The 56,619-nt window shown below is 71.9% G+C and carries 55 protein-coding genes (2 of these 55 cut by a window edge); 31 read left to right on the forward strand and 24 right to left on the reverse strand.

Features of this window, described 5'->3' with window-relative positions:
* Positions 1–1,542, reverse strand: partial view of a bifunctional adenosylcobinamide kinase/adenosylcobinamide-phosphate guanylyltransferase gene (locus BJ964_RS17630; protein ID WP_188121678.1) — the 5' portion only. 387 nt of this gene lie to the left of the window's left edge; only the first 1,542 of its 1,929 coding nucleotides appear in the window; the start codon lies at positions 1,540–1,542; the stop codon falls past the left edge of the window.
* 152 nt (positions 1,543–1,694) lie between these two features.
* Between BJ964_RS17630 and BJ964_RS17635 the strand changes: the two genes are divergently transcribed.
* Together BJ964_RS17635 and BJ964_RS17640 are read left to right on the forward strand one after the other, a co-directional pair.
* Entirely contained in the window at positions 1,695–1,892 is a 198-nt protein-coding gene (locus BJ964_RS17635; RefSeq protein ID WP_188121679.1) for a hypothetical protein, read from the forward strand.
* 1 nt (position 1,893) lies between these two features.
* Complete coding sequence (locus tag BJ964_RS17640) at positions 1,894–2,718, forward strand: site-2 protease family protein (RefSeq protein ID WP_188121680.1); 825 nt, start codon at positions 1,894–1,896, stop codon at positions 2,716–2,718.
* Here the strand turns inward: BJ964_RS17640 and BJ964_RS17645 are convergent.
* Together BJ964_RS17645 and BJ964_RS49110 are read right to left on the reverse strand one after the other, a co-directional pair.
* Positions 2,715–3,713, reverse strand: a complete 999-nt coding sequence (locus BJ964_RS17645; protein WP_188121681.1) for an aldo/keto reductase family protein — start codon at positions 3,711–3,713, stop codon at positions 2,715–2,717. The genes BJ964_RS17640 and BJ964_RS17645 overlap by 4 nt on opposite strands.
* A 16-nt stretch (positions 3,714–3,729) precedes the next feature.
* The gene (locus BJ964_RS49110) at positions 3,730–7,662 is read right to left on the reverse strand and encodes a WG repeat-containing protein (RefSeq protein WP_188121682.1); all 3,933 of its coding nucleotides are present in this window, start codon (positions 7,660–7,662) and stop codon (positions 3,730–3,732) included.
* A 1,407-nt stretch (positions 7,663–9,069) separates the two neighbouring features.
* Here BJ964_RS49110 and BJ964_RS17655 point away from each other — a divergent pair.
* From BJ964_RS17655 to BJ964_RS17665, 3 genes are read left to right on the forward strand one after another with little or no spacing between them, the layout of a single operon-like run.
* Entirely contained in the window at positions 9,070–9,930 is an 861-nt protein-coding gene (locus BJ964_RS17655; protein ID WP_188121683.1) for an ABC transporter permease, read from the forward strand.
* Entirely contained in the window at positions 9,923–10,723 is an 801-nt protein-coding gene (locus BJ964_RS17660) for an ABC transporter permease (RefSeq protein ID WP_188121684.1), read from the forward strand. Before BJ964_RS17655 ends, BJ964_RS17660 begins: the two co-directional genes overlap by 8 nt.
* A complete protein-coding gene (locus tag BJ964_RS17665) occupies positions 10,720–11,679 on the forward strand; it encodes an ABC transporter ATP-binding protein (protein WP_188121685.1) in 960 nt (319 codons plus the stop codon). Before BJ964_RS17660 ends, BJ964_RS17665 begins: the two co-directional genes overlap by 4 nt.
* Here the strand turns inward: BJ964_RS17665 and BJ964_RS17670 are convergent.
* On the reverse strand, positions 11,663–12,220 hold the full coding sequence (locus tag BJ964_RS17670) for a helix-turn-helix domain-containing protein (RefSeq protein ID WP_188121686.1): 558 nt from the start codon (positions 12,218–12,220) through the stop codon (positions 11,663–11,665). The genes BJ964_RS17665 and BJ964_RS17670 overlap by 17 nt on opposite strands.
* Positions 12,221–12,285: 65 nt before the next feature.
* On the opposite strand from BJ964_RS17670, the gene BJ964_RS17675 reads away from it, so the two are divergent.
* Positions 12,286–13,002, forward strand: a complete 717-nt coding sequence (locus BJ964_RS17675; RefSeq protein WP_188121687.1) for an AzlC family ABC transporter permease — start codon at positions 12,286–12,288, stop codon at positions 13,000–13,002.
* 485 nt (positions 13,003–13,487) lie between these two features.
* Entirely contained in the window at positions 13,488–13,796 is a 309-nt protein-coding gene (locus BJ964_RS17680; protein ID WP_188121688.1) for an AzlD domain-containing protein, read from the forward strand.
* A 1,029-nt stretch (positions 13,797–14,825) separates the two neighbouring features.
* On the opposite strand, the gene BJ964_RS17685 is transcribed toward BJ964_RS17680, so the two are convergent.
* The 3 genes from BJ964_RS17685 to nadA form a co-directional block, all read right to left on the reverse strand.
* The gene (locus BJ964_RS17685) at positions 14,826–15,443 is read right to left on the reverse strand and encodes a DUF3043 domain-containing protein (protein WP_188121689.1); all 618 of its coding nucleotides are present in this window, start codon (positions 15,441–15,443) and stop codon (positions 14,826–14,828) included.
* Between the two features lie 67 nt (positions 15,444–15,510).
* Positions 15,511–16,866 carry a UDP-N-acetylglucosamine 1-carboxyvinyltransferase gene (murA, locus tag BJ964_RS17690; protein ID WP_188121690.1) on the reverse strand — a complete coding sequence of 452 codons (1,356 nt, stop codon included), beginning with the start codon at positions 16,864–16,866 and terminating at the stop codon, positions 15,511–15,513.
* Between the two features lie 206 nt (positions 16,867–17,072).
* On the reverse strand, positions 17,073–18,251 hold the full coding sequence (gene nadA, locus BJ964_RS17695) for a quinolinate synthase NadA (protein ID WP_188121691.1): 1,179 nt from the start codon (positions 18,249–18,251) through the stop codon (positions 17,073–17,075).
* A gap of 60 nt (positions 18,252–18,311) precedes the next feature.
* On the opposite strand from nadA, the gene BJ964_RS17700 reads away from it, so the two are divergent.
* The 4 genes from BJ964_RS17700 to BJ964_RS17715 all read left to right on the forward strand — a co-directional run bounded on the left by BJ964_RS17700 (position 18,312) and on the right by BJ964_RS17715 (position 21,490).
* Positions 18,312–19,418: a glycerate kinase family protein gene (locus BJ964_RS17700; protein ID WP_188121692.1), complete on the forward strand. Its 1,107-nt coding sequence runs from the start codon at positions 18,312–18,314 to the stop codon at positions 19,416–19,418.
* 99 nt (positions 19,419–19,517) lie between these two features.
* Complete coding sequence (erpA, locus tag BJ964_RS17705) at positions 19,518–19,886, forward strand: iron-sulfur cluster insertion protein ErpA (RefSeq protein ID WP_183226029.1); 369 nt, start codon at positions 19,518–19,520, stop codon at positions 19,884–19,886.
* 106 nt (positions 19,887–19,992) lie between these two features.
* Entirely contained in the window at positions 19,993–20,970 is a 978-nt protein-coding gene (locus BJ964_RS17710; RefSeq protein ID WP_188121693.1) for a carbohydrate kinase family protein, read from the forward strand.
* Positions 20,971–20,977: 7 nt separating this feature from the next.
* Positions 20,978–21,490 (forward strand): AAA family ATPase, encoded by a 513-nt coding sequence (locus BJ964_RS17715; RefSeq protein ID WP_188121694.1) that lies wholly within the window; start codon positions 20,978–20,980, stop codon positions 21,488–21,490.
* Positions 21,491–21,593: 103 nt separating this feature from the next.
* Here BJ964_RS17715 and BJ964_RS17720 read toward each other — a convergent pair whose 3' ends face one another.
* Positions 21,594–21,803 (reverse strand): sulfurtransferase TusA family protein, encoded by a 210-nt coding sequence (locus tag BJ964_RS17720; RefSeq protein WP_188127005.1) that lies wholly within the window; start codon positions 21,801–21,803, stop codon positions 21,594–21,596.
* On the reverse strand, positions 21,800–22,945 hold the full coding sequence (locus BJ964_RS17725) for a cysteine desulfurase family protein (protein WP_188121695.1): 1,146 nt from the start codon (positions 22,943–22,945) through the stop codon (positions 21,800–21,802). The genes BJ964_RS17720 and BJ964_RS17725 overlap by 4 nt, the downstream gene beginning before the upstream one ends.
* A 182-nt stretch (positions 22,946–23,127) precedes the next feature.
* On the opposite strand from BJ964_RS17725, the gene ctaC reads away from it, so the two are divergent.
* Positions 23,128–24,054, forward strand: a complete 927-nt coding sequence (ctaC, locus tag BJ964_RS17730; protein ID WP_188121696.1) for an aa3-type cytochrome oxidase subunit II — start codon at positions 23,128–23,130, stop codon at positions 24,052–24,054.
* Positions 24,055–24,064: 10 nt separating this feature from the next.
* Positions 24,065–24,526, forward strand: coding sequence for a cytochrome c oxidase subunit 4 (locus BJ964_RS17735; protein ID WP_188121697.1), 462 nt, complete (start codon positions 24,065–24,067; stop codon positions 24,524–24,526).
* Positions 24,527–24,586: 60 nt separating this feature from the next.
* On the opposite strand, the gene BJ964_RS17740 is transcribed toward BJ964_RS17735, so the two are convergent.
* The 4 genes from BJ964_RS17740 to BJ964_RS17755 form a co-directional block, all read right to left on the reverse strand.
* Positions 24,587–24,796, reverse strand: coding sequence for a hypothetical protein (locus BJ964_RS17740; protein ID WP_188121698.1), 210 nt, complete (start codon positions 24,794–24,796; stop codon positions 24,587–24,589).
* A gap of 110 nt (positions 24,797–24,906) precedes the next feature.
* Positions 24,907–25,965: an anthranilate phosphoribosyltransferase gene (trpD, locus tag BJ964_RS17745; protein ID WP_188121699.1), complete on the reverse strand. Its 1,059-nt coding sequence runs from the start codon at positions 25,963–25,965 to the stop codon at positions 24,907–24,909.
* Between the two features lie 35 nt (positions 25,966–26,000).
* Positions 26,001–26,426, reverse strand: coding sequence for a hypothetical protein (locus BJ964_RS17750; protein ID WP_183226021.1), 426 nt, complete (start codon positions 26,424–26,426; stop codon positions 26,001–26,003).
* Between the two features lie 48 nt (positions 26,427–26,474).
* Complete coding sequence (locus BJ964_RS17755) at positions 26,475–27,413, reverse strand: cytochrome c oxidase assembly protein (protein WP_229807323.1); 939 nt, start codon at positions 27,411–27,413, stop codon at positions 26,475–26,477.
* Between the two features lie 109 nt (positions 27,414–27,522).
* Between BJ964_RS17755 and ctaE the strand changes: the two genes are divergently transcribed.
* Genes ctaE through qcrB form a run of 4 tightly spaced genes read left to right on the forward strand, consistent with a single transcriptional unit; the run spans position 27,523 to position 31,714 of the window.
* Positions 27,523–28,119, forward strand: a complete 597-nt coding sequence (ctaE, locus tag BJ964_RS17760) for an aa3-type cytochrome oxidase subunit III (protein WP_188121700.1) — start codon at positions 27,523–27,525, stop codon at positions 28,117–28,119.
* Between the two features lie 48 nt (positions 28,120–28,167).
* Positions 28,168–29,016, forward strand: a complete 849-nt coding sequence (gene qcrC / locus BJ964_RS17765) for a cytochrome bc1 complex diheme cytochrome c subunit (protein ID WP_188121701.1) — start codon at positions 28,168–28,170, stop codon at positions 29,014–29,016.
* On the forward strand, positions 29,013–30,116 hold the full coding sequence (gene qcrA / locus BJ964_RS17770) for a cytochrome bc1 complex Rieske iron-sulfur subunit (RefSeq protein WP_188121702.1): 1,104 nt from the start codon (positions 29,013–29,015) through the stop codon (positions 30,114–30,116). The genes qcrC and qcrA overlap by 4 nt, the downstream gene beginning before the upstream one ends.
* Positions 30,113–31,714 carry a cytochrome bc1 complex cytochrome b subunit gene (qcrB, locus tag BJ964_RS17775; RefSeq protein WP_188121703.1) on the forward strand — a complete coding sequence of 534 codons (1,602 nt, stop codon included), beginning with the start codon at positions 30,113–30,115 and terminating at the stop codon, positions 31,712–31,714. Before qcrA ends, qcrB begins: the two co-directional genes overlap by 4 nt.
* A gap of 170 nt (positions 31,715–31,884) precedes the next feature.
* Here the strand turns inward: qcrB and BJ964_RS17780 are convergent, their stop codons facing one another.
* The 6 genes from BJ964_RS17780 to BJ964_RS17805 all read right to left on the reverse strand — a co-directional run bounded on the left by BJ964_RS17780 (position 31,885) and on the right by BJ964_RS17805 (position 38,545).
* Positions 31,885–32,967: a barstar family protein gene (locus BJ964_RS17780; protein WP_188121704.1), complete on the reverse strand. Its 1,083-nt coding sequence runs from the start codon at positions 32,965–32,967 to the stop codon at positions 31,885–31,887.
* Between the two features lie 2 nt (positions 32,968–32,969).
* Positions 32,970–33,257, reverse strand: coding sequence for an Lrp/AsnC family transcriptional regulator (locus BJ964_RS17785; RefSeq protein ID WP_093610781.1), 288 nt, complete (start codon positions 33,255–33,257; stop codon positions 32,970–32,972).
* Positions 33,258–33,335: 78 nt separating this feature from the next.
* Entirely contained in the window at positions 33,336–34,199 is an 864-nt protein-coding gene (locus BJ964_RS17790; protein WP_188121705.1) for a sugar phosphate nucleotidyltransferase, read from the reverse strand.
* A 1-nt stretch (position 34,200) separates the two neighbouring features.
* Entirely contained in the window at positions 34,201–34,767 is a 567-nt protein-coding gene (locus BJ964_RS17795; RefSeq protein WP_188121706.1) for an NUDIX domain-containing protein, read from the reverse strand.
* A gap of 31 nt (positions 34,768–34,798) precedes the next feature.
* Entirely contained in the window at positions 34,799–36,583 is a 1,785-nt protein-coding gene (locus BJ964_RS17800) for a RelA/SpoT family protein (protein ID WP_188121707.1), read from the reverse strand.
* A 162-nt stretch (positions 36,584–36,745) separates the two neighbouring features.
* On the reverse strand, positions 36,746–38,545 hold the full coding sequence (locus BJ964_RS17805; protein ID WP_188121708.1) for a DEDD exonuclease domain-containing protein: 1,800 nt from the start codon (positions 38,543–38,545) through the stop codon (positions 36,746–36,748).
* A gap of 106 nt (positions 38,546–38,651) precedes the next feature.
* On the opposite strand from BJ964_RS17805, the gene BJ964_RS17810 reads away from it, so the two are divergent.
* The 4 genes from BJ964_RS17810 to BJ964_RS17825 all read left to right on the forward strand — a co-directional run bounded on the left by BJ964_RS17810 (position 38,652) and on the right by BJ964_RS17825 (position 42,814).
* Complete coding sequence (locus BJ964_RS17810) at positions 38,652–40,022, forward strand: NYN domain-containing protein (protein ID WP_188121709.1); 1,371 nt, start codon at positions 38,652–38,654, stop codon at positions 40,020–40,022.
* Positions 40,023–40,107: 85 nt separating this feature from the next.
* Positions 40,108–40,329: a hypothetical protein gene (locus BJ964_RS17815; protein WP_188121710.1), complete on the forward strand. Its 222-nt coding sequence runs from the start codon at positions 40,108–40,110 to the stop codon at positions 40,327–40,329.
* 104 nt (positions 40,330–40,433) lie between these two features.
* On the forward strand, positions 40,434–41,690 hold the full coding sequence (locus BJ964_RS17820; RefSeq protein WP_188127007.1) for a M48 family metallopeptidase: 1,257 nt from the start codon (positions 40,434–40,436) through the stop codon (positions 41,688–41,690).
* Complete coding sequence (locus BJ964_RS17825; RefSeq protein ID WP_188127008.1) at positions 41,687–42,814, forward strand: glycosyltransferase family 4 protein; 1,128 nt, start codon at positions 41,687–41,689, stop codon at positions 42,812–42,814. The genes BJ964_RS17820 and BJ964_RS17825 overlap by 4 nt, the downstream gene beginning before the upstream one ends.
* On the opposite strand, the gene BJ964_RS17830 is transcribed toward BJ964_RS17825, so the two are convergent.
* Complete coding sequence (locus BJ964_RS17830) at positions 42,811–43,344, reverse strand: DUF4240 domain-containing protein (protein ID WP_188121711.1); 534 nt, start codon at positions 43,342–43,344, stop codon at positions 42,811–42,813. The genes BJ964_RS17825 and BJ964_RS17830 overlap by 4 nt on opposite strands.
* A 141-nt stretch (positions 43,345–43,485) precedes the next feature.
* Here BJ964_RS17830 and BJ964_RS17835 point away from each other — a divergent pair, with 141 nt between their 5' ends.
* Positions 43,486–45,435, forward strand: coding sequence for an ABC transporter ATP-binding protein (locus BJ964_RS17835; protein WP_188121712.1), 1,950 nt, complete (start codon positions 43,486–43,488; stop codon positions 45,433–45,435).
* A 521-nt stretch (positions 45,436–45,956) separates the two neighbouring features.
* Positions 45,957–46,295, forward strand: coding sequence for a TlpA family protein disulfide reductase (locus BJ964_RS17840; RefSeq protein ID WP_188121713.1), 339 nt, complete (start codon positions 45,957–45,959; stop codon positions 46,293–46,295).
* Positions 46,296–46,368: 73 nt separating this feature from the next.
* On the opposite strand, the gene BJ964_RS17845 is transcribed toward BJ964_RS17840, so the two are convergent.
* Positions 46,369–47,622 carry an MFS transporter gene (locus tag BJ964_RS17845; protein ID WP_188121714.1) on the reverse strand — a complete coding sequence of 418 codons (1,254 nt, stop codon included), beginning with the start codon at positions 47,620–47,622 and terminating at the stop codon, positions 46,369–46,371.
* Between the two features lie 69 nt (positions 47,623–47,691).
* Here BJ964_RS17845 and BJ964_RS17850 point away from each other — a divergent pair, with 69 nt between their 5' ends.
* The gene (locus BJ964_RS17850; protein ID WP_188121715.1) at positions 47,692–48,186 is read left to right on the forward strand and encodes a MarR family winged helix-turn-helix transcriptional regulator; all 495 of its coding nucleotides are present in this window, start codon (positions 47,692–47,694) and stop codon (positions 48,184–48,186) included.
* An 8-nt stretch (positions 48,187–48,194) separates the two neighbouring features.
* Complete coding sequence (locus BJ964_RS17855; protein ID WP_188121716.1) at positions 48,195–48,626, forward strand: DUF4395 domain-containing protein; 432 nt, start codon at positions 48,195–48,197, stop codon at positions 48,624–48,626.
* Here the strand turns inward: BJ964_RS17855 and BJ964_RS17860 are convergent.
* Both BJ964_RS17860 and BJ964_RS17865 read right to left on the reverse strand, forming a co-directional pair.
* Positions 48,623–49,291 (reverse strand): response regulator transcription factor, encoded by a 669-nt coding sequence (locus tag BJ964_RS17860; protein ID WP_014688640.1) that lies wholly within the window; start codon positions 49,289–49,291, stop codon positions 48,623–48,625. The genes BJ964_RS17855 and BJ964_RS17860 overlap by 4 nt on opposite strands.
* A 7-nt stretch (positions 49,292–49,298) precedes the next feature.
* Positions 49,299–50,987 (reverse strand): sensor histidine kinase, encoded by a 1,689-nt coding sequence (locus tag BJ964_RS17865; protein ID WP_407650808.1) that lies wholly within the window; start codon positions 50,985–50,987, stop codon positions 49,299–49,301.
* A gap of 92 nt (positions 50,988–51,079) precedes the next feature.
* Here BJ964_RS17865 and BJ964_RS17870 point away from each other — a divergent pair, with 92 nt between their 5' ends.
* Genes BJ964_RS17870 through BJ964_RS17895 form a run of 6 tightly spaced genes read left to right on the forward strand, consistent with a single transcriptional unit; the run spans position 51,080 to position 56,172 of the window.
* Positions 51,080–51,532: an SRPBCC family protein gene (locus BJ964_RS17870; RefSeq protein WP_188121717.1), complete on the forward strand. Its 453-nt coding sequence runs from the start codon at positions 51,080–51,082 to the stop codon at positions 51,530–51,532.
* Positions 51,533–51,554: 22 nt separating this feature from the next.
* Positions 51,555–52,334: a hypothetical protein gene (locus BJ964_RS17875; protein ID WP_188121718.1), complete on the forward strand. Its 780-nt coding sequence runs from the start codon at positions 51,555–51,557 to the stop codon at positions 52,332–52,334.
* Between the two features lie 26 nt (positions 52,335–52,360).
* The gene (locus BJ964_RS17880; RefSeq protein ID WP_188121719.1) at positions 52,361–53,308 is read left to right on the forward strand and encodes an ROK family glucokinase; all 948 of its coding nucleotides are present in this window, start codon (positions 52,361–52,363) and stop codon (positions 53,306–53,308) included.
* 9 nt (positions 53,309–53,317) lie between these two features.
* Positions 53,318–54,013, forward strand: a complete 696-nt coding sequence (locus tag BJ964_RS17885; protein ID WP_229807324.1) for an endonuclease/exonuclease/phosphatase family protein — start codon at positions 53,318–53,320, stop codon at positions 54,011–54,013.
* Positions 54,014–54,038: 25 nt separating this feature from the next.
* Positions 54,039–55,358 carry a flavin-containing monooxygenase gene (locus BJ964_RS17890; protein ID WP_188121720.1) on the forward strand — a complete coding sequence of 440 codons (1,320 nt, stop codon included), beginning with the start codon at positions 54,039–54,041 and terminating at the stop codon, positions 55,356–55,358.
* Positions 55,359–55,407: 49 nt separating this feature from the next.
* Positions 55,408–56,172 carry an alpha/beta hydrolase gene (locus tag BJ964_RS17895; protein WP_188121721.1) on the forward strand — a complete coding sequence of 255 codons (765 nt, stop codon included), beginning with the start codon at positions 55,408–55,410 and terminating at the stop codon, positions 56,170–56,172.
* On the opposite strand, the gene BJ964_RS17900 is transcribed toward BJ964_RS17895, so the two are convergent.
* Positions 56,159–56,619 carry the 3' portion of an alpha,alpha-trehalose-phosphate synthase (UDP-forming) gene (locus BJ964_RS17900; protein WP_188121722.1) on the reverse strand. The gene runs 955 nt beyond the window's last position, so the window shows 461 of its 1,416 coding nt (coding positions 956–1,416); the start codon falls outside the window, past its right edge — the gene reads right to left on this strand; its stop codon occupies positions 56,159–56,161. The genes BJ964_RS17895 and BJ964_RS17900 overlap by 14 nt on opposite strands.

Below are 56,619 nucleotides of genomic sequence, written 5' to 3' on the forward strand. Positions count from 1 at the left end.
CGCCGCACCGAGCAGCACACCGGTGGCGACCGCCACGTCCAGGCCGCCGATCTGGCGCAGGATGTCGGTGGCCCCGCGCGGCTCCTGCCGGATCCGGTGCAGCGCGTCCCGGATCGCGGCGCAGCGCACCATCCACGCGGCGTCGTCGAAACGGCCGCCCGGCAGCAGCACCCGGGGCAGTGTCGCGACCGGCTCGGCCCCGGTCGTGGCGGCCAGCACCGCGGTCGCCGCCGCCTCCGTCCCGGCGCCGATCCCGGCCAGCAGGATCGCGTCCCGGCCCGCGTCGGCGGCACCGTCGGCCAGCTGCCAGCCGTCCCGCAGCGCGGCCTCGACCGCCTCCTCGCCGGCGGCCGGGCCGTCCTCCATGGCGCCGGTCTCCGCCGTGCGCAGCACCGCGATGTCGGCGCCGGCCTGCCCGGCCAGCCGGCCCAGCAGACCTGTTCCGGCCTCGGCCTCGGCGATCCGGCGCTCCACATCGGCGGCGTCCACCCCGGCGACCGCGCCACCGGTGTGCCGGCCCGCGATCACCACGACCCGTACGCCACCCCACGCCCGCGGGGTGACCGTGCTCTGCGTGGCCGCCGCGAATTCGACCGCCTCGCCGAGCGCGCCCAGCCCGCCGCCGGGCAGATCGATGTTGACCAGGCGGTCCCGTGCGTCGGGGCCGGAGTCGCTGCTGGGCAGCGGCAGGTCCATGCCGGGCTTGATCTCGGTGAGCCCGGACGCGACCAGCGGCAACGTCAAGGTGGACCCGCTCAGCGCGGCGGCGAGGTCCGGTGCCGGCTCGGCGGGCACGACCGGCTCGACCACGGTGGGCGGCTGCGCGGGCGCCGGCGGGGTCGCCGGAGTGGCCACGACCGGGACCCGGGCGGTCGCGGTGACCGGAGCCGTCGGCACGAAATCGGCCGCGGGAGCAGTAGGAGCAGCGGGGGCCGCGGGAGCAGCGGGGGCCGCAGGAGCAGCGGGGGCAGCGGAAGGGGCCTGGGCCGGGGCCAGGGGGCCGTTGCGAAGCCAGGTCGGCTGACCGGCCACGACCAGCACCGCCCCGTCGCAGACCGAGGCCAGCGCCTGGTTGGTGGTGCCCAGCGCGTCCGCGAACGCCCGCCCCACCGGCGTCACCGGCACCAGCGACAACCCGACCTCCGGGCTGACCAGCACCACCCGCGCCACCGCGCCGCGTACCGCCTCGGCGAGCGCCGCCACGTCGGCCTCGTCGTCCTTGGGCTGCCGGGCCGGGTCCAGGACCGCGGCCACCCAGCCGCCCAGGTCGTCGACGAGCAGTGTCTCGTCCGGACCGGCTTGCGCGATCAGCTCGGTGAGCCGGGCCGGGTCGCCGCCGGTCTCCTCGGTCGTCCAGGACTGCGGCCGCCGCAACTGATGAGCTTCGATGCGTGCGCGCCACTCCGGATCGTCCTCACCGCCGACCGCGGTGGCCACGTACCGCACCGACGGCGCCGAGGCCACGAGGGATTCGGCGAACCCCGATTTACCGGAGCGGATCCCGCCGAGCACCAGAACCGTGTTCCACCGATCTTCGGACATGCCCCGTACCTTAGCCCGTGCTCCGGAAGGGATGACCGGGCTGCGGCGTGGGCCCGGGTGGCGAAACACGGGCTGCGTCCGGAGCCTGGTGCCACGCCCGGACGCCGTAGGGTGGAGGCCCAGCGAGTCATGCGACGTGAGGGGGCGGCTCAATGCCGTGGAGTTGGCGGTACGAGGACGTCGACGGTAAGCCGGTCGAGGGTCCGGCCGAGTCGTTCAGCAGCCAGGCGGACGCCGAGTCCTGGATCGGGCAGGAGTGGCGGGCCCTGCAATCGGCCGGGGTCAGCACGGTCACCCTGGTCGAGGACGACCGGGTCGACTATCAGATGAGCCTCCAGCCGGCGGAGTGACGTGACCTACGAACCGGTGTACGCCCGTACACCGCGCAGCGCCTTCATACCGAGCCCGGTCTTCGTCGGCATCGTCGCGATCTTCGTGGTCAGCGGCGTGATGACCTGGACCCGTTTCGGCAACGTCGGGGTCGACGTCTTCCTGTTCGTCCTCTCGGGCTGGCTGGTCTCGCTCTGCCTGCACGAGTACGCGCACGCGGTGACCGGCTACTTCTCCGGTGACCTGAGCGTCGCCGACCGCGGCTACCTGAAACTGAACCCGCTGAAGTACACGCATCCGCTGCTGTCCATCGTGCTGCCGCTGGTCGTGGTGATTCTCGGCGGCATCGGCCTGCCCGGCGGCGCCGTCTGGATCGACCATCAGCACATCCGCAGCCGGGCCAAGGCGTCGTTGATCAGCGCGGCCGGCCCGCTCGTCAACGTGGCGCTCGGCCTCGTGGTGGCGGTGCCGTTCCTGGCCGGGCTGGCGCCGGAGCTGGCCCAGGACGTGACCGGCCGCTACACGGTGTCCGGCTCCGCCGAGCACCTGGAGTTCTGGGCCGCGCTGGCCCTGCTCGCCTTCCTCCAGGTGACCGCGAGCGTGCTGAACCTCCTGCCGGTGCCGGGCCTGGACGGGGGCAACATCATCGCCCCGTGGTTCAGCCCGGCCTACCAGCGGGCGTGGAACGTGGTCGCGCCCTGGGGCTTCCTCATCCTGTTCCTGCTGCTCTGGCAGACACAGGTCGGCGACTGGTTCTTCACCATGGTCAACTGGATCGCCGAGCTGATCAGCGTGCCCACATGGCTGTACGCGTACGGCTTCGAACTCCTGAGGTTCTGGAGTTAGGGACGGTCGGCCGGGCTGGAGGTGAGCGACGGGTCGCGGGTCACGACCGGCTCCACGATCTCGTCGATCGCCTTCAGCAGGCCGTCCTCCAGTCGTACCCCGGACGCCTTGACGTTGTCCCGGACCTGCTCGGGCCGGGACGCGCCGATGATCGCCGCCGAGACGTCCGGGTTCTGGAGCACCCACGCCACCGCCAGCTGCGCCGTCGTCAGCCCGGCCTCCTCGGCGAGCGGCTTCAGCCGGGCCACCGCGTTCAGCACGTCGTCCTCCAGCCAGCGGGCGATGAACCCGGCGCCGGACTTCTCGTCGGTGGCCCGCGACCCGGCCGGCGGCTGCTCCCCGGCCCGGTACTTCCCGGTCAGCACCCCCTGCGCCAGCGGCGACCAGACGATCTGCCCGAGCCCCAGCTCCCGCGACGCCGGCACCACCTCGGCCTCGATCACCCGCCACAGCATCGAGTACTGCGGCTGGTTCGACACGAGACGGATCCGCAGCTCGCGGGCGAGCGGTGCGGCGGCCCGGATCTGCTCGGCGGTCCACTCCGACACCCCGATGTAGTGCGCCTTGCCCTGGCGTACCACGTCGGCGAACGCCTCCATGGTCTCCTCGAGCGGCGTGTGGTGGTCGTACCGATGGGCCTGGTAGAGATCGACATGGTCGGTGCCGAGCCGGCGCAGTGAGCCGTCGATCGACTCCAGGATGTGCTTGCGGGAGAGGCCGCTGTCGTTCGGGCCCGGCCCGGTCCGCCAGAACACCTTCGTGAAGATCTCCAGACCCTCCCGGCGCTCACCCTTCAGCGCCCGGCCCAGCACCTCCTCGGCCCGGGTCCCGGCGTAGACGTCCGCGGTGTCGAACGTGGTGATGCCGCAGTCGAGGGCCGCCCGCACGCACGCGGTGGCGGCCTCCTCCTCGACCTGTGAGCCGTGGGTGATCCAGTTGCCGTAGGCGATTTCGCTGACCCGCAGGCCGGAACGGCCGAGATGACGGAATTCCATCCCCCGACCGTATCTCCTACAACACCGGACGGGTTTCGTCCGGCAGCAGATCGACCACCGGCGCCGGGTCGCGATGGGCCATGTCGACCAGCGGCTCACCCTCCCGGTCCAGCGCACCCCACAGCCCCGCCGCGTTGCGCACCAGGAACGCCGACGGGTGGATCACCACGGCCGCATGCACCGCCGCCACCACCAGCTGCCCGGTCCGGTCGAGCACCCCGAACCGCTCGCCGGCGTCCACCACGGCCAGGCCCTCGTCGGTGAACCCGTCCACCGGCCCGCCCACGTGCAGCACCGTCGCGAACCGCCGGAACCGCGGCCGCACCGCGATCCGCCCGTGCCGGTCCACCGCGCCCCACAGGCCGCCCTGCCGGACCACCGCCAGCCCACGCCGGAACGGCCGCGCGTCCTCGAACCCGGCCGGCGCCACGACCAGCCGGTTCTGCCGGTCGATCGTGAACCAGCCGGTCGCGTCGCCACGGGTCACCCAGGCCAGGCCCTCGGCGAACCGGCCGGCCGCCAGATAGCCGTGCGCGGCCGGGATCACCAGCTCACCGCTGGAGTCGATCAGCTCCCAGGCGTGCGAGTCGGGACGGCGTACCCAGGCGACACCCTCGGCGAACGGCTGCGCCTCGGCGTACCGGGGTTCCACGGCGGCCGCGTAACCCCACCGCCCGGCCCCGTCGTCGAGCAGCGGCATCGGCGCCTCCGGCAGACCCAGAAGCTCGTCCCGGGTACGCGGGTAGGGGCCCCACCCGTCCCCGGTCCGCCGGGTGATCGCGTCCAAGGCCAGCTCGATCCGCTCCACCAGCTCCGGATCCTCACCCCGGCGCACGTCCAGCGCCCGCTCGAAGTGGTTCACCGCCTCCAGATAACGGCCCTGCTCGAACGCCGACCGCCCGGCCAGCTCACTGATCTCCGCCCGGGTCCGCGCCGGCAACTCCGGCGAATCGGCCTGCGCGAACAGCCGGTCCGCCTCGTCGAACTCGCCCCGCCACTGCAACACGTGCGCCAGCCGCGCCTGCGCGATCGACACCGGCCGCAGCTCCCCGCTGGCCTCCGCGTGCCGCACAGCCTCCCGCCCGTCGGCGAGAGCGTCGTCCAGCTCACCGAGCACCCGCGACACCACGGCACGCAGCCCGAGCAGCCCGGCGCGCACGTTGTCCCGCTCCGCGTACTCCAGCCGGTCGGCCAACCGGTCCGCCAGATCCCACAGCCGGTCCTGCTCGTCCACCTGCTCCCGCAGCGTCCGCGGATCGAACTCCCACGTGTACGACGCCAGGATCTGCTCCGGATCGGCCCGCCGCCGGTCAGCCGGGGCATGCTGGTCACGCCGCTGCCGTACCGGCTCGGTCCGGGCCTCCGGCCGCGCTTCCCGCGACCGTCCGGCCACTCCGGCAACTGCCGCGCCGCCGGCTTCCCCTTCCGCCGACGTCACCCCATTCAGCTGTACGTCCGGAGCACCCGAATCCCGCTCGCCCCGCCCGGCCTCGGCCCCGCCATCGACCGCGGCGTCGCCCTCAGCCTCGGCCGGAGCCGTCTCCCGCTCATCCGGGGCGTCCTCGGCATCGTCGGGAGTCCCGCCCTCGGCCGTGCTCCCCGTCTCCGAGGAGGGTTCGGCCTCATCCGCGTCGCCGGTCTCCGCCTCGGCTTCCTCCGCCTCGGGTTCCGCCTCGGGCTCCGCCTCGGGTTCCGTCTCGGGGGAGGGCCCGGTCTCATCGGCCTCCGCGTTGTCACCGGTCGCGGCTTCGGCCGGAGAGACGACGTCGGAAGTGGCCTCCGCCGCGGAGGCCGAGTCCTCCGGCGCTTCACCGTCGGATGTCGAGCCTGCCCCGGTGATGACGTCCGGCCCGCTCTCTTCCACCCCGGAGGGATCGCTGACGGCGCCGTCGGTCTCCAGCACGACGGGCTCGCCGGCCGGTGCGGTGCTGTCCACAGCCGGGACGGACTCGGTCGACTGCCCCACCGGTGCGTCGTCGCCGGTCGATGGCCCCGCACCCGTATCGCCGATCCCGTCAGTGGCCCCCGCGGTCGTGCGGGGCTCTTCCGTGGACTCGTGGGTGGTCGCCGGGGTCCGGCCGGACTCCTTAGTGAGTTCGTCAGTGCCTCCCGCGAGCAGATAGGAGACCACCGGGACGGGAACCTCAGAGGACGCGGCCTGCTCGGACTCGCTGCTCGAACCCTCGGTATCGGGCGCGGATCCCTGCGCGCCGTGCACCGCCTCCGAGGCGTCCGCCGCGGTCTCCGTGGAGCTCTCCTCTACGTCACCGTGAGAATCGGCGCTCCCATCGACCCGACCGGGTTCGTCGGCCCGACCGGGTTCGTCAACCCGAGCGGATTCGTCGGCCCGAGCGGGCTCGTCGGCCTGAGCGGGCTCGTCGGCCTGAGCGGACTCGTCAACCCGAGCGGTCCTGTCGGTTTGAGCGGGCATACCCGCCGCGGAGGGCTCCTCCGTATCGGCGGAACTCTCCACATGGGCATGCTCGCCCGAGCTGTCAGCCTCGGCGACGACTTCCGAGTCGGCGGAGACGTCAGCCTCTGCCGATTCGCCCACGTCGGTGAGGTAATCGGCGTAGAGCCGCTTCGGCGGGCCGGTGGCGTCGGGCGTCGGGTCGTCGACGTCGCCCAGCGGTTCGTCGTCCCCGGCCGGGATGCCCTCCGCTTCGGCGGACGTGGTCTCCGCTTCGGAGCCGGCCTCGTCCGGTTCCGTGTCGTCGTCGAGTTCACCAGGCGCGAACCAACCCAGCGGCTGAGGGGTGTCGGGAACCTCTTCCTCGACCACAACGGCGGGTTCAGCCTCAGGAACCGGCGTCGTAGCCCCGAGCCCGCTCATCGACAGCAGCCAGCCGAGACCGTGCGTCTCCGGCTCCCCGGTCGACGGCTCGCCCACGCCAGGCCCACCGGTCACCGGAGCAGCCGTGCCCGGCCCGCCGGTCGACGGCTCGGCCGCGAACGGCACGCCGGTCGACGGCGCGGCAGCTGGATCGGTGGCGAACGGCACGCCGGTCACCGGCTGGACCGCCGAGTCTGTTGCGAACGGCCGGGCCGTCGGCGCTTCCGCGGGCCGGTCGACGTCCTCGACCGGTGCGGCCGCGGCGTGGCGCGGGTCGGCGCCCACGCTGTGACGGCCGGCGGGGGACCGGGTCTCGTCCCCGCCGTGCCGGGGACCGGCGACAGCGGTGTGCTCGTCCGGCTTCGGTGCCGTGAACGGGGCCAGCGTCCGGGGGGCGATTGCCTGGGTGCGCTCCGCGCCCGGCCCGGATCCTCCGGCCCCGGTTCGCCGCAGGTCGAACGGCCGGGTCGGGTCCTCGGGACTCGACCCGGGACCGTGGTCGACGGCTCCGGTGGGCGTCTGGCCCGAACGCCGCGGGTCGAGCGGCCGGGTCGGGTCCTGACCCTGGTGTCCGTCTTCCCAGCCCGCCGGGAACGACACACCCGGTGCGGCACCGGCGACCGGCACCTCGTGACCCGGGGACGCCTGGATCGGCGCGCCCGGTCGGAACGCCGCCGGTCCGGAGACCGGTGCGACGCCACCCGGCGCGGTGGGCGATCCAGGGGCGGTGGGTGATCCCAGCGCGGTCGGCGATCCGGGGACGGCGGGTGATCCGGGCGTGGTGGGTGATCCGGGGACGGCGGGCGTGGCCGGTGCGGCGTGGCCGGGCATTCCGGTGTGGGCGTCCGGACCGGACGGTGCTGCCGGCCCGGAGACTGGAACGATCCCGCCGGGCACCGACAGGCCGGGCGTCTGGCCCGGGACCGCCGGATAGACGGCGGCCGGAGGCACGGCGGCCTGCGGGGTGACCCGGGTCGGCTGAGGAGCCGGGCGCGACGGAGCCGGCGAGTTCCGCTCCTGCGGCGCCGGGCGGAGGTCGAACGGCGCGTCCGGGGTGCGGCCCGGACGGGGCGAACGGCGCTCGTCGGCGTACGCCGGGAACGTCTCGGAGGGCACCGGGCGAGCGGCACCGTAGGACGGACCGGCCGGGGAGACCGGCCCACCGGGACGTCCGGGCTGACCAGTCTGCTCGAACTGCCCAGGACCACCCGGGCCGGACACCGCCGGACCGCCTTGGCCACCAGAGTGCGGACCGCCCTGCTCCGCACCACGACCGGCCGGAACGGGTCCGCCGTGACCTGGAGGGACAGGGCCGCCGTGGCTGGACGGAACGGGCCCGCCGTGGCCAGGGACAGCCGGGCGCCCCTGGGAGCCGGGGCCGCCTGCGGAAGCGGGCCGCCCCTGCGGAAGTGGGCCGCCCGAGGAGGAAGGGCCGGCAAACGAATTCGGGCCGCCGTGTGGCACAGCGCCACCCGGGGACGCGGAACCGCGCGAACCGGGCCCGCCGTGTTGGCCGGGATTACCGGGCTGGCCGGGGCCGCCGGGCGGAACGGGTCCGCCGTGCTGGGCCGGAACGTTGTGGGCACCCTGCGGCGGCTGGCCGGGGCTGAAGGAGGCGCGCCCGGATGCGGCCGGTGACACCGGCCGGTTGCCGTAACCACCGGGCTGTTGCGGACCGCGGCCCCATCCGCTGCCGCCGGGTGCGTCGGGCGGCGCAGGATGCTGAGGACCGTGGGCAGCCGGAGTCCGTCCGGCCCGGCCGGGGGAGACCGGCGCGGCCGGCATCGGATGCCCAGGATTGACCGGGACAGGGGGCCGGCCGGGCGTGCCGGAATGGCCCGGGCCGCCGGGAGCGCCAGGGCCGCCGGCAGAGCGAGGGCCGCCAGGGCCACCGTGAGCGCCGGGGCCGCCAGGGCCGCTGGGTGCGCCGGGGGCGCCGGAAGGGGCCGGGCCGGAGCCGGCCGCACGGCCGTACACCGGCGCCGCCCCGCGCCGCTGGTCGGGGCCGCCCGGGGCGGCGGGACCGCGTCCCTGGTCGACGCGGTCGTGCATGTGGATGGGCCGGTTCCAGGAGGGCTCGTCGCGCGGGGCCGCGGGTGCGGGCGGGCGCTGGTCCTCGTACCGGAACTGGTTTTGATCGTCGGGTCGTGGGGTGACCGACGCGCGGCCCCGGCCCGCACCGCTGACCGGCGCCGAGCTGGCCGGACCGGAACCGCCGCGGGACGCCTCGTAGACGGGCGTGTGCACGGCCTTGCGGCGGCCCGGGTCGCCGGGGTAGCGCTGGCCGGGCAGGGGTTCCCACTCCCAGGTGATCTCGTAGACCCAGGCGGGTTCGTCATCCCAGCCGTCGGCGCTCGGCCGGGAGCTCCAGCCGTTCATCGGGCGCCCAGCGGGTGACCCGTCGAATGGCAACGCTCCGTCACGGCGAACTCCACCTGTCAAGAAAATGGGCCGCGTCCGGCCGGGGACCTGCGTAGAGTCACCCGGCTCCGTTGCGGGGGGTTTCGAAAGGAGATTAACGGCGTGGACCAGCGAGACGCCAGCGTGCCGACGATCTCTCGAATAGGTCCGTTCCGCGCCTCCATTGCTACTTTCGGTGCGCTGATCGGGTCGGGTTTCCGGCGGTACGCGACCTACCGGCAAGCCACCATAGCCGGAACGTTCACGAACATAGTGTTCGGCTTCCTCCGCTGTTACGTACTGCTCGCGGTGGCCGCGAACGCCGCCGGGCAGCGTCCGGCCGGGTACACCGCCGAGCAGCTCGCCACGTATGTCTGGGTGGGCCAGGGTTTACTCGCTGTCATCGGCCTCTGGGGCTGGACGGAGTTGGCCGACCGGATCCGCAGCGGTGACATCGCGGCCGACCTGTTACGTCCGGTGCCCCCGCTGGCCGGGTTTCTCGCCGTCGACCTGGGCCGGGCGCTGCACGGCATGCTCACCAGGTTCGTTCCGCCGCTGCTCGCGGGGGCGGTCTTCTTCCCGCTGCACACGCCGACCCGGTGGCAGACGGTGCCGCTTTTCACCGTTTCGGTGGCGCTGGCCGTGGTGATCTGTTTCGGCTGCCGGTTCGTGGTGAACGCGACGGCGTACTGGCTGCAGGACGCCCGCGGGCCGATCACCCTGTGGACGTTGAGCGCCGGGGTGCTCGGCGGGCTCTACTTCCCGTTGCGGCTGCTGCCGGCGGAGTTGACGGTGGCGCTGTGGGTGGCGACGCCGCTGCCCAGCCTGTTGCAGACGCCGCTCGACGTGATCGCCGAGCGGGACGGCCCGGCGTTGCAGGCCGGGCTGGTGGCGTTGCAGGTGGTGTGGGCGGTGCTGATCCTGGCGCTGGGCGCGCTGGTGCAGCGGCGGGCCGAACGGCGGCTGGTGGTGCAGGGTGGGTGAGCTGCGCGCCTATGCCGCGCTCGGGGCGGCGCAGGTACGGTCGGCGACCACGTACCGTACGTCGTTCCTGATCGAGTTGTTCGGCAACATGGGCGCCACGGTCTTCGATGTGATCACCGTGCTGGTGCTGTTCCGGGTCACTCCGGCGCTCGGCGGGTTCTCGCTGGCCGAGGCGATGTTGATCACCGGTTTGAGCACGGCCGGGTTCACGCTGGCCGATTTCGCGGTGGGGAACGTGGACCGCCTCAAATCGATGGTGCGGGCCGGGACGCTGGACGCCGTGCTGGTCCGGCCGCTGGGTGCGCTGCCGCAGCTGCTGCTGATGGATCTGCCGATCCGCAAGGCGCTGCGGGTGGTGTTCGGGTTCACGGTGCTGGTCCTGGCGGTCGCCGCCAACGACATCGACTGGACGCCGGCCCGGGTGCTGCTGCTCGTGGTGGCCCCGGTCGCGGCGGCGGTCTTCTTCGGGTCGATCTTCGTGTCGAGCGCGAGCCTGGCGTTCTGGTGGGTGGATTCGGGCGAGGTGGGCGCGGCTTTCACCTACGGCGGGCGGGACTTCACCTCGTACCCGATGTCGGTCTACGGCGGTTGGTTCCGCGGCCTCTTCGCGTACGCCCTGGGGTTCGCCTTCGTGGCCTATCAGCCGGCGCTGGTGTTACTCGGCGTGCCCGATCCGCTCGGTCTGCCGGCCTGGTCCGGCTTTCTCTCCCCGGTGGTCGCGCTCGCCGCGGCGGCTTTCGCCGCCGGCGTCTGGCGCGCCGGGATCCGTCACTACCGGAGCACAGGTTCATGATCGAAATGCGCGAGCTTCGCAAAGATTTCACTGTACGGGTGAAAGCCGGCCGCCTCCGAAGGGCGAAACGGACCGTCTCCGCGGTGGACGGGGTGTCGCTGAGCATCGGCCGTGGCGAGATGGTCGGCTACATCGGACCGAACGGCGCCGGCAAGTCGACGACCCTGAAGATGCTCACCGGCGTGCTGACCCCGTCCTCCGGCGACGTGTCGGTGTGCGGCCTGGCCCCGGTGCCGCAGCGCACCCGGCTGGCGCTGCGGATCGGCGTGGTGTTCGGCCAGCGGTCGCAGCTCTGGTGGGATCTGCCGTTGCGTGAGTCGTTCCGGCTGCTGCGGCACATCTACCGGGTGCCGGCCGCCGAGCACGCGGCCCGGCTGCGCCGCTGCCGGTCGCTGCTCGACCTGGACGCGTTCCTGGACACCCCGGTCCGGCAGTTGTCGCTGGGCCAGCGGATGCGCGGCGAGCTGACGGCGGCCCTGCTGCACGGTCCGGAGGTGCTGTTCCTGGACGAGCCGACGATCGGCCTGGACGTGGTGAGCAAGCAGGCGGTCCGTTCGTTCCTGGCCGAGCTGGGCGGGTCCGGTGACGTGACGCTGGTGCTGACCACGCACGATCTGGCCGACATCGAGCGGCTCTGCGAGCGTCTCGTGGTGATCGATCACGGCCGGGTGGTGCACGACGGCAGCATCGAGGCCCTGCACGCCCGGTACGGGTCGCGCCGCAGCATCGTCGCCGACCTGGCCGAGCCGCTGCCGGACGGGTTCGAGCTGCCCGGCACGAAGCTGGCCGGGGTGACCGCGAACGGTCACCGGGTCACCTTCGTCCTGGAGTCGTCGACGGCCGGCGCCGCGGTGGCCGGCCTGGTCGCGGCGGTCGACGTCCGGGATCTGTCCCTGCTGGAGCCGGACATCGAGGACGTGGTCGCCCGCCTCTACTCGTCTACCGGTGCTCCATGACGAGGATGGCCCAGGAGTTCGGCTCCAGCGCCTCGTAGCTGTGCGGCACGTCAGCCGGGAAGGTCACGTAGTCGCCGGGGCCGACCTCGACCAGTTCGGCGACCGGGCCGACCCGGATGCGCCCGGCGGACACCACGATGTGCTCGACGCTGCCCGGGATGTGTGGTTCGGCGTCGCGCCGCGCGCCCGGCTCGAGCTCCAGGACGTAGATGTCGCGCCGTGCGTTCGGCGCGCCGGTGGCCAGCAGGGTGCCGTAGAAGTCGGCGTTGTCGGAGCGCACCCGGGGGCCTTCGCCGGCCCGGATGACCCGCACCGGTGAGGCCGGCGGTTCGATCAGCCGGCTGAACGGGATGCCGAGCGCCACCCCGAGCGCCCACAGCGTCTCGATGCTCGGGTTGCCGGAACCGGCCTCCAGCTGGGACAGCGTGGACTTGGCCAGGCCGGCCCGGCGGGCCAGCTCGGCCAGGGAGATCCCGGCCCGGTCGCGTTCCCGTCGCAGGTTCGCCGCGATGACGGCCAGCGGGGGTGCCGGCTGCTGCATGTTCGCTCCATCGGTCTCATCGTTCGGTTTGACGAACGCTCGCGGCTCGTTCAATATTTCGAACTATGGGTACGTTATATCGAACGCGTGCGCAGCTCCGGGACATCGGCGCACTGGCCGCGGCCACGCTCGCGGTGGGCGCGTCCTTCGGCGCCATCACGATCGCGTACGGGCTACCCGCGTGGGTTCCGGTCGTCATGTCGGTTCTGATCTTCGCCGGTGGCTCCCAGTTCCTCGCCGTCGGACTGCTGGCGGCCGGCAACCCGGTCGCCGCCGTCCTGGCCGGCCTGCTGCTCAATGCCCGGCACCTGCCGTTCGGCCTGGCCGTCGCCGACGTGCTCGGCACCCGCTGGCGGGACCGGCTGGTCGGCGCCCACATCATGACCGACGAGACCGTCGCCTTCGCCCTCGCCGAATCCGCCCCACAGGCCCGCCGCCGGATCTACTGGCTGGTCGGGGCCACCCTGTTCGTGGTCTGGAACACCGGGGTCGTGCTCGGCGTCCTGCTCGGCGGCGCCACCGGCGACCCGGACGCCCTCGGCCTGGACGCCGCGTTCCCGGCCGGCCTGATCGCGCTGATCCTGCCCTCGCTGCGAGACCGCGACACCCGCCTCGTGGCGATCGCCGGCGCGGCCGTCGCGGTGCTGCTCACCCCGGTCCTCCCGGCCGGCCTGCCGGTCATGTGCGCCCTGCTCGGCCTGCTGGTCCTGTTCCGCCCCACCCGCCGCCCACCCACCCGCCCGGCTCCCAGTGCTGACTCCGAGCCCGCGAAACAGCCTTGAGAACCAGCCGCCCCACCCCGGCCGGCTCCCGGTGCTGTCGCCGAGTCCGCGAAACAGCTTTGGGAACCAGCCGCTCCACCCCGGCCGGCTTCCGGTGCTGTCGCCGAGTCCGCGAAACAGCTTTGGGAACCAGCCGCTCCACCCCGGCCGGCTTCCGGTGCTGTCGCCGAGTCCGCGAAACAGCTTTGGGAACCAGCCGCTCCACCCCGGCCGGCTTCCGGTGCTGTCGCCGAGTCCGCGAAACAGCTTTGGGAACCAGCCGCTCCACCCCGGCCGGCTTCCGGTGCTGTCGCCGAGTCCGCGAAACAGCTTTGGGAACCAGCCGCTCCACCCCGGCCGGCTTCCGGTGCTGTCGCCGAGTCCGCGAAACAGCCTTGGGAACCAGCCGCCCATTCCGGCTGGCCATCAGGGCTGTCTCGGGGCGCGTGAGACAGCCCTGATGGCCAGCCGGACAGGATCTTCGCTACCCGTGTACTGGAGGAACGATGCTGATCACCGCGATCCTGATCCTCGCGGTCGGCACCTATGCGATCCGCCTCAGCGGCGTGGTCCTGCGCGACCGCCTGGAACTCTCCGAACCCCTGCAACGGCTGCTGCCCATGTCGGCCGCCGCGCTGCTGGCCGCCCTGGCCGGAACGGCCGCGCTGATGGCCGGCAGCGAGTTCGCCGGCTTCGCCCGCGCGGCCGGGGTCCTGGCCGGCGGCCTGCTCGCCTGGCGGAAGGCGCCGTTCGTGGTGGTCGTCGTGGCGGCAGCCGCCGTCACCGCCCTACTGCGCCTTGCCGGCGTGGAGTAGGCCACCGCCCTACTGCGCCTTGCCGGCGTGGAGTAGGCCGCCGCCCTACTGCGCCTTGCCGGCGTGGAGTAGGCCACCGCCCTGCCGCGCTTGGCCGAGGGCCACACCCCCTCGGTGATCGTGGGCGATCGTGGGGGGACCTGGCCGAACGTCGCTCCCTCGGGGCGATCTTGAGTGCTGGTTGCCCGTTGGGAGTCTCCTCCTTGGGCGTTCGCGGTTCTACGTCAAGCGCCCGGTCGGGCGAATCGCCGAATGGGGGCGCCGTCGCCGCGCTAGGCGGAAATGGGGCTTTCGCCGGAAACAGGCGCCCGTTTCGCCCGCTTTGCCCGCCGCTGTTGTGCGATCTTGAACGATTTACCACCCGAGGCGGTGGTAAATCGTTCAAGATCGCTTCGGGTGGCGCGTCCTGCTGGCGAGGGATTGCGGATTCGGCCGTGGGCGACCGAGAAGAAGACTCTTGGGTACATCAATCATCAAGATCCAGGTTACATCTTCGATCTTGGGCTTCGGTCTACCCGCCATGGCGGTGGTCAATCGTCCAAGATCGCAAACCGCGGGAGGCGCGCTCGGCACGTTCTCTGCCGGCCCCTGGGCGCTTTGGCGATTTTGGACGCCTTGCCACCGGTGGCGGTGGTCAATCGTCCAAGATCGCGGGCGGCGGCAGTGGTGGTGGGTGCGGCTGGCGCGGTGCCTGCCGGCGCAGGCGCCCCGCCGCGATCTTGGACGGTTTTCTGCCGATGGTGGTGGTCAATCGTCCAAGATCGCGGGTTGTGGGGCTGACATCACCCAAGATCGCGGGTTGTGGGGCTGACATCGTCCTAGATCGCGGGGTGGGGGGTGGCGGGTGCTTTGAGGGCGGGGTGAGTAGGCAGCTCAGCCCGGCGGGCGCGGCAAAGGCCGGACCCGGCAGAGGCTCGCGCCGAGCAGGCGGGACGGCAAGGTTTTCGGGGAGCGGCCATGCCCGTACCGGAAAGGGCTTGAAAAGACGGAACGCGGAGACCGGGTGGTCTCCGCGTCGCGTGAGGGACGTCAGACGGTCGCGCCGAGCTGGACCTTGGGCTTCGGCACGCGCATCCGCCGGAAGGTCAGGCCGCGCATGATCCCGTAGAAGTAGAGGCCGCCAAGCTTCTGCGTGGTCTGCGGGAAGCGCGCCCGGACGTGCTTCTTGATCCGGCGGGCGATGAAGACGCTGTCCACGAAGACGGCCAGCGCCAGACCGGCCCAGAGCACGTTGCTCGCGTAGTAGACCGCCGGGATGTTGATCGACGAGCCGATCAGCACGACCACCGCGCCGGCGATGAAGAACGAGCCGACGGTACGCCGGGAGTCGACGATGTCGCGGACCAGCGAACGCTCGGGGCCGCGGTCCCGGGCGAGCAGGTAACGCTCGTCGCCGTTGCGCATGCCCTCGGAGGCCTCGGCGCGCTCGGCCCGCTGCCGCTCGCGCATCTGCTTGTACGCCTCTTTGCGGTTGGCTGGGGCGGGGTCCTGCACGCGGCGGCCCTGGGCGGCGCGCTTCGGCGTGACCACCCCGAGCTCCTTCTTGCTGGGCGTGTAGCCCTTGGGGCGCGGCTCGCCGGCGACCACCTCCTGCTCGGCGGGGGAGGCGTCGACGGTGGCTGGCTTTCGGCGAAACAGCGAGGGCACGTTAGAAGGGTAGCCAAACGGCGCGGTGTGTCGCACACCGCGCCGTTGATCGTGACGAACCTGCAGCTCAGAGACGCTCGACGTGGGCGCCGAGAGCGGCCAGCTTCGCTTCGAAGTCCTCGTAGCCGCGCTTGATCAGGTTGACGCCGTAGACCCGCGAGGTGCCTTCGGCGGCCAGCGCCGCGATCAGGTGCGCGAACCCGGCCCGCAGGTCGGGGATACGCAGATCGGCGGCGTGCAGCTTGGACGGGCCGGCGATCACCGCGGAGTGCATGAAGTTGCGGCGGCCGAACCGGCACGGGGTGCCGCCGAGGCAGTCCCGGTAGACCTGGATGGTGGCGCCCATCGAGTTGAGCGCCTCGGTGTAGCCGAGCCGCTGCTCGTACACCGTCTCGTGCATGATCGAGATGCCCCGGGCCTGGGTCAGTGCCACCACCAGCGGCTGCTGCCAGTCGGTCATGAAACCGGGGTGAACGTCGGTCTCCAGCGCGACGGCCTTCAGCTCGCCGCCCGGGTGCCAGAACTTGATGCCGCCCTCGGAGCCGGACACGCCCGCGCGGGCCACCCGGTCGTCGGTGATCTTCAGCTCGCCGCCGATCGACCGGTAGACGTTCAGGAACGTCATCATGTCCTGCTGGCGGGCGCCCAGGACCTCGATCTCGCCACGGGTGGCGAGCGCCGCCGCGGCCCAGCTGGCCGCCTCGATCCGGTCCGGGATCGGCTTGTGCTCGTAGCCGTACAGCCGGGGCACACCGTGGATCTCGATGACCCGGTCGGTGTGCACTTTGATGATCGCGCCCATCTTCTGCAGGATGCAGATCAGGTCGATGATCTCCGGCTCGATCGCGGCGTTGCGCAGCTCGGTGACACCCTCGGCGCGGACCGCGGTGAGCAGCACCTGCTCGGTGGCGCCGACGCTCGGGTAGGGCAGCTCCAGCTTGGCGCCGTGCAGACCGTTCGGGGCGCTCAGGTGCATGCCCTCGGGGGTCTTGTCGACGACCGCGCCGAACTCGCGCAGCGCCCCGATGTGGAAGTCGATCGGGCGCGGGCCGATGTGGCAGCCGCCCAGGTCCGGGATGAACGCGTGACCGAGGCGGTGCAGCAGCGGACCGCACAGCAGGATCGGGATCCGGCTGGAGCCCGCGTGGACGTTGATCTCGTCGGTGCTGGCGCTCTCCACGTTGGTGGGATCCATCACCAGCTCGCCGTCCTCGGCGCCGGCGGAGACCTTCACACCGTGCAGTTCGAGGAGTCCGCTGACCACCTCGACGTCGCGGATCCGCGGTACGTCGAAGAGGCGGCTCGGGGACTCGCCGAGCAGGGCGGCCACCATGGCCTTGGAGACGAGGTTCTTGGCGCCACGAACCCGGATCTGCCCCTGCAACGGCGTGCCACCGTGCACGACCAGGACATCTTCGGTCAACGTAACCTCCAGCCGGCGGGCGTGTCACGCCCGATGATCGAGTAAGCAGAGCGCGGGCGGGGGTACCCGATTCTGCAACCGGGGAAGCATAGCGCTGAGTGACAACCACGGCAGCCGTGGCGATGCGTGAAACGCCGTTTAATGCTGATGGTTGGGGCGAGCCAAGAGAATCCACCGTGCGGGTGGATTCAATTGACTACAGAGAGTCACGGCAAGGCGAGCATCTGGTCGAGGGCGACCCGGGCCTCATGGGCGGTCTTCTCGTCCACCGTGATCACGTTCGGCACCCGTCCGGCGACCAGTTCCTCCAGCGCCCACACCAGGTGGGGGAGGTCGATCCGGTTCATGGTGGAGCAGTAGCAGACCGTCCGGTCGAGGAACATGATCCGTTTGTCCGGGTGGGCCAGCGCGAGACGGCGGACCAGGTTCAGCTCGGTGCCGACCGCCCAGGCCGAACCGGGCTCGGCCGCGTCCAGGGCCTTGATGATGTACTCCGTGGAGCCCACGTGGTCGGCCGCCCGGACCACGTCGTGGCGGCACTCCGGGTGCACCAGGACGTTGACGCCCGGCACCCGCTCGCGCACCTCGCGGACACTGTCGATGGTGAACCGGCCGTGCACCGAGCAGTGGCCCCGCCACAGGATCATCCGCGCGTTCCGCAGCTGCTCGTCGGTCAGGCCGCCCTGCGGCTTGTGCGGGTCGTAGAGGACGCAGTCGTCCAGGTCGAAACCCATCTCCAGCACGGCGGTGTTGCGGCCCAGGTGCTGGTCGGGCAGGAAGAACACCTTCGAACCCTGCTCGAACGACCAGGTCAGGGCACGCTTCGCATTCGACGAGGTGCACACCACGCCCTCGTTGCGGCCGACGAAGCCCTTGATGTCGGCGGACGAGTTCATGTACGTCACCGGGACGATGTCGCCCGCGATGCCGAGATCCTGGAAGTGCTCCCACGCCGTCTCGACCTGGCCGAGCACCGCCATGTCGGCCATCGAGCAGCCGGCCGCGAGGTCGGGCAGGATGACCCGCTGCTCGGGCTTGGTCAGGATGTCCGCGCTCTCGGCCATGAAGTGCACGCCGCAGAAGACGATGAACTCCGCCTCGGGGCGGGCCGCCGCCTGCTGGGCCAGCTTGAACGAGTCGCCGGTCACATCGGCGAAGCGGATGACCTCATCACGCTGGTAGTGATGTCCCAGCACGAACACCCGGCCGCCGAGCGCCGCCTTCGCCGCCTCGGCCCGGGCCACCAGGTCCGGGTCGCTCGGGGCGGGCAGCTCGCCGGGGCAGTCCACGCCCCGCTCGCTGGCCGGGTCGGTGCCCTGCCCGAGCAGGAGCAGAGCCACAGGGGTGTTGGCGGGTTCGGTCCAGGTCGACGTCACGCCAGCCATGTTCGCACAGCGGGTGAGACGGTAGCTGCGCCCCGGAGGGTGTGCTGCCACACTCGCGGTGTGCGCGTACTGATCTGTCCGGACAAGTTCGCCGGTACCCTTTCCGCCCCCGAAGTCGCCCAGGCTGTCGCCGACGGCTGGTCCGTCCCGGGTGACGTCCTCGTGCAACGGCCGCTCGCCGACGGCGGCCCCGGATTCGTCGAGGTCCTGGCCGCCGCACTGGACGGCCGGCTGATCCCGGTGGACACCGTCGACCCGCTCGGCCGCCCGGCCCGAGGCGAGATCCTGTACGCGAACGGCGTCGCCTACGTGGAGAGCGCCCAGGCCTGCGGGCTGCACCTGCTCTCCGCCGCCGAACGCGACCCCCGGGTGACCACCTCGTACGGCCTGGGCCTGCTGCTGGCCGCCGCCGTCGAGACCGGAGCGGCCGAGGTGGTCGTCGGGCTGGGCGGCTCCGCGGTCAACGACGCCGGCGCCGGCATGCTGGCCGCGCTGGGCGCCGCCCCGGTCGACGACGCCGGCCAGGCCCTGCCGTACGGCGGGATCCCACTGATCACCGCGGCCGCCCTGGGCGGTGTCCCCCGGCTGCGGCAGGTGCGCCTGGTCGCCGCCACCGATGTGGACAACCCGCTGACCGGCCTGCACGGCGCCAGCAACGTCTTCGGCCCGCAGAAGGGCGCCGGCCGGGAGGACGTGCTGCGCCTGGACGCCGCCCTGGAGCACTTCGCCGGCGTGCTGGAGAAGGCGTTCGGGATCGAGGACCTGGCCACCCGCCCGGGCGGTGGCGCGGCCGGCGGCCTGGGCGCCGCGCTGATCGCCCTCGGCGGCACGGTCACCTCCGGCATCAACCTGGTCACGAACCTGATCGGCCTGGACCGCGAACTGGACGCCGCCGACCTGGTGATCACCGGCGAGGGTTCGTTCGACCACCAGTCGCTGCGCGGCAAGGTGGTCGCCGGGATCGCCGCCGGGGCCCGCGACCGGGGCCTGCCGTGCGTGGTGCTGGCCGGCCGCAACGAGACCGGGCACCGGGAGGCCGCGGCCGCCGGGGTCACCGAGACGCACACTCTTGTGGAGCATTTCGGCGACGTCGAGACGGCTCTCGCGGAACCGGCTCGTGGCCTGCGGGAACTCTCAGGCCGCCTGGCCGGGCAGTGGAGCAGGTGAGGTGCAGGTGATCTGTTCGGCCCCGGATTGGGAATCCCGGGGATTGGGGTTAGCGTTGCCAGGTACGGCACATGACCGCACCTGGCAGGGAGATACCTAGTGACCACTGAAGCGCACACCGAGTCGACCGAGGCGACCGCCCCGACCGGCGTCATCTTGACCGACGTCGCCGCGGTGAAGGTCAAGGCCCTGATCGAGCAGGAGGGGCGCGACGACCTGCGTCTGCGCATCGCCGTACAGCCCGGTGGCTGCTCCGGCCTGCGTTACCAGCTCTTCTTCGACGAGCGTTCGCTCGACGGGGATGTCGTCAGCGACTTCGACGGCGTCGAGGTCGTGGTGGACCGGATGAGCGCTCCGTATCTTGCGGGCGCGACCATCGACTTCGCCGACCGGATCGACGCTCAGGGTTTCACCATCGACAACCCGAACGCGCAGAACTCCTGCGCGTGTGGTGACTCGTTCCACTGAGACAACCTTTGAACAGGCCGTCCCGTTGTACGGGGCGGCCTGTTCGCTGCTTCGGGCCGGTAGTCTCATCCCGTAACGCCCCCTGTTCCCTACCCCGAGGGCCGAAATGAAGATCGCCGTCACCGGCTCGATCGCCACCGACCATCTGATGCACTTCCCCGGCAGGTTCGCCGAGCAGCTCATCGCGGACCAGCTGCACAAGGTCTCGCTCTCCTTCCTCGTCGACGACCTCGTGGTCCGCCGCGGCGGTGTCGCCCCCAACATCGCCTTCGGGATGGGCAAGCTGGGCCTGCGCCCGCTCCTGGTCGGTGCGGTCGGCGCCGACTTCGGTGACTACCGTTCCTGGCTCGAGCGGCACGGGGTGGACTGCGGTTCGGTGCACGTCAGCGACACGGCGCACACCGCCCGGTTCGTCTGCACCACCGACGACGACCTCAACCAGATCGCCTCCTTCTACGCCGGGGCGATGGCCGAGGCGCGCAACATCGAGCTGCGGCCGGTGCACGAGCGGGCCGGCGGCCTCGACCTGGTGCTGGTAGGCGCCAACGACCCGGCCGCGATGATCCGGCACTCCGAGGAGTGCCGCGAGCGGGGTTACGCGTTCGCCGCCGACCCGTCGCAGCAGCTCGCCCGGATGGACGGCTCGGACGTGCTGAGCCTGATCAGCGGCGCGGAGTACCTGCTGACCAACGAGTACGAGCGGTCCCTGCTGGAGACCAAGGCCGGCCTCACCGGCGACCAGGTGCTGGAGCAGGTGAAGATCCGGGTCACCACCCTCGGCAAGGACGGTGTGGAGATCACCGGCCGGGGGATCGAGCGGATCCACGTGCCGGTCGTCCCGGACGTCCTCGGCGAGGACCCGACCGGGGTGGGCGACGGCTTCCGGGCCGGCTTCTTCGCCGGTGTCTCGTGGGGGCTCGGCCTGGAGCGGTCCGCCCAGGTCGGCTCGCTGGTCGCGGCGCTGGTGCTGGAGACGGTCGGCACCCAGGAGTACGACATCAAGGCTCCCGACTTCACGAAGCGGTTCGCGTCGGCGTACGGCGACGAGGCGGCCGCGGAGGTCGCGCCGCTGCTCCCGGCGTGACCACGACATGGTGTTAGCGGTCTTCGCCGGGCTCCCCGGCGTCGGTAAGAGCACTCTGGCCGCCGCGGTGGCCGCCGAGCTGCCCGCGGCGGTCCTGGCCGTCGACACGGTCGACTTCACGCTCCAGCGGTACGGGGTGCAGGAGCCCCGGCCCGGCTACACCGCCTACGGGGTGGTGGCCGCGGTGGCCGAGGAGCAGCTCCGGATCGGCCACCACGTGATCATCGACGCGGTGAACCCGGTCCGGGCGGCGCGGCAGCTCTGGGTGGACCTGGCCGAGCGGATGGAGGTGCCGCTGCGGGTCGTCGAGGTGATCTGCGGCGACGACGTGGAGCACCGCCGCCGGGTCGAGGAGCGGTTCAAGGCGCGCGACCACGAGGGCATCCCGGACTGGGTGCGGGTCCTGGAACGCCAGGCGGAGTACGAGCCCTATCTGGGCCCGCGCCTGGTCGTCGACACCCACCTGGCCAAGGACCCGGTCCCGTCCGTGGTCGGCTATCTCGACGATCGCCGCCGGTGAGTCAGCAGCCGGTTTTCCGACGCCGTGGGGTTTGCGGTGGCGGAAAACCGTCTGCTGACTCACCGGTTACAAGGCGATCGTCCGCGGAGCGAAGCGGAGCCAGTCAGCTCAGCCTGCGCACGTCGAAGGCCTGGCCGTCGGCGGCGACGAACTCCTGGCCCTTCATCCGGCACCAGGCGGGGATGTCGTTGGCCGCGGCCGGGTCGTCGGCGAGCACCCGCACGATCTCCCCGACCGGCACGCCCGGAATGGCCCTGGCCAGCCGGATCACCGGGATCGGGCAGCGCAGGCCCCGGCAGTCCAGGGTGATCAGATCCCGGCCTCCTTCCGGATGGCGGCCACCACGTCCGGCAGCACGGTGAGGAACCTCTCGACGTCCGCCTCGGTGGTCTCCCGGTGCAGCGACACCCGCACGTTGCCGTGGCTGAGCACACCCATCGCCTCCAGCACGTGGCTCGGGCGCAGCGTCGACGAGGTGCACGAGGAACCTGACGAGACGGCGAAACCGTGCCGGTCGAGGGCGTGCAGCAGGGCCTCGCCGTCGACGTACAGGCAGCTGAACGTGACCAGGTGCGGCAGCCGCCCGACCGGGTCGCCGACGATCTCCACGTCCGGCACGGTGGCGGCCACCCGCTCCCGGATCCGGTCGACCAGGGCGCTCAGCCGGGCCGCCTCGCCGCGCGCCTCGGCCACCACGGCACGGAGGCTCGCGGCCGCCGCGACCACGGCCGGCAGCGAGAGCGCGCCCGGGTGGCGGGGGCGATAAAGATCATCTTGAGGGTACGGGGAGAGCCAGCGCACACCCTTGCGCACCACCAGCACCCCGACCCCCGCCGGACCGCCCCACTTGTGTGCCGAGGCGCTCAGCAGCGACCAGCCCGGCGGCACCGGCGCCCGGCCCACGGTCTGCGCCGCGTCCACGAACAGCGGCACCCCGGCTTCGGCGCACAGCTCCGCGGCGGCGGCCACCGGCTGCACCGTGCCCACCTCGTGACTGGCACTGATCAGGCTCGCCAGGGCCACCCCGCCGGCCCGGACCGCGGTGGCCCACGCGTCCAGGTCGAGCCGGCCCAGCCGGTCCACGCCGACCTCCACCGCCTCGGCCGTACGCGCGGCGTGCAGCACCGCCGAGTGCTCGATCGCCGAATGCACCAGCACCCGGCCCACCCGCGCGCGGCCGCCCAGCCCGCCGAGGACCGCCGCCTGGGCCGCCGCCGTGCCGGAGGGCTGGAAACTCACCTCGTCCGCCCGTACGCCCAGGATCTCGGCGACCACCGCGGTGGCCGCCTCGTGCAGCTGCTGGGCCCGCCGCCCGGCCGCGTAGAGCCGGGACGGGTCGGCCCAGCCGTCGGCGAGGGCGGCCAGCAGAGCCTCGCGTGTCACCGGATGCGGCGGCGCCGCGGTGGCGGCGTCGAGGTAAGCGGGCGCACCGGCCGGATCGCCTGTGTAATCCACACAGGGAACGGTATCGTCCGGTTGTCCGGGAGTTTTCCGGGACGGTCGCCCCCATACCCGGGGCCCTACGCCCCCCGGTGGCTGGTCGCCGTGGCTTGGTCGAGTAATGTGCGACCGTCAGTGAGCCTTGCCGCCAGGTGTCCGATTTTCGGCAGGCGGCGCTGCTAAGGAGGCAGAAGCAGGTGGGCGCAAGGAGTTCGGCCACACGGCCGCGGGCAGTAGGCCGGGCGGCCGGGCTGGTTCTCGGCGGCGCGACGCTGCTGACGTTGCTCTCGGGCTGTTCGATCGAGGACTGGGGTTCCGCATTCGGTAACTTCGGCTGGCCGAGCCGGGGTATCAGTCTGCAGGCACACCAGATGTACGACCTGTGGATCGCGTCGACGATCGCCGCTCTGACGGTCGGCATCGGCGTGTGGGGTCTGATCTTCTGGTGTGTGATCCGGTACCGCAAGCGCGGCGAAGAGCTGCCCGTGCAGACCCGGTTCAACATGCCGATGGAGATCCTCTACACGGTCACGCCGATCCTGATCGTCGCGGTGCTCTTCTTCTACACCGCGGTCGTGCAGACCAATGTCGACAAGCTGTCCAAGAATCCGGACCAGGTCGTCGAGATCGTGGCGTTCAAGTGGAACTGGCAGTTCAACTACCGTGACGGGATGGGCGAGAAGGCCAACACGGTCGCCTCGACCGTCGGCTCGTCCGATGTGATCCCGATCCTGGTCCTCCCGGTCGGAGAGAAGATCCGGTTCGAGGAGACCAGCAAGGACGTCATCCACTCGTTCTGGGTGCCGGAGATGCTGTTCAAGCGGGACGTCTTCCCGGGCAGCGTGCGCAACGTGTTCGAGGTGACCCTCGACAAGGAGGGCCGTTACGTCGGCCGGTGCGCCGAGCTGTGCGGCACGTACCACGCTTTCATGAACTTCGAGCTGGTGACGGTCTCCTCCGAGGAGTTCGACCGGTTCCTCGCGGCCAAGAAGGCCGGGCAGTCGACGCAGGAGGCTCTCGTCGCGATCGGCGAGGCGCCGTTCGCCACGAAGACGTCGCCGTTCAACACGCGCCGTCAGCAGCACTCCTGGAACCAGCCCGAGACCGTAGCCGCAGGGAAGTAGGGGACTCTCGATGAGGACCGAATACAAGATCTTCGCCGCGGTCGCCGTGTTCCTCTTCGGCGCGGCCGCCGTGTACGGGCTCTACACGTTCAACACGCCCAACCCCTCCGGCGGCGGCGGTGACGGGTACGCGGGCGGCACCGAGTGGGTCGGCGTGGTCGCGCTGATCCTCTCCGGACTGCTGTGCTCGATGTGCGCGGGCTTCTTCTGGTTCGTCGCCCGGCGTATCGACCTGCGCCCGGAGGACCGGGAGGACGGCGAGATCGCCGAGGGCGCCGGCGAGGTCGGCTTCTTCAGCCCGGGCAGCTACTGGCCGTTCGGCATCGCGCTGGCGGCGGCGGTGGCCGGCATCGGCCTGGTGTTCTGGATGTGGTGGCTGCTGGCCTTCGGCCTGGTCTGCGTCATTTTCGCCTCGTGCGGCCTGCTGTTCGAGTACTACTCGGGCACCCGGCACCCGGAAGCTCACCTCTGAGCCTCTCCAGCTGAGAAAAGCCCGCCTTCCCCTCGGGGGAGGCGGGCTTTCTCGTTGAGGCTAGGCCGCGGCAGACCGCTGAGCGGGCGCTACGCGCCTTTTCTCGCCGCCGGGCATCCGCAGGTGTACGACGATCGGGGCGACCACCTCAGCGGCTCCACAGCGGGTGCAGACCAGCTCAGGGCAGTCGTCGTGGCCGTCCTCGCACGGCGGCACCTCGAACAGCATGTCGCCGTCGCAGATGGCGCACCGGAGTTCGCGCTCCTGCACGGGGGTTCTCCCTCCACGGGAAGCCGGATTACCCGAATGTCATTCAGACGGTGTCACGTATATCGGACATCGCTGGGCATTCTCCGCGGCGTGTTGCCGGATTCTTGCGGCTACTCGGCGCTTTTCGCCGCCTGCGCGGCCGCCACCCACCGGTCCAGCCGGGCGGTCGTGGCGCCGGAGTCGATCGCCTCGGCGGCCCGCTCGATGCCGTCCCGCAGCGTCTCGTGGAAGTCGCCCGGAAAGCCGCTCTGCGCCGCGAACGCGGCCGCCGCGTTGAGGAGCACGGCGTCGCGCACCGGGCCCTGCTCACCGGCGAACGTGCGGCGGGCCACGTCGGCGTTGAACGCCGCGTCACCACCCCGCAGATCGGCCGGCCGGCTGCGCGCCAGGCCCAGGTCGGCGGCGTCGACCAGCAGTTCCTCCACCTTGCCGTCCCGGGCCATCCAGACCCGGGTGGGCGCCGACGTGGTGAACTCGTCCAGCCCGTCCTCGCCGCGCACCACCAGCGCCGAGTCACCGCGCCCGGCGAACACCTCGGCCATCACCGGGGCCATCCGCGGGTCGAAGCAGCCGACCATGGCCGCCGTCGGGCGGGCCGGGTTGGTCAGCGGGCCCAGCACGTTGAAGAATGTCGGCACGCCCAGCTCACGCCGGGTCACCGCGGCGTGCCGCATGCCCGGGTGGTAGCGGGCCGCGAAGCAGAAGCCGATGCCCGCCTCCTCGACCGTGCGGGCCACCCCGGCCGGGCCCAGATCCAGCGGCAGGCCGAAGTGCTCGAGCAGGTCGGCCGTGCCGGTGGTGGAGGACGCCGACCGGTTGCCGTGCTTGACCACGGTCACCCCGGCGGAAGCCGTCACGATCGCCGCCATGGTGGAGATGTTCACCGTGTTGGCCCGGTCGCCGCCGGTGCCGACCACGTCCACCGCCCGGGTCCGGGTGGCCTCCGGCAGCTGGACCAGCGTGGCGCTGGCGAGCATCGCCTGCACCAGGCCGGCCAGCTCGGCCGGGGTCTCACCCTTGGACCGCAGGGCTATCGCGAACCCGGCGATCTGCACCGGCGTCGCGTTGCCGGCCATGATCTCGCCCATCGCCCACGCGGTGTCCACGGTGGCGAGCTCCTCGCCACGAAGCAGTGCGCTGGTCAGATTGGGCCAGGTGCGTGCGCCCATGGCGGGGCCTCCCATAGGGGGTGTCGTCAGAGAAGTCAGCGGGGAACGGTGCCCAGGGTGCCGAGCGGGACGGCTCCGTCGCGGCGGGCGCGGAGCATGCCGGCCACCGTCTGACCGGTGGTCACCGGGTCGAGCGGGGCGACCAGCGTGGCGTCGACCTGCGCGTACGCGGCGAGCCAGCGGTCCGCGGCACGGGCGATGACGACGCAGGTGGGCGGCGGGTTCAGATACTCGTCCTTGGTCTGACGGGCGATCCCGATGCCGCCGGCGGGGGTCGCCTCGCCGTCCAGCATCATCAGGTCGATCTCGTACTCGTCGAGCAGCCGGCGGCACTCCTCCCAGGAGGCCGCCTCGCAGAACTCGACCTTGAGATCAGCGGCGGGACGCGTGCCGATGGCGAGCCGGATCCGGTCTCGCACGGCGGCGTCGTCGCTGTAGAGCAGAACGGTGTACTCGCTCATCTTGTGCCCCACCTCACGTCCTAGGTCCCGCCGATCGTACCGAACTTGTTATCCGGCGTCGGGTGCCGGTCGGCCCGTGTTCTCGGCGGCCTCGGCGCGGTCCAGAGCGCGGTCGATCCGGCGGGCCTCGCGCTCCGACTGACGGATCCACTGGACCACCAGGATGCCGAGCATCGTGACGCTGACGATCTCGCCGCCGGCCCACAGGATCCCGCCCGCGGTGACCTGGTCGGCCTTGGGATCCAGCCAGCTCAGGCCCAAGTTCGGGTACCAGTCGCCGCCGAGCAGCACGGTGCTCTGCATGATCGTCAGCCCCAGCACCGTGTGGAACGGCACGCTCAGCACCATGAGCAGGGCGCGGCCCGGGTACGGCCAGCGGTTCGGCAGCGGGTCCAGGCCCAGCAGCGGCCAGAAGAAGAGGCAGCCGGTGATGATGAAGTGCAGGTGGACGAACTCGTGCACCCAGACGTGTTCCAGGGTCTGCCGGTAGGCCCCGGTGAAGTAGAGGACGAACGGGTTCGCGATGAACAGCCCGAACGCGACCAGCGGGAACGTCAGGACCCGTACGTAGCGGCTGTGCAGCACGGCGAGCAGCGTCCGGCGCGGCGGCCCGTGCAGCACCCGCAGCGCCAGGGTGGTCGGCGCGCCCAGGGCCAGGAAGATCGGGCCCACCATGGACAGCACCATGTGCTGGACCATGTGCACCGAGATCAGGGTCGTGTCGTACGCCTCGATGCCGGTGACCGTCACCGCCGCGATCGAGCCGAGTCCACCCGCGACGAACGCCGCCGTGCGCCCGGCCGGCCAGTGGTCCCCACGCTGTCGTAGGCGCCAAACGCCGTACCCGTAGAGCGCCGCCGACACCAGAAGACCCAGCGCGATGAGGCTGAAGAGGTTGAGTTCGGTGAAGACGGCCGCCGGGGTGAACGGCGGAAGACCAGTATCCCCGCCATCGGCCGCGAGTAGGGGCAAAACGTGAGAACGCACCACTCGAGGCTAGGCCTACCCGCTGCTCACGGATTATTCCGGGCCTCCCACCCGGCCGGATTGGGGACCCCGAAGGACCTTGGGCCTATCTCGGATGAATAATGAGGCCGTGACTGCGGCAGCCATCGACAAGAGCCGGATCCACTCGCTGACCCGACCCAACATGGTCAGCGTCGGGACCATCGTGTGGCTCTCCAGCGAGCTCATGTTCTTCGCGGCGTTGTTCGCGATGTACTTCTCCATCCGTGCGGCGGACTACTCGCTGTGGGAGGAGCACACCCCGCACCTGAACATTCCGTACGCCACGACGTTCACGGTGATTCTGGTTCTCTCGTCGGTGACCTGCCAGTTGGGTGTCTTCGCCGCGGAGAAGGGTGACGTGTTCGCGCTGCGGCGCTGGTTCACGATCACCTTCGTGATGGGCCTGATCTTCGTGCTCGGCCAGGTGAACGAGTACACCGAGCTCGTCCAGCACGGCGTCAAGATCAACGGCGACGGGTACGGCTCGATGTTCTACCTGACGACCGGGTTCCACGGTCTGCACGTGACCGGCGGCCTGATCGCATTCATCGTCTACATGATCCGGACGACCATGGGCCGCTTCACGCCGGCTCAGGCCACCTCGGCCATCGTCGTGTCCTACTACTGGCACTTCGTCGACGTGGTGTGGATCGCCCTGTTCGCCATGATCTATTGGCTTCAGTAGCAGCGCCGACGGCGAGGATCGCAACAACAAACCAGAGGGACATAACCCATGACTTCTGACACCCCCGCCCGTAGGCGTGCCCGGGTGTTCTCCCGGCGGCGCGGTGCGCCCAGCCGGGTGCGCCGGAGGCTCGGCGCCGCGGCGCGCATGTTCGCCGCGCTGGCGCTGGCCGGCGGCGTCTACACGGCGTTCACCCCGGGCGCCTTCGCCGAGGACAACGTCCCGCTCTCCGCTGCCGCGCAGGAGGGCAAGGCGCTCTTCGACACCAGCTGCATCACCTGTCACGGGCGTGACGGCCAGGGTGTCGACGGGCGTGGACCGAGCCTGATCGGCGTCGGCTCCGCCTCGGTGGAGTTCCAGGTCGGCACCGGCCGTATGCCGATGGCCCGCCAGGAGGCCCAGGCCGAGCAGAAGCCGCCGCAGTTCGACGAGACCCAGACCGAGCAGCTCGGGCAGTACATCCAGGAGCTCGGCGGCGGCCCGGAGGTGCCGAAGGGCGAGCTCGTCGAGAACCTGGAGACCAACCCGGAGGCGCTGGCCGAGGGCGGCAAGCTGTTCCGGGTCAACTGCACCTCCTGCCACGGCTTCGGTGGCGGCGGTGGCGCGCTCTCCTCGGGCAAGTTCGCCCCGAGCCTGGGCGACGCCACGGCCGAGCAGATCTACGCCGCCATGCTCACCGGCCCGCAGAACATGCCGGTCTTCGGTGACAACCAGCTCACGCCGGACCAGAAGAAGCAGATCATCACCTACATCCAGGTCCAGCTCCAGGAGGACAGGGACCCGGGCGGTCTGTTCAACCTGGGCCGTTACGGGCCGTCGACCGAGGGTATGGCCATCTTCCTGGTCGGCATCACCCTGCTGGTCTTCACGTCTCTCTGGATTGCGGGGAAGTCATGACGGCGGTCCATCACTCCGGCGAGGCCGGTACGCCGGTCGACGTCAACGACCCGCACCTGACGCGGTTCGACGTCGTCAAGGAAGGCCTCCGGCGCGACGACATCGAGATCGTCACGTACGAGTCGCACTTCCACGGGCAGAACTCCAAGGCGGAGAAGCGGGTCGTCCGCAACATCTCCTTCCTGTTCCTGCTCTCCGGCCTGTTCAGCGCGGCGTTCCTGGTCTTCTACATCGTCTGGCCGTGGGAGTTCGAGCTCGGCCACACGATGAGCGACTACTACACGCCGATCCTGGGCGTCACGCTCGGCCTCGGCCTGCTGGCGCTCGGCTTCGCGATCCTCGCCTGGGCCAAGAAGCTGCTGCCGCACGAGCTGTCCATCCAGCAGCGGCACGGCGACCCGTCGTCCGACGACGAGCGCCTGATCACCGGGCAGACCATGCTCTACGTGGCGGACGAGCTGGGCGTCCAGCGCCGGCCGCTGCTCAAGGGCGCGATCGGCCTCGGCATGCTGCCGCTCGGCCTGGCCGCCGCGGCCCCGCTGGTCGGTGGCCTGATCAAGAACCCGCACGGCGACCCCGAGCCGATGATGTTCCGCACCGGCTTCAACCCGGTGGAGAACGGGGGCAAGCTGGTCCGCCTCACCCGTGACGACGGCACCCCGATCCGTCCCGAGGATGTCAGCACGGGCGGCCAGATGACCGTCTTCCCGGGCATCCCGCACGGCGCCACCAACCAGCACGCCGACTCGCCGACGCTGCTCATCCACCTCCGCCCGGACGACGCGGCCGAGACCCGGAAGAACGCCGAGGCCGACGCCAACGGCCGTAACAAGGGTTCGATGTACGGCAACTACGTGGCGTACTCCAAGATCTGCACGCACGCGGGCTGCCCCGCCAGCCTCTACGAGCAGCAGACCAACCGTCTTCTCTGCCCGTGCCACCAGTCGCAGTTCCTCATCACCAACAACGCGCAGCCGGTCTTCGGACCCGCGACCCGGCGTCTGCCGATGCTGCCGCTTACAGTGGACGAGGAAGGTTTCTTCGTGGCAGCGTCCGACTACAAGGACACCGTCGGACCTGACTTCTGGGAGCGGCCGTGAAGCGCCGAAAAATCGACCTCGCAGAGGCGCCCGTCACCTTCGCCAAGGGGGTGGACGACCGGTTCCAGGCAGCCACCCCGCTGCGCGGCCTGCTGAACAAGGTCTTCCCGGACCACTGGTCCTTCCTGCTCGGCGAGATCGCCCTGTTCTCGTTCATCGTGCTGCTGCTCAGCGGCGTGTTCCTCACCCTCTTCTTCGACCCGTCGATGACGGAGGTGGCGTACGACGGCTCCTACCTGGGCCTGCGCGGCGTCGAGATGTCGAGGGCCTACGCGTCCACGCTGGACCTGTCGTTCGAGGTCCGCGGCGGCCTCTTCATGCGGCAGATGCACCACTGGGCGGCGCTGCTGTTCATGGCGTCGATCATCGTGCACATGGCCCGCGTCTTCTTCACCGGCGCGTTCCGCAAGCCGCGTGAGATCAACTGGGTCATCGGCGTCCTGCTCTTCCTGCTGGGCTTCTTCGCCGGCTTCACCGGTTACTCGCTCCCGGACGACGGCCTCTCCGGCACCGGTCTCCGCATCGCCTCGGCGATCATGCTGACCATCCCGGTCATCGGCACCTGGCTCTCGGCGGCGATCTTCGGCGGCGAGTTCCCCGGCGAGCTGATCATCGGCCGGTTCTACATCGCGCACGTGCTGCTCATCCCGGGCATCCTGCTCGCGCTGATCGCGGCCCACCTGGGCATCGTGTTCAAGCAGAAGCACACCCAGTGGCCGGGCCCGCTGCGCACCAACGAGAACGTGGTCGGCGAGCGGATGTTCCCGCGCTACGCGATGAAGCAGGGCGGCTTCTTCATGGCCGTCTTCGGTGTCATCGCGCTGATGGCCGGCATGTTCCAGATCAACCCGATCTGGCTCTTCGGGCCGTACCGCGCGGCCGAGGTGTCGTCGGCCTCGCAGCCCGACTTCTACGTCATGTTCATGGACGGTCTCGTCCGGCTCATGCCGAACTGGCAGATCTACATCGGCAACTACAGCATCCCGCCGATGTTCTGGCCGGCCGTCGTGGGCCTGGGCGCGCTGTTCACCCTGCCCATGGCGTACCCGTGGCTGGAAGCGCGCAAGCTCAAGGACAAGCGCACCCACCACCTGCTCGAGCGTCCGCGGGACAACCCGGAGCGCGTCGGCATCGGCATGATGTCGCTGACGTTCTTCCTGGTCGCCACGCTCTCCGGCGCCAACGACGTGATCGCGGACAAGTTCCACATCAGCTTGAACGCGATGACCTGGGCGGGCCGCATCGGCCTGGTCATCCTGCCGCCGCTGGCCTACTACATCGCGTTCCGCATCTGCCTCGGTCTGCAGCAGCACGACCGCCAGGTGCTGGCGCACGGCGTCGAGACCGGCATCATCAAGCGTCTCCCGAACGGCCAGTTCGTCGAGATCCACCAGCCGCTCGGCCCGGTCGACGACCACGGCCACCCGATCCCGCTGGAGTACGCCGGCTGGGTCGTCCCGAAGAAGATGAACCGCATCGGCGCCCTGGCTCCGGCGATCAAGGGCTTCTTCTTCCCGGTCGAGAAGCCGGCCGAGATCCCGGTCTCGCCGGCCGTGGGTGGCCCCGCGAAGCGCGAGGAGATCAAGTCCGGCCACTGAGGCCGGGTGTCACTCTCCGGAAGGCCCGTCAGGCATCTGCCCGGCGGGCCTTCCCCCTTTTCCCGGTACGGGCAATGCCCGCCCCCGAACGCATCACCGGAGTCCCGCCGAGCCACGCGAGGCGCTGCCCGCTCCCGGCCGCGGCGCGCCCGCCGGGCCGGAGCGGGTGGTCACCCGCCCGGTACGACCGTCACGCGGTCTTCCTCGGTGAGAAGGCCGACGAGGTAGTCGACCTCGTCGCCGCCGAGGCTCGTCCGGGCCACCGGGAAGTGGCTCCACTCCAGGCGGAACGGGGTGGTGGCCCCCCACCGGCCGCGGAGGCAGTCGTCGACGGCGTCGAGGTTCCAGCCGAAGTAGCCGCCGGGGCCGTTGATCGCCTCACCGAGCGCGCAGTAGAAGCCGTTCACGTCGGTCACGTACCGGCCGTCCAGCCGGTGGACCGCGCCCGCCGGCCGGTCCGGGGAGTCGTGCCGGTGGCCGGCCAGGGCCAGGCGCAGCCACTCGTGACGCATCGCGGTGTCCAGGGCATGCCAGGTGCCCGGTGCGCTGGGCCGCCGCTCCAGCCAGTCGTCCCACAGGGTCCGTGCCGCCGCCGGAATCGGATCGGTCATTCCGCCGTCGAGGTCGACGTCGAACAGGTCCGGGCCGAGCGGGGACGGCCGGACCGCCGCCACGTCCGCGAACACTCCCGGTTCGAGGGTGCGCAGCTCACGGCCGTCGGCGGCCCGGCCGGAGATGGAGGCGCTGATCCGCAGGCGCCCCGGGCGCCATGTCGCCAGCCGCTCCCGGAGCCACGGCTCCGGCCGGAAACCGATCAGGCGCACGTCGGGCGGCTCCAGCTCCGGCCGCGGCCGGTAGACGCCCTCGACGGCTCGGCAGCGGGCCAGCGTGGTGTCGTCGGGCAGGCTGAGCCGGAACCCGTCGACGGGGACGGCCGGCATCTCGGCTTCCGGCCGCAGATGCCGCTCGGTGTGCACCCGGCCGGTCAGCTCGACCCGGCCGTCGGCGGCGCCCACCACGGTCACGTCCCGGAGCCACGTGTCGTGCGGCGGGGCCTCCAGGCACACCTCGCCGAGCCGGGCCCGCAGGCCCGGCCCGGGATCGCAGTCCACCAGCGCGAACCGTTCCAGGCCGGGCTCGGGCAGATCGGCGAACAGCCCGTCGATCTCGGCGCACGTCCCGACCGGCCGGGACAGCTCGGGGTCGGGTATGTCGTCGCTGTACTCGTCGGTCAGCAGCCAGAGCGGGCGCAACGTCAGTCGGCGTCCGGCAGGCCGATGGCGAAGGCGTCCTCGAGGTCGTGCTTCGAGTAGGCGCGGAAGGCCACGAACGTCTCGCTGTTGATCACGCCGGGCGTCTTGGAGATCCGGCCCGCGATCACCTCGGCGATGTCGTCGAAGTGCGGCACCCGGACGATCGCGATCAGGTCCACGCCTCCGGCCACGGAGTAGACCTCACTGACCCCGTCCAGTGCGGCCAGCGCCTCGGCCACCTCCGGAATCGAGTCGGTCGCGCAGTCGATGTGGACGATCGCGGTGTTCACCAGCGCACTCCTCGTCTCTGAGGACAAAAGTGGGACGCGCTCATGCTATGCCCACCCGGCCCCGCCCCGCATACGCCCTCAGACCTGGACGGTCAGGCCGGTGGCCGTGCGGATGGCGCCGACGAGATGTTCGCCGGGGGCGACGTGGGCGCCCGGCCAGAGAACCGAGCGGACCACCGACCCCTCGACGACCGAGCCGGCGCCGAGCACCGACTCGGTGGCCGCGCCGGTGACCCGGGCCGAGGCATCGGCCAGGGTGGCGGCGGCGGCCGCGTGCATGTTGGCGGCCAGATAGTCGGCGGGCGTGCCGGTGTCCAGGTAGAAACCCCGGTAGCCGATCAGCTCCAGCTCACCGGCCGCCTCGGCGGGGCGCCACACGGTCCGGACGAGGCTGCTGTCCACGTCGGCCAGGTCCTTGGCGTAGCGCCACGGGATGAGCGAGAGACCGGCGAACCGGTGGCCGCTGAAGCCGCCGCTCTCCCCGGGGCGGCACGGCATGGTCAGCATCCGGACCGTCTCGCCGGACCATCCGTCCAGCAGCGCCGCGACGTCCTTGCCCGGGTCACGGACCGGATCGTGCAGGTAGGCGTCGGCGTTCCCGGCCAGGACGGCGCGGCCGTCGATCCATGGGCGCAGCCGGCCGATGCCGCCGGAGGTGCCGATCGGGCCGTCCGGCTCCACCGACAGGTGGGCGCGGTGGCCGACGTGGGCCACCACCTGCGCCGCCAGGTAGGCGGCGTTCACCGCGACGGTGTCCGGCCCGGACAGGCCGAGCCCGGAGAACCTTCGCAGGGCGTGATCGAGCAGCGGCAGGTTGCCGACCGGGCAGAGAGCCTTGGGCAGCGTCTCGGTGAGCGGGCGCAGGCGCCGCCCCTCGCCGGCCGCCAGCACGACCCCGCACAGCGGCGCGGGCGAGGGGGAGGAGATGGGGGGAGTCGTCACGTCACTCGCCGGAGGCCGGGAACGGGACGTGGTAGCGGCCGGCCGGGATGGACGGCGGCAGTTCGCCGGCGCGCGGCCCCAGACCGTAGATGCCGAGCAGCCGGGCGGTGGGCCAGGTCAGGTCCGGCAGGTCGTCGACCGGGAACCAGCGGGCCTCCAGGACCTCGCCGCCGTCGACCGCCAGGGGGGTGCTCGACGCCGGCACCGAGCCGAACCAGACGGTGTCGACCACGCCACCGTTCGGGTGGACGATCGCGTTCGGGTTGCCGGGCGTCAGATCGCCGGGCTCCACGCGTACCCCCGCCTCTTCGAAAAGCTCGCGGGCGGCACCCACCGCGGGCAGTTCGCGGCGCTTGAGGAGGCCGGCCGGAAGGCCCCAGCCGCGGCCCGGCGGCTGGCGCAGCAGGAGGATGCGCCGGGGGCCGTCCGTCTCCGCATCGCTGATGATCGTCACCGCGCCGACCAGGTACTTGGGCGAGACCATCCGGGCCACGTGCCGGCGGACCGGGAGTGGCAGCCCGTAGAAGGCCTGATACGCGAGGCCGCGGATCTGCCGGGGAATGTTCACGGCGTAAGGCTAACGGGGGAGGCTGTGCGGCTCAGTCGGGGTGGTCGACGAGGGCGATGAGCTGCTCGACGACCGCGTCCGGTTCGAGATTGCGCTCGCAGACGGCGACCAGCAGCGTCTCCAGGTCGGGGTAGCCGAGTTCCTCGGCGAGCCGGCGCAGCGGAACCTCGCTGGCCAGGCCCCGGTCGTGCTTGCGGAGGGTGAGCCCGATGGTGGCCCGGCCCAGGCGGACCTTGTCGGCGATGCTGATGCCCGGCTCGTTCTTCTCGTCGAAGAACTGTTTGATCTGCATCTGCGCCTGGCTGGACTTGACGAAACCGAGCCACTCCCTGCGGGGGCCACGCGGCACGCTGGGCTCGGTCTCGACATGGCCGTCGGACTCGGAGAAGACCTCGACGACGTCACCGTCGCGGAGGGGGGAGCTGAGGGGGGCGAGACGTCCGTTGATGGTGGCGGCGAGGCACTGGTCGCCCTGTCGCGGGCCCAACTCGTACGCCAGGTCTACCGGGGTGGACTGACTGGGGAGTTCGTAGGCGTTGCCGTGAGCGAAGACCGTGATCTGTCCCTCGGCGAGGTCACATCGGAGCGAGTCGAGGAACTGTGCCGCGTCCGTCGTGTCCTGTTGCCAGTCGAGTACTCGTTTCAGCCAGGTCAGCTGGTCGGCGCCGGGTGGCTCGTCGGCCACCTTGGGATATCGGTAGCTGGTGGCGACGCCGTACTCCGAGTAGCGGTGCATGGTCTTGGTGCGGATCAGCACCTCGACCAGCTTGCCCTCCGGGCCCACCACGGTGGTGTGCAGAGATCGGTACAGGTTGTTCTTCGGCGAGGCGATGAAGTCCTTGAACCGGCCGGCCACCGGTCGCCAGCGCCCGTGGACGGCGCCGAGAGCGGCGTAGCAGTCGGTGTCCGGGCCGTCCACCACCACGGCGATCCGGGGAAGATCGAGGGGTACGGTGTGCCCGCCCGCGACCGTGTCCTTCCAGATCGAGTAGTAGTGCCGGGGACGCGGGGTCACCTCGGCGGTCACCCGGGAGCGGCGCAGCGCGGACCGGGCGTGGTGCGAGACGTCGGTGAGGTAGTCGTCCCAGCCGGGGCGGTTCCTCACGTGCTCGTCGATGCGGGCGTACGCGTCCGGCTCGAGGTGGAAGAGCACCACGTCGTCGAGGTCGCGCTTGAGGGCCTGGATGCCGAGCCGGTCGCAGAGCGGGACGAGCACGTCCAGCGTGGCCGTGGCGATCCGGGCCCGGGAGGCGGTGGAGCGGGCGCCCAGCGTGCGCATGTTGTGCAACCGGTCGGCCAGTTTGATGATCAGGACCCGGACGTCCTTGCCGGCCGCGACGATCATCTTGCGGATCGTCTCGCCCTCGGCGGCCTTCCCGTAATACGCCTTGTCGAACTTGGTCACGCCGTCGACCAGGTGGGCCACCTCGGGGCCGAAGTCGCCCTGGAGCGCCTCCAGCGTGTAACTGGTGTCCTCCACCGTGTCGTGCAGCAGCGCGGCGACCAGGGTGGTGGTGTCCATGCCCAGCTCGGCGCAGATCTGCGCGACCGCCAGGGGATGAGTGATGTACGGATCGCCGCTCTTGCGGAACTGGCCGCGGTGCATGCTCTCCGCGATCGCGTAGCTGCGGCGCAGCACGGCGACGTCGGCGGAGGAATGGATGCTGCGGTGCGTGCGGGCCAGGGTCGCGACCGGATCGTCGTCGTCGCCCTGGAAGCTGAACAGCGAGCGCAGCCGCCGCGTGAAGGAGAGGTCCTGGGACGTGGTCGGCAGGGCATGACCGAAGGCGGCGCCGTGGCCGGCGTCGACGTCCACCCGGACACCCCCTCACCGATCGCCCGCGAATCAACTGATGCGCGGAGTCGCCTCGCGTTTCGCTGCCGCAAGAGAATCATCGGAAGGGTCCGCTCGCCAAGGCGCCGGCCCACAAATGTGACGAACTATTACCGGGATTCTTTTGCTTCAGTTGCGCGTGCCTTACAGCCTATGCGAGCGAGCGTCATCCGAACGGTCACTTACCGATAGGCGAACGGTTGAGTCTTGATGCGATGCGGCGGCTTCAGCCCTGGTGAGAAGGGCGGTGAAACGTGCGGCGCCACGAACCGGTGACACCCAGTCGCCCGAGGTTTCCACCAAGCGGGTGTCCGGCCGCTCCAGCCATGCCAGGATCCGCTCACTCTCCTCGGCCGTCGCGGCCGGCGCCGGGCCCGGACCGGGCAGCACCGTCTCCGCCGTCAGCCTCGCCGCGTCCAGCGTCGGGCGGGGATGCTCGCGCGGCGGGGAGGTGGCCGCCGCCGCCAGCCGGCCGTGCCGGATCACCGAGATCTCCCAGCCGCCCCTGTCGTCCCGGCGGGCCGCCACGATCTCCTCCAGCCGGGTCAGCGCCTCCAGCCGCTGCATCCGCACCAGGGCCCGGAGCAGGGCGATCAGCCGGGACCGGACGACCGCGGCCTCCTCGTACCGTTGGCTGTCGGCGAGCGTGTCGATCCGGGCCAGGACGGCGTCCACCACCGGGCCCGGGTCGCCCGAGGTGGCGGTCCGGAAGGGCAGGGCGGCGCGGGCGTCGTACTCCTCCGGGGTGATTTCGTGCTCGCAGGGCGCCGGGCACCGGCCCAGCTCGGCCAGCGCGCAGGCCGGCGTCTTCGAGCGCAACGAGAGCGTGTGGGTGCACTGCCGCAGCGGCACCGCGTCGTAGACCCCGGCGGCGGCCAGCTCCGCCGTCCGCCGCGACGAGAACGGGCCCAGATAGGTGGCGCCGTCCTCGGTCAGCTTGCGGACCACGGACAGCCGTGGGTAGGCCTCGGCGGTCAGTTTCAGCCACACCACCCGCTCCGGGAACTTCGACCGGCGGTTGTACGGAGGCGCGTGCGCGGCGATCAACCGCAGCTCACGGACCTCCGCCTCGAGCGGGTGGGCGCACTCCACCGCCTCCACCCGGACCGCCGCGGTGAGCATCTCGGAGATCCGCGCCCGCTTCTCGCCGGCCGTGAAATAGCTGCGCACCCGGGTGGCGATGTCCTTCGACGTGCCCACGTAGAGAGGCCGGTCGTCGGCGGCCCGGAACAGGTAGACCCCCGGGACGTGCGGCAACCCGTCGGCCAGGTGCCGCTGCCGGCGCTGGGCCGGGGTGACCGCACGGGCGAACTCGACGGCGTCGCCCAGCGTGTGCACCTGGAAGCTGCCCAGCCGCTCGATCAGGCCGTGCAGCACGTCGACCGTGGCCTTCGCGTCGTCCAGCGCCCGGTGGTTCGGCTGCACCGTGGACCGGAAGAAGTGGGCCAGCGTGCCCAGCTTGCGGTTGGGCACCTCGTCGCGGGTCAGGGCGCGCCGGGCCAGGGCCGCGGTGTCCAGCACCCGTGGGTTCGGCCAGGGGTAGCCGTGCCGGGCGCAGGCGGCCTTGAGGAAACCCACGTCGTACGGCGCGTTGTGGGCGACCAGGACCGCCCCGCGCAGGAATTCCAGCAGCGACGGCAGCACCGTCTCGATCGGCGGCGCCGGCCGCAGCATCGCCTCGGTGATGCCGGTCAGGACGGTGATGAACGGCGGCAGCGCCTCACCCGGGTTGACCAGCGTCGCGAACTCGCCCAGGCGCTCACCGGCACGCACCTTGACCGCGCCGATCTCGGTGATCCCGGCGCCGTCCGGAGCACCGCCGGTGGTCTCCAGGTCGAGCACCACGAAAGTGGTGTCCGCCAGGGACAGCGCCGCCGGATCCACCGACCCGTCAGCGGACAGCAGCGTGTCCAGAGTGCCCTGCACGTACGCCGGTTGTGTCACGGGCCGGAACTTTAAAGCTCGGGTACGACATAAACCGGGGCCGGGGTGAGAAAAGATCACCTGCTCCGCTGGGCCAATAGGTCGTGAGCGGTGTGAGAATGGGTGGATGTCCGTGCTGTTCGACCCCGACGACCGCCCCGAGGAGGAGGCGGCGCCGGAGGCTGCGGACTACGCCCCCGAGCCGGTCCTGCCCGAGGCGGTCCGCCAGCGGATCACCGCCCTGGCCGCCGCCGCACTGCCCGGTCTGCCCCCCGACGAGATGCCGGTGCCGCTGCGCCGGGTGGCCCGCTTCGCACCCAACCGCAGAGCCCGCCTCGGCGGCCGCGACATCGCCGCCCAACTGGTCTCCGACCCGGTCTTCCGGCAGCGCATCGGCGGCCGGATCATGGCCGAGGCCGGTGACCTCGGCACCGCCGTGACCAGCGGCGTCGCACCGGCGGCGGCCGATCCGGTCGAGGTGGCGGCACTGGCCTACCTGGCCCGCCCCGAGGGCTGGCGGGAGCTGATCGGCGCGGCCGGCGACGCCGTCCGGGCCGAGGCGGACAGCGCCGCGGTGGCCGCCCAGGTGCGTGCCGCCGAGCAGCGCGCCACCCGCGCCGAGCACGACCGGGCGGTCGCCCGGGTCGAGGCCGAGAAGCTGCGCGACGAGCTGGCCCGGGTCCGCGAGGAGCTGAACCAGCTGCGCGAGGAGTCGCGGGGCACGGCCAAGGCGCTGCGGGAGGCGCAGGCCGCGCAGAAGCGCGCCGGCGACCTGCTCGCCACCGAGAAGGGCCGGGCCGCGCGGGTCGCCCTCGATCACGAGGCGGAGCTGCGCCGGATGCGCTCCCGCCTCGCCGACGCCGAAGCCACCGCGGCCACCGGCAAGCAGGCCGCCAAGGACGCGCGGTCGGTCGACGACGCCCGCCTCTGGCTGCTGCTCGAGACGATCGGCCAGGCCGCCACCGGCCTGCGGCGGGAGCTGGCCCTCGGCCCGGCCGGCAAGTTGCCCGCCGACTTCGTGGCCGAGCTCTCCGCCGACCGCCCGGGCGCGCCCGAGCGGTCCCGCGCCCGCGCCCAGGACACCGACGACCCGGGCCGCCTCGACCAGCTGCTCGCCCTGCCCCGGGCGCACCTGGTCGTCGACGGTTACAACGTCACCAAGCGCGGCTTCGCCGACATGTCACTCGAACAGCAGCGCAAACGCCTGATCACCGGTCTCGGCGGGATAGCCGCGCAGACCGGCGACGAGGTCACCGTCGTCTTCGACGGGGCCGAGCGGGTGCACGGTCTGCCGCCCGCGCCGCGCGGTGTGCGGGTGCTCTTCTCCCGCAAGGGCACCACCGCCGACGAGCTGATCCGCCAGCTGGTCCGGGCCGAGCCGCCGGGCCGCCCGGTCGTGGTGGTCTCCTCCGACCGGGAGGTGGCCGACGGGGTGCGGCGGCACGGCGCCTACCCGATGGGCGCCGATTCGTTGCTGCGCCGGCTGTCGCGCTCGTAAAACTGTCATACCCCTCGCTTAGCGTGACTGTCACCGATGGTGGCGGTCCGCTGGCGGGCCGTCTCTCCCCATGGAGGGAAGGGTCATGATCATCGATTGCGGGCGCTGCGCCGAGCGGACCGTCGACTGCGACGGCTGCCTGGTCAGCGTGCTGATGGACACCCCTGACGGGATCGCCGACCTGACGCCGGGCGAGTTGCGGGCGATCGAGACGTTCGAGCTGGCCGGATTCGAGGTGGAGCTGTTGCGGACACCACCCCCGCCGGTCGTGGTGCGGTTGCTCCCGCACGGCCGTGACGTGGCGTGATCATGACGGGAGGGCGGCCGGATCGTGCCGACCTCTCTAGGATGGGCGATCACACGTGCCGCATCGCGCGTTGGTCGAGGCTGGGGGAGCAGGTGAGCGGTGAGATGACACCCCGGCTCTGGGCGGGCGGCGCCCTGATCGTGCTGCTGGTTGCCCTGATCGGGTTCGCCGCCGTGGCCGTGCCCTGGCACCGTGCCCCGGCCCCGCGCGCCGACCAGCTCGCCGCCCTCGGCCAGTTCCCGGCCGACCAGGTGGCCCGCTCCCGCGCCTTCCACGCCGAACTGCGCCCGCTGTCGTATGCGGGGATGCTCCTCGGCCTGCTGATCGCCCTCGCCCTCGGCCTCACCCCGCTCGGCGCCCGGCTGGTCGAGCTGGCCGGCCGGCCGTTCGGTGACCACTGGCTGGCCCGGGCCGTGCTCGGCGGGCTCGCCGTGGTGTTCGTCGCCGAGCTGGTCACCCTGCCGCTGGCGATCTGGCGGCACACCATTGTGGTGCGCTACGGCATCTCCACCCAGACCTGGGGCGGCTGGGCGGTCGACCTGCTCAAGTCGTTCGGGGTCGGCGCGGTCCTCGGCGGGGTGGTGCTGGCCGCCTTCTTCACCGTCACCCACTTCGCGCCGCGCTGGTGGTGGGCGTTCGGGGCGGCCGGAGCGGCCGGGCTCGTGGTGCTGCTCTCCTTCGTGCTCCCGGTGGTGGTCGAGCCGAGCTTCAACCGGTTCACCCCGATGGCGGACGGCCCGTTGCGGAGCGAGCTGCTCGCCCTCGCCGAACGCGACGGCGTCCCGGTGAAGGACGTCCTGGTGGCGGATGCCTCCCGCCGCACCCGCGCGGTGAACGCCTACGTCTCCGGGCTCGGCCCGACCCGCCGGATCGTCGTCTACGACACCATGCTGACCGAGGCCACGCCCGGCGAGGTGGTCTCGGTGACCGCGCACGAGCTGGGCCATGCCAAGGACAACGACGTGCTCACCGGCACGATCATGGGCGCGCTCGGGTCCGCCCTCGCGGTGATCGTCCTCTACCTGCTCGGCTCGTGGACCGGGCTGCTGCGCCTGGCCGGGGTGGAGTCGATCGCCGAGCCCCGGGCGATCGCCCTGCTCCTGGCCGTCACCACGGTCGCCGGCCTGGTCGCCGGCCCGGCCCAGTCGTTCGTCTCCCGCCGGGTCGAGGCCCGTGCCGACAGCCACGCGCTCGAGCTGACCGGCGACCCGGCTACCTTCGAGGCGATGCAACGCCGCCTCGGCACCGTCAACCTCGCCGATCCTGATCCACCGTCCTGGGAGCACGCCATGTTCGCCTCGCACCCGTCCACCGTGCAGCGCATGGCCGCCGCCCGCGCCTGGGCCCAGGGCGCCCGCTGATGCGCACGCTCCTGGTCACCAACGACTTCCCGCCCCGGCCCGGCGGGATCCAGCAGTTCGTGCACAACCTGGCGGTCCGGCAGCCGGCCGGGTCGATCGTGGTCTACTCGTCCACCTGGCGCGGGGCCGCGGCGTTCGACGCCGAGCAGCCGTTCGAGGTGGTCCGCGAGGACACCGGCATCCTGCTGCCCACCCCGTCGGTGGCCCGCCGGGCGGCCGGGCTGGCCCGCGCGCACGGCTGCGACCGCGTCCTGTTCGGGGCGGCCGCGCCGCTCGGCCTGCTCGCCCACGGCCTGCGCCGCGACGCGGGCGTCGAGCGGGCGGTCGGCATCACCCACGGGCACGAGATCGGCTGGGCGGCCCTGCCCGGCGCCCGCGGCCTGCTACGCCGCATCGCCCGGGGCAACGACGTGATCACCTACCTGGGGGATTATCAGCGCACCCGCCTCGACCGGGCACTGCACGGCCTCACCGAGCTGCGTCGCCTCGCCCCCGGTGTGGATGTGGAGAAGTTCCATCCCGGTGTGGACGGCGAGGCCGTCCGCAAGCGGCACGGGCTGACCGGCCGCCCGGTGGTGGTCTGCGTCTCCCGGCTCGTCCCGCGCAAGGGCCAGGACATGCTGATCCGCGCCCTCCCGGAGATTCGCCGCCGGGTGCCGGGCGCCGCGCTGCTGCTGGTCAGCGGCGGTCCGTACCGCAAGACGCTGGAGCGGCTGGCCCGGGAGAACGACGTCGAGGCCGACGTGGTGTTCACCGGCTCGGTCCCGTGGGCCGAGCTGCCCGACCACTACGCGGCCGGCGACGTCTACGCCATGCCCTGCCGGACCCGGGCCGCCGGTCTCGACGTGGAGGGCCTCGGCATCGTCTACCTGGAGGCCTCCGCCACCGGCCTGCCGGTCGTCGGCGGCGACTCGGGCGGCGCCCCCGACGCGGTCCGCGAGGGCGAGACCGGCTACGTGGTCGGCGGCACCGACGTCCCGGCCATCGCGGCCCGGGTCGCCGAGCTGCTCGGCGACCCGGTGCGGGCGAAGGCGATGGGCGAGGCCGGCCGGGCCTGGGTGGAGCGCGAGTGGCGCTGGGAGAAGCAGGCCGCCCGCCTCACCACCCTGCTCACCGGCCCCTAGGCCCAGCCCGCCGGGTTGCTGAAGGACTCCCGGGTCACGCCCGATCCGGTGACCGGCCACGTGCCGAAACGCTCCTCGTGCAGGTGGGCGAAGAGGTAGACGATCGACTCGCACTCGGCGTCCTCGACGGCCAGGCCCGGGTTCGCCCGGACCGCCTCGTAGAACTCCCGGCCGGCGGCGACGATGAAGCCACGCGCGTAGAGGAAACCGTCGTCGGATCCGTCGGCCACCTCGTGGATGTCCCGGCGGTCGATGTCGAAAAGCTTGCGCTCCATGACGCGGTCCAGGCCGGTGAGTTCGCCGCTGCTCAGATCGGCGCTGAGTACCCGGAGACGGTCCAGGAAGGGGTTCAGCCAGGGATCCAGGGCGTAGAGCCAGTCCGGGAAGGTGCGCGGTTCCCGCTGGATCAGCCGCTGCCGGACGGCGGCCGGTTCGTCGCCGAGTTCCGCCCAGGCGGCTTCGAGGAGATCCCAGAACCGGGCCTCGTCGGCGGGCGACGGCAGGACCGCCCCCGAAGTGTCGGTGGTCATGACCGGAACGTATCAATACACGCGACCGTCCATCGCGGACCATTCGGGCGTGAGTGAATGCGGAATCCCGGAGAAGCCGGTGGACGATGCCCGGCCGCCCGGCGTAGGAACGAGGTGGAGTCCTACCTCGATGGAGGCTTGATGCCGGACGGCGCCGCTGCACCGGAATCCACCACCACCGGCGAGACCACCCCCGACGAGCACTCCACGGAGACGGTGTTCACCCCACCGGACGACGGGGAGCTGGAGCTGCCCTACTGGCTGACCAGCACCGAGGAGGCCGCCAACACCACGTTCCTCCAGATGATGCGGCGGCTGCCGAGACTGCTGCGGGAGGCGTGGCTGCTCGGGTGGCGGGCCAGCCGCCGGACCACCGTCGCGGTGCTGACCCTGCAACTGGCCGCCGGGCTGGCCGCCGCCTTCGGGCTGATCAGCGTGGTCGGGGTGCTGGACGGCCTGCTCCAGACGGGACCGACGCCGGAACGGGTGCGGGCCGCCGTACCCTCGCTGTTGCTCCTGATCTTGGCTCTTGCCGTGCGTGGCGTGCTCACCTCGGCCGCGACGGCGGCGCACGGACGGCTCTCCCCGATGGTGTACGAGGCCGCCGAGATGCGGCTGCTCGACCTGACCACCCGCGTCGACCTGGTCACCTTCGACGACCCGGAATGGCGCGACGCCATGGAACGGGCCCGGGACCGGGGGATCTTCGCGGCCCAGCAGGTGGTCGACCACGGCATCGAGGTGCTCACCCACCTCGTCGGGCTGGTCGCGGCCGCCGGTGTGCTGGCCGTGCTGCACCCGGCGCTGCTGCCGATGCTGGTGCTGGCGGTGGTGCCGACGGCCTGGGCGGCGGTACGCGCGGCCCGGCTCGGCTACCGCAGCAAACTGCGGTTGATCGCGGTCTGGCGGCGTCAGCGGATGCTCGCCTACCTGCTGGCGGCCCGGGAACCGGCCGCCGAACTGCGGGCCTTCACCATCCGGCGGTTCCTGCTCACCGAGGTGGGCCGGCTGCTGCGGGTCTCCACGCTGGAGGAGATCCGGGTCATCACCCGGGTGGTCCGGACCAACCTGGTGGGGCAGACGCTGAGCGGACTGGTGACCGGGGCGGCGTACGCGATGCTCTGCTGGCTGCTCTGGACCGGCCGGATGGAACTGGCCGCCGGAGGCGCGGCCGCCTACGCCATCAACATCGGCATCGCCAAACTGCGTGAGCTGGCCTTCACCGCCAACCGGGTGTACGAGCAGGGCCTCTACTTCGCCGACTTCCAGGGCTTCTGCGAGATGTCGCTGGCACACGCCGAACCGGAGCCGGGCCGGCGCGCGCCGCAGGACTTCCAGGAGATCCGGCTGGACCGGGTGACGTTCAGCTATCCCGACGCCGACCGGCCCGCGGTCAAGGAGGTCAGCATGACGCTGCGGCGGGGGCAGGTCATCGCGCTGGTGGGGGAGAACGGCTCGGGCAAGTCGACACTGGCCGCCGTCCTCGCCGGGCTGCACCGGCCGCAACACGGCACGGTCACCTGGGACGGGGTCGACGTGGCGCGGCTGGATCCCGATTCGGTACGCGACCGGGTCGCCGTGGTCATGCAGGAGCCGATCCGGTGGCCGCTGTCGGCGCGGCTCAACATCGCGATCGGGCGGCACGACCGGCCGGCGACCCTCGACCACGTGCAGGCGTCCGCGCGGGCCGGAGACGCGCACGAGTTCGTGATGGAACTGCCCCGCGAGTACGAGACCCTGCTGTCCCGGCACTTCACCGACGGCGCCGACCTGTCCGGCGGGCAGTGGCAGCGGCTCGCCGTGAGCCGGGCCTTCCACCGGGACGCGCCGCTGCTGATCTGCGACGAGCCGACCGCCAACCTGGACGCGCGAGCCGAGCACGAGGTCTACCGGAGGCTGCGCGACCTGACCGAGGGGCGGACCGTGGTGCTGATCACCCACCGGATGGCGAGTGTCCGGGAGGCGGACCGGATCTACGTGCTGGATCACGGGGTGGTCGTCGAGGAGGGCGACCACGAGGAGCTGATCGCGGCGGACGGGCTGTACGCGCAGTTGTTCACGTTGCAGGCGAGCGCCTATCAATCCGCGTGACCCGGGCCACCGCGCCTGACCCGCCGGCGGTTTCGTTCCCGTCCCGTCTGAGGCGTTTGACTGTCGTCGGCGACTTCGTCCCCGTCCTGTCTGGGGTGTTTTCCGGTCGTCGTCGGCTTCGTCCCTGTCCTGTCCGAGGCGCCTGCTGTCGTGGGCGGCTTCGCCTCTTCTCCGCCCGCCGCACCGGCTGATCGACGGCGGCCGTCGTCGCATGTCAGAGTGGGCCTATGGATCCAGTGGGATTGGTTGCGGTGGGCGTGGTCTTGGCGGTAGGCGTGGGCGTGGGCTGGTGGCGGCGGCGCACCGACGGAGTTCTGCGGCCCTCCGCTGCGCCTCTTTCCGTAGCCTCTCCTTCCGCTGTTCCTGCCTCCGTCGGTTCCCCTTCAGTCACTCCTGCCTTCGCTGGCTCCCCTCCCGCCACTCCCGCCACTCCCGCCTTCGCCGGTTCCCCTTCCCTCGTCCCCGCCTCCGCCGCCGCGCCGCCTTCCGGTGGGCCGCTGCCGGCGCGGGAGGATGGGATCATGAGCGACTCCGGTGGGCACATCGACCCTGCCCTGCTGCGGCGCCTCGGGGTGGAGCCGGCGTCCGCCACGCTGCTCCAGTTCTCCACCGCGTTCTGCGCGCCGTGCCGGGCCGTGCGCCGGGTGAGTGCCGAGGTCACCGCCCTCCTCCCGGCGGTGCGCCACGTCGAGGTGGACGCCGAGAGCCATCTCGATGAGGTTCGGGAGCTGGGCATCTGGCGTACCCCGACGTTGTTGATCTTGGATGCTGACGGGCGTGAGGTTCGGCGGGCGACCGGTGTCCCGACAAAGCCGCATTTGATCGCGGCGCTTGCCGAGTTGCTCCCCGTTCAGCCCTGAGCAAGGCCGTTCTTTGCGCTGAGCGAGGACGGTTCAGCCCTGAATGAGGCCGTTCTGTGATGAGTAAGGCTGTTCAGGCCTGAATGGGGGCTGTTCGGTCGGCCGAGGCCACGGTTTTCGGAGCTTGATCGTTTTCCGGGGCGGGCACGCCGGTGCGGACCAGGCGGCGGCAGCCCGGCGCCAGCAGCATCGAGACGCTCGCCGTGAACAGGACGACGGCGCACACCGTCAGCACGCGATCGACGCCGAACCGGCCTTCCAGCGGCCCGGCCAGGGCGTTGCCCACCGGCATGGCCAGGTACGAGGCCAGGTAGTCCCAGGAGCTGACCCGGCCGAGCGCGCGGTGCGGCACGTTCTCCTGGAGTGAGGTGTCCCAGGCGACGTCGTAGAAGAGCAGCCCGGCGTACCCGATCACGGCGCCGATCATGACGGCGGCGAGCGTGCCGGGCCAGACGTAGGCGAAGGCCCAGACCGACATCAGCGGCAGGGCCAGGAGCCCGGCGAAGAGCAGGCGGCGGGGCCGGAACCGCATGCCGACCGCGGAGCCGATCACCCCGCCCAGGCCCTCGGCCGCGGCGATCCAGCCGATCGCGTGCGCCCCGCCGAGCCGCTGGAACGCGACCACCTGCACCAGGACGAGGATGACGCCGTTGCCGATGTGGTAGACGCTCGCGCCGATCAGGTTGGTGAGCAGCCAGTCCCGGCTGCGGATCTCCCGCCAGCCGGCGGACAGTTCCCGGCGGACCGAGGAGCGGGGGCCGCGCGGAGCCCGTACCCGGATCATCGCGGCCGCGACCATCGAGGCGAGGAAGCTGACCGCGTTGATCGTGAAACCGGCCGGCGCGCCGAAGGCGGCGACGGTGAGGCCGGCGGTGACCGGACCGGCCACGCCGCACGCCGACTGGAGGAGGCTGAGCGTGGCGTTGGCTTTCTGCCGGTCCTCGGCCGGCACGAGCAGGGGTTTGAGCGCGCTCATCGCCGGGCTGAAGAAGCTGCCGGCGCCGGCCGACACGACGGTGAGGGCGCAGAGCAGGGCCAGGTGGTAGCCGCCGGTGGCGAACATGGCGGCGATCGCGGCGGTGGCACCGAACCGGATCAGGTCGGAGCCGACCATGACGTGTTGCGGCTGGAGCCGGTCGGCCCAGACGCCGCCGAACAGCGTGCCGGTCAGCAGGGTGAGCACGTTGGCGGCCATGACCAGGCCGAGGTCGCGGGCGCCGCCGCCGGTGGTGGTGACGATCGCGACGGCGAGGGCTACGGTCTGGAACGCGTTGCCCAGCCAGGAGAGGCCCTGGCCGGTGGCGAGCAGCCGGAAGTCACGGGTCATGCCGCCGAACGTTAGTTCAACGTCTAACTATCAACAATCGAATAATCAGATCCGTGGCAGACTTCACTCGTGGAAGACAGCGTCGATCATCACGTCGCCCGGTGGGCCGGGTTCTGGAAGAACGAGCCGGCCTTCGCCCCCGAGGTCGAAGGGGCCCTGACCCGGATGAAGTTCATCCAGCGGTGGATCGACCGCGCTGACCTGGCGATCTTCAATGATGGCTTCACCGTCCAGGACTACAAGACGCTGCACGTCCTGATGGTGCAGCCGTGGCCGACCGAGGCGACCCCGGCGCAGTTGGCCGAGGCGCTGAACGTTACCCGGGCGGCGGTGACCAGCCGGCTCGACCGGCTGGACGAGGCGGGGCTGATCACGCGGCAGATCGACGGCGCCGACCGGCGGCGGGTGATCGTCCGGCCGACGCAGAAGGGCCGGGAGATGTGGAACAACTACATCTTCAAGGGCATGGCGGTCGATCAGCGGGCTCTGGCCGCACTGAGTCATGAGGAGTTGACGCAGCTCAACGCCCTCCTGCGGAAAGTCCTACTTTCCCTGGAGGAATAATAGGGCGCATGGAACTCGACCCCCGCGGCCAGCGATTCGCCGCCGTACTCACCAGCATCGTCATCGCGCTCGTGCTGATCACCGGCTCGGGCTGGCTCGCGCTCGCGCAGGCGCTGGTCTTCGCCGTCACGGCGTGGGACCCGCGGCGCGGCCCCTACCCCATGATCTACCGCGCGCTGGTGCTGCCCAGGCTGGGCCCGCCCGCCGAGCGGGAGGCCGCCGCGCCGGTGCGCTTCGCGCAGACGGTCGGCTTCGCCTTCCTGGGCCTCTCCGCGGCCGGGTACCTCGCCGGGGCCGAGACGCTGGGTGTCGTCGCGGCCGCCTTCGGGCTGCTCGCCGCGTTCCTCAACGCGGCCTTCGGGTTGTGCCTCGGGTGCGAGGCCTATTTGTTGATTCGGCGTCTCAGTAGCAGAAACGCCGAATCTGTCCGAAACGTCTAGAACTTCGGTGCGTCGGGCGCCTCGAGGAGGCCCAGGCGCAGCGCGGTCATGAGCGCCTGCGCCCGGTTCGCCGCGCCCAGCTTCTCGTAGAGCTTCGAGATGTGGGTCTTCGCGGTCGACTCCGACACGAACAGCTGCTTGGCGATCCCCGCCACGCTCATGCCGTCGGCGAGCAGCCGCAGCACCTGACCCTCACGTGGGGACAGCTGCGGGCCGGACGGCGCGAGCCGCCGCTTCATGGCCTCGGCCAGATCGGCCGCGGTGAACGCGCTGGGCGCCGACGCGGCATGCCGGGCGGCGGCCACCACCTCGTCCGCCGGGGCGGTCTTGGGCACGAACGCGCTGGCCCCGGCCTCGAGAGCGCCGAAGAGCTGGTCATCGCCCGCATACATGGTGAGGACGACGATGCCCATGTTCGCGTTGTTCTTCCGCAGGGCTCGGGTGGCCTCCAGGCCACTGCCATCGGGCAGGCGGAGGTCCATGATCACGACATCGGGCTGGAGTGCGCCGGCCTGGCGCACCGCCTCCGCCGCAGTGGCGGCCTCGCCGACGACCTCGAACTGGCGGTCGCGCTCGAATGCGTGTCGCAGCCCCTTACGAATCAGGTCGTGATCGTCGACAAGGAGGACCTTGGTGCGCGTCGTCGGCGCCGGACTGGTCGACATGCTCGGGTTACTCCCCTTCTGGAGCTGAAACGCTATCCCGCACGCTATCGCGCCGAGGCGGGGTTCCGAGCACTACGGCGACGGTTGTCCCGCTGGGGTGTCGCGGCGTGATCTTGAGACGCCCTCGGATACGTTCGGCGCGCTCGGCCATGATGGTAAGGCCGTAACGGCCGTCCGGGCGGGTGTCCGCGAACCCCTTGCCATCATCGGACACTTCGATCTCCGCGTAGGGCGGGTCGACCGTACACGTGACCCAGAGATTCGAGGCGCCCGCGTGCTTGCGGGCGTTGGTGATCGCCTCCTGGGCGATGCGCAGCAACTCCGCCTCGGTGGCGGCCGGCAGCCGGGCCGTCGACTCGTCGAAGGTGAAGTGCACCCGCAGGCCGGCGCTGGTGCCGAGCGTCCGCGCATACTCCGCGATGGCCGCGGCCAGCCCGCCGTTGCGGTCGACCTCGGAGCGCAGCTCGAACAGGCTCAGCCGCAGCTCGGTGATCACCCGGGTCACCTCGGCCCGCAGCACACGCAGCTCCTCGGCCGTCTCCTCGGCGCCCTCCGGCAGCGTGGCCTGGGCGTTGTCGATGCCGTAGCCGACCATCACCAGCTCCTGCGCCACCCCGTCGTGGATCTCCCGGGCCAGCCGCTGCCGCTCCTCGTTGGTGGCCAGCGAGCGCACGTCGTCGAAGAGCAGAGCGGCCTCCAGCCGCAGCGAGGCCGGGCCGGTCACCTCGGTCACCCCCTGGATCACCGGAGACGGGTACGCCCCGGAGGCGTCCGTCTCCAGAATGACCAGCCCGATCGTCCGGACCCCGGCGACCAGCGGCACCACCAGCGACGACACGTCACCGCCCGGGTGGCTGCGCGCCTGCGAGCGGCTGGCCGGCTGCGGCTGCTGGGTGGCCCAGGCGTCGGCGATGGCCGAGTCCGCGTCGAGGGTGGTCTCCCAGTCGACCCGCTCCGCGCCGGTCTGTGCCAGCACCACGAGCCGGCCGCCGCCGCTCGCCGACAGCACCGCCGCCCGGTGGCCGGGCGCCACCGCGCGCAGCTCCTCCAGCAGGTGCTCGGAGATGCCACCCGGGTCCAGCGTGGCGCCCGGCAGCGACCGGGCCACGCTGCGCAGCTGGGTGAGCAGGCGGGTCGCCTCGGCGTACGGCTGGGGCGTCGGCTCGGGCGGCTGGAGCAGCTGGCGCATCGTCTCGGCGGCGAACGTGATGATCGCGCCGAGCACCAGCCACTGCCCGCAGGCGGCTAGATAGCCCGGCTGGCGCAGCGGGTCGCCCGGCTCGGCCAGCACGCCGCCCACCACCATGGTGGCCGCGGCCACCGCGAGCAGCGTGATCCCCTCGGCCGGGCGGCGGCGCAGGGCCGCGGTGAGCAGCGGGACCGCCAGGTACGGCAGCACGGCCTCGGCGCCGAACCCGGCGTCGACCCGGTCGGCGGCGTGCGCGGCGGCCGCGATCCAGCCGGCCGCCAGACAGGTCACCACCACCTCGGCGAGGCGGCCCAGCGGGGCCAGCACGGCATGCCCCCGGGCCACGAAACTGGGCACCGCCGCGATCGCCAGCAGGCCGATCCACCCGAGCTGGGCCGGATCGCCGGTGGCGGTCAGGGTCAGCGCGGCGACCAGCAGGAGCATGACGACGCGGGCGGCGGCTTCGGCCGGGCGGATGCGCGCGGGACCACTGACGAGGGCTGGCACGTGACGGATGGTATCGGCCCGGTCCGGCATCGGCTCGTCAGCACGATGCCCCGGTGGCGCGCCGGGGCCCTCGCAACGGGTAGCCTCCCTGCATGGCGGACACCTCGACACAGTCGATTCAGGTCCATGCGCCCCTGGCCCGGGTGGCCGCGGTGATCTGCGACTTCCCTCGGTATCCGGAATGGGCCGAGTCGATCAAGAAGGTGGAGGTTCTCGAGGAGTACGAGGACGGCTACGCGGCGCAGGTGCGTTTCCAGATCGACGCCACCGTCCTGGTCGACGAGTACACGCTGGAGTACGCGTACGCCGACGACCTCTCCCGCATCGAGTGGCACCTGGTCGAGCCGTCGAAGACCCAGCGTTCCCAGGACGGGTCGTACGACCTGGTGGAGAACGCGGACGGCAGCACTACCGTGACGTACACCCTTGCGGTGGATCTCGCGATCGGGATGCTCGGGATGTTCCGCCGGAAGGCGGAGAAAATGATCATGGACACGGCGCTGAAGGAACTCAAGCGCCGCGTCGAGAGCCTGCCCGCGACCTGAGCGCGGGCCGAGGGGAGCAGGGATGCCCGGGTCAGCGCGGGAGGAGGCCGAACGGCTGGTCGCGGCGATCCTCGCCCGGGCCTCGGCGTCGTCGGCGGGCGGCCACCCGTCCGGGGACGCTTTCGGTCTCCTGGGTGACTCCGTCGCGGGCCTGATCGGCGTGCTGTCCCGCGACGACCTGGCCACCGGCAGCGCCGTGTGCTGCGTCTGCCCGGTCTGCCGGGCGATCGCGGCCGTGCGCGACCCGAACCCGGAGACCGCCGCGCGGATCGCCGCCAGCGCCGGTGACATCGCCAGCGGCGTGGCCGGCCTGATGCGCGCGTTCTCCTCGCTGGCCGCCGAGCCGCCCCGCCCACCGGCGCCACGCGCCAAGCCCGCGGCCGACCCGGACCGGGCCTGGGCCGCGGCCACCCGTGCGGAGGACGGCGAGGAGCCGCCCGCACCGGACACGGCGGGCGACCCGTGGGGTGCGGCCAGCGCGGCCGACGCCCGGGAGGCGGCCGCCCAGGCCGCCGCGGCGGCCCGGGCCCGTGCGGCGGCCGCCGAGCGGGCGGTGGCGGAGGCGGTCGAGCGGGCCGCGGCGGCCCGTGCCGCGAACCCACCTCGTTCGGGCGGGGCGACGGGAGACGTCTGGGCGATGGCGACGGCCGAAATGTCCGGGACAGTTGTCATGGGCGCCACGGAGGTGGCCGCGGACGAGGCGGCCGAACACCGTAGCGTGGATCATGACCTGGGCGCTTCGGCGCCCGAGGACCACGGCACGGAGCCGGGCGACGGCGCCCGCTCCGACGGCGTGGTGTGAACAGTTTGGTAGAGGGGACGGGCAGCGTGACGCTGACCATCGGAATCGACGTCGGCGGCACCAAGGTCGCCGGTGGCGTGGTCGACGAACAGGGCAACGTGCTCGCGTCGGACCGCAGGCCGACCCCGGCGGACGACCCCGCCGGGACCCGGGACACGATCGTCGAGGTGGCCGCCGAGCTGGCGGCGCAGTACCCGGACGCGAAGGCGATCGGGATCGGCGCGGCGGCGTGGATCGACGCGGCCGGCTCGACGGTGCTCTTCGCGCCGAACCTGGCCTGGCGGGACGAGCCCCTCCAGTCGTACGTGAGCAAGGCCACCGGGCTGCCGGTCGTGCTGGACAACGACGCCAACGTCGCCGCCTGGGCGGAGTTCCGGTTCGGTGTCGCCGTCCACGCCGAGTCGATGTTGATGATCACCGTCGGCACCGGCATCGGTGGCGCGATCGTGGTGAACGGCGGTCTGTGGCGCGGCGCCCACGGCATCGCGGCCGAGCTGGGCCACATCCAGGCGGTTCCGGACGGGCATCCGTGCGGTTGCGGCCGCCTCGGCTGCCTGGAGCAGTACGCGAGCGGCAACGCGCTGGTCCGGTTCGGCCGGACCGGGGCGCGGCAGGAGCCGGAGCGGGCCGCCAAGCTGCTGGAGCTGGCCGGCGGTGACCCGCTGGCGATCACCGGCCGGCAGGTCACCGAGGCTGCGCGGGCCGGCGACGGTGTCGCGATGGACGCGTTCGCCCAGGTCGGCTACTGGCTCGGCGTAGCCCTGGCGGACCTGGCACAGAGCATCGACCCGCAGGTCATGGTGATCGGCGGGGGCGTGATCGACGCCGGGCCGCTGCTGATGGGGCCGATCGAACGCGCGTACCGGGAGCAGTTGTCCAACCGCGGCCGCTTCCCGGTGGCCGAGGTGCACGCCGCCCGGATGGGCAACGCGGCCGGCGTGGTCGGCGCGGCCGACCTGGCGCGACGCGCCTGAGGAGGCGGGGTGTCCGGGGTGGCGGGCGGGCCCGGGGTTCCGCTGCGTGTGGTCAGTTACAACGTCCACGGGTTGCGGGACGACCGGGCCGCGTTGATCGGCCTGGTCCGCGACCTGGCCCCGGACGTCCTCGTCGTGCAGGAGGCGCCGCGCCGGTTCCGGTGGCGGCAGAAATGCGCGCACCTCGCCTCCGAGACCGGTCTCGTGGTGGCCGCCGGCGGCCTGCCCTCGCTGGGTAACCTGCTGCTGGTCAGCCTGCGGGTGGCGATCCGGCGGAGCTGGTGCCTGCGCTACCCGCTGACCCCGGGCCGGCATCTGCGCGGCGCGGTGTTCGCCGAGGGCGCGGTCCGCGGCGCCACCTTCACGGTGTCCGGATCGCACCTGGCCACCGACCCGGCCGAGCGCCCGTCCCAGGCGGCGTTCTGGAAGGCCGAGCTGGACCGGATCGAGGGGCCGATGATCGTCGCGGCCGACCTGAACGAGGGTCCCGGCGGCAGCGCCTGGCGGATGGTCGAGGACGGTCTGCTCGGGTCGGCGGAGAACGCGCCGACCTTCCCGGCCGCGGTGCCCAGCCGGCGCATCGACGGGCTGTTCGTGACCCCCGGCGTGGCCATCGAAGGTTACGAGATCATCTCGACCGACCGGACACGCGTCGCGAGTGATCATTTACCGATCGTCGCGGACCTTTTGCTCCCTTCCTCCTAGCCTTTCGGTCTGCGAGGATCGCCGGGTGCAAGACTCCCCGGACCTCGGTGACCGTGGCGGCGCCGTGTGCGTGGTCGGCGCCGGCGCGAGCGGCCTGACCGCCATCAAGAACCTGCGCGAGCTGGGCTTCGCGGTCGACTGCTACGAGCGTGAGACATCGGTCGGCGGCGCGTGGAACTGGCGCCACGACCGCAGCCCCGTCTCCGCCGGAACCCATCTGGTCACCTCCCGGCCGCTCACCGAGTTCCCCGACTTCCCGATGCCGGACACCTGGCCCGACTACCCGCACCACAGCCGGGTCCTGGAGTACCTGGAGCGGTACGCCAAGCACTTCGGGCTGAGCGACCACATCTGGTACGGCATGGAGGTCGTGTCCATCGTCCCGGCCGGCGACGGCCGCTGGGACGTCACGATCAACTCGACCGGCGGCGGTTCGTCCCGGGTCCAGCGGTACGCGGCCGTGGTGATCGCCAACGGTCACAACTGGTCGCCGGTCAGCCCGGAGATCCCCGGCGACTTCAGCGGGCAGGTGATCCACGCGGCGGGGTACAAGGACCCGTCCCGGCTGCGTGACCGGCGCGTGCTGGTGATCGGCGGCGGCAACACCGGCTGCGACATCGTGGTCGAGGCGGCCCAGCACGCCGAGCGGGTGTGGCATTCCACCCGGCGCGGCTACTGGTACGGCCCGAAGTACATCGGCGACCGCCCCGCCGACCAGGTGCGCCACCGGAAGGGCCCGGCCTGGCTGCGGCAGTGGCGCTACCGCCACAACGTCGCCGACCTCACCCGGTGGGGCGTCCCGGCGCCGGAGCACGCCCCGTCCGAGAGCCACCCGGTCGTCAACGGTCTGCTGCCGGAGTACCTGCGGCACGGCCGGATCGAGGCGGTCCCGGACGTGTCCCGCTACGACGGCAAGGCCGTGGAGCTGACCGACGGCCGCCGGATCGAACCGCACCTGGTGATCACCGCTACCGGCTACCGCCCGCGTTTCGACTTCCTCGCCCCCGAACTGCTGGACATCGACGAGCGCGGGCGCCCCGACCTGCACCTGCACGTCTTCGCCCGCAAGCACCCGACGCTCGCGGTGGTCGGCCTGGTCCAGCCGGACGCCGGGCTGTTCCCGCTGGCGCACTGGCAGAGCGTGGCGGTGGCCCGCTGGCTGCGGCTGCACGCCACCGACCCGGAGCGGGCGACCGCCGTACAGCGTGAGGAGTCCCAGCGGCCGCTGACCTCGTGGTCGCGACGCCGGGTGGTCCCCACCAGGCGGCACTGGTTCGAAGTGGACCACGTCGACTACCTGCGCACCGTGGAGAGCCTCCTGAACCGTCTGGAGGGCGCCAAGTGAGCGGACCATGGGGCTCATCGCGGCGCCGGAGCGAAGCGGAGGTGCGCCGATGAGCGAGATACTGCGGTTCGAGGACTGGGCCGAACCCGTGCCGCCCGCCGAGCGCGAGGTCGTCTCGAAACTGCCCGAGGCCGACGAGGGCCGGCCGCCGCTGCTGTTCGTGCCCGGCCTCGGCCACGGCGGCTGGGCGTTCGCCGAGCACTGGCTCGGGCACGTCGCGGCCCGCGGCTTCCCGGCCCACGCCGTCACCCCGCGCGCCGGCGGCGACCTGCGCGCCCAGGCGCACGACGTGGTGCAGGTGGCGGCGTCGCTGCCGCGCCAGACGGTGCTGATCGGCCACGGCACTGGCGCGCGCGTGGTGGCCCGGGCGCTGGGCCGCTACCCGGCCCGTGCGGCCGTCCTGGTGGCCCCGGTGCTGGACGGCTGGGCGGCGCTCGGCGCGGCGCTGCGCAGCAACCCGGCCGGGACCGTCCCGGCGCTGGCCGGCGGTCGCCTGCGGTTCTCCGCCAGGCAGCTGTTCGGCGCGAACGTCCCCGGCGAGGAGGCCAAGGTTCACCTGGAGCGGATCGGCGCCCGCCCGCGGGCCGACCTGTTCGGCCGGGCCGACCTGCCGGAGCCGGTCGGTGGACCGCCGGTCCTGGTGGCCGGCAGCCCGGACGACCGGGTGGTGCCGCGGGCGGCCCTGGACAGGGCGGCCGCCCGCTACGGCGGGGCGCCGCTGCTCTTCCCCGGCATGGGCCACTACCTGATGCTGGAGCCGAGCTGGGCCGAGCCGATCGACGCCATCCTGGACTGGCTGCTCAAAGAGCTGTGAGCCGCTCGGCCAGCCGGCCGCTGTGGTCGAGCGCGCTCAGGTAGGCGCGGGCCCAGGCCATGATGTCGTGTTCGGTGAGGTGCCGGCGCATCGACGACATCCGGGCGGCCAGGTCGTCGCCGTCCGCCTCCATGGCCCGTAGCAGGGTGGCCTTGAGCCCGTCCACGTCGTGCGGGTTCACCAGGAACGCCTGTTCCAGTTCGGCGGCCGCACCGGCGAACTCGCTGAGCACCAGGGCGCCGGCGCCGTCCTCACGGGCCGCCACGAACTCCTTGGCGACCAGGTTCATCCCGTCCCGTAGCGGGGTCACCACCATGACGTCCGCGGTCAGGTAGAGGGCGGCCAGGTCGGAGCGGGAGAACGGCTGGTTCAGGTAGTGGATGGCCGGTTCGCCGACCCGGCCGTACTCGCCGTTGATCCGGCCGACCTCGCCCTCGATCCGGTCGC

The organism is Actinoplanes lobatus, assembly GCF_014205215.1.
Lineage (GTDB): Bacteria > Actinomycetota > Actinomycetes > Mycobacteriales > Micromonosporaceae > Actinoplanes > Actinoplanes lobatus.

Excerpts from the sequence above, each read along its gene's own strand:
- BJ964_RS17815 (WP_188121710.1), top strand. The coding sequence starts at position 40,108 with ATGATCATCGATTGCGGGCGCTGCGCCGAGCGGACCGTCGACTGCGAC.
- qcrC (WP_188121701.1), top strand. The coding sequence starts at position 28,168 with ATGACTTCTGACACCCCCGCCCGTAGGCGTGCCCGGGTGTTCTCCCGG.
- nadA (WP_188121691.1), bottom strand. The coding sequence starts at position 18,251 with ATGGCTGGCGTGACGTCGACCTGGACCGAACCCGCCAACACCCCTGTG.
- BJ964_RS17670 (WP_188121686.1), bottom strand. The coding sequence starts at position 12,220 with ATGCAGCAGCCGGCACCCCCGCTGGCCGTCATCGCGGCGAACCTGCGA.
- BJ964_RS17715 (WP_188121694.1), top strand. The coding sequence starts at position 20,978 with ATGGTGTTAGCGGTCTTCGCCGGGCTCCCCGGCGTCGGTAAGAGCACT.
- BJ964_RS17840 (WP_188121713.1), top strand. The coding sequence starts at position 45,957 with ATGAGCGACTCCGGTGGGCACATCGACCCTGCCCTGCTGCGGCGCCTC.
- BJ964_RS17710 (WP_188121693.1), top strand. The coding sequence starts at position 19,993 with ATGAAGATCGCCGTCACCGGCTCGATCGCCACCGACCATCTGATGCAC.
- BJ964_RS17675 (WP_188121687.1), top strand. The coding sequence starts at position 12,286 with ATGGGTACGTTATATCGAACGCGTGCGCAGCTCCGGGACATCGGCGCA.
- BJ964_RS17830 (WP_188121711.1), bottom strand. The coding sequence starts at position 43,344 with ATGACCACCGACACTTCGGGGGCGGTCCTGCCGTCGCCCGCCGACGAG.
- BJ964_RS17895 (WP_188121721.1), top strand. The coding sequence starts at position 55,408 with ATGAGCGAGATACTGCGGTTCGAGGACTGGGCCGAACCCGTGCCGCCC.
- BJ964_RS17635 (WP_188121679.1), top strand. The coding sequence starts at position 1,695 with ATGCCGTGGAGTTGGCGGTACGAGGACGTCGACGGTAAGCCGGTCGAG.
- BJ964_RS17855 (WP_188121716.1), top strand. The coding sequence starts at position 48,195 with ATGGAACTCGACCCCCGCGGCCAGCGATTCGCCGCCGTACTCACCAGC.
- BJ964_RS17680 (WP_188121688.1), top strand. The coding sequence starts at position 13,488 with ATGCTGATCACCGCGATCCTGATCCTCGCGGTCGGCACCTATGCGATC.
- BJ964_RS17835 (WP_188121712.1), top strand. The coding sequence starts at position 43,486 with ATGCCGGACGGCGCCGCTGCACCGGAATCCACCACCACCGGCGAGACC.
- qcrA (WP_188121702.1), top strand. The coding sequence starts at position 29,013 with ATGACGGCGGTCCATCACTCCGGCGAGGCCGGTACGCCGGTCGACGTC.
- BJ964_RS17820 (WP_188127007.1), top strand. The coding sequence starts at position 40,434 with ATGACACCCCGGCTCTGGGCGGGCGGCGCCCTGATCGTGCTGCTGGTT.
- BJ964_RS17860 (WP_014688640.1), bottom strand. The coding sequence starts at position 49,291 with ATGTCGACCAGTCCGGCGCCGACGACGCGCACCAAGGTCCTCCTTGTC.
- BJ964_RS17645 (WP_188121681.1), bottom strand. The coding sequence starts at position 3,713 with ATGGAATTCCGTCATCTCGGCCGTTCCGGCCTGCGGGTCAGCGAAATC.
- BJ964_RS17750 (WP_183226021.1), bottom strand. The coding sequence starts at position 26,426 with ATGAGCGAGTACACCGTTCTGCTCTACAGCGACGACGCCGCCGTGCGA.
- BJ964_RS17665 (WP_188121685.1), top strand. The coding sequence starts at position 10,720 with ATGATCGAAATGCGCGAGCTTCGCAAAGATTTCACTGTACGGGTGAAA.
- BJ964_RS17735 (WP_188121697.1), top strand. The coding sequence starts at position 24,065 with ATGAGGACCGAATACAAGATCTTCGCCGCGGTCGCCGTGTTCCTCTTC.
- BJ964_RS17870 (WP_188121717.1), top strand. The coding sequence starts at position 51,080 with ATGGCGGACACCTCGACACAGTCGATTCAGGTCCATGCGCCCCTGGCC.
- BJ964_RS17810 (WP_188121709.1), top strand. The coding sequence starts at position 38,652 with ATGTCCGTGCTGTTCGACCCCGACGACCGCCCCGAGGAGGAGGCGGCG.
- trpD (WP_188121699.1), bottom strand. The coding sequence starts at position 25,965 with ATGGGCGCACGCACCTGGCCCAATCTGACCAGCGCACTGCTTCGTGGC.
- BJ964_RS17845 (WP_188121714.1), bottom strand. The coding sequence starts at position 47,622 with ATGACCCGTGACTTCCGGCTGCTCGCCACCGGCCAGGGCCTCTCCTGG.
- BJ964_RS17875 (WP_188121718.1), top strand. The coding sequence starts at position 51,555 with ATGCCCGGGTCAGCGCGGGAGGAGGCCGAACGGCTGGTCGCGGCGATC.